49 protein-coding genes and 1 pseudogene are annotated in these 52425 nt (G+C 46.7%); 30 read left to right on the top strand and 20 right to left on the bottom strand.

Annotated elements, in window-relative coordinates:
• Positions 1–178: 178 nt before the first annotated feature.
• Both EOO50_RS12570 and def read right to left on the bottom strand, forming a co-directional pair.
• Positions 179–721 carry a DUF5606 domain-containing protein gene (locus EOO50_RS12570; protein WP_290840619.1) on the bottom strand — a complete coding sequence of 181 codons (543 nt, stop codon included), beginning with the start codon at positions 719–721 and terminating at the stop codon, positions 179–181.
• A 116-nt stretch (positions 722–837) separates the two neighbouring features.
• A complete protein-coding gene (def, locus tag EOO50_RS12565) occupies positions 838–1428 on the bottom strand; it encodes a peptide deformylase (protein ID WP_290840618.1) in 591 nt (196 codons plus the stop codon).
• Between the two features lie 400 nt (positions 1429–1828).
• Between def and EOO50_RS12560 the strand changes: the two genes are divergently transcribed.
• On the top strand, positions 1829–4051 hold the full coding sequence (locus EOO50_RS12560) for an FUSC family membrane protein (RefSeq protein WP_290840617.1): 2223 nt from the start codon (positions 1829–1831) through the stop codon (positions 4049–4051).
• Between the two features lie 28 nt (positions 4052–4079).
• Positions 4080–4454, top strand: coding sequence for a hypothetical protein (locus EOO50_RS12555; protein ID WP_290840616.1), 375 nt, complete (start codon positions 4080–4082; stop codon positions 4452–4454).
• Positions 4455–4459: 5 nt separating this feature from the next.
• Here EOO50_RS12555 and EOO50_RS12550 read toward each other — a convergent pair whose 3' ends face one another.
• From EOO50_RS12550 to EOO50_RS12535, 4 genes are all read right to left on the bottom strand, one after another.
• Complete coding sequence (locus EOO50_RS12550; protein ID WP_290840615.1) at positions 4460–5251, bottom strand: HAD family hydrolase; 792 nt, start codon at positions 5249–5251, stop codon at positions 4460–4462.
• Positions 5252–6754, bottom strand: coding sequence for a malate:quinone oxidoreductase (locus EOO50_RS12545; RefSeq protein WP_290840614.1), 1503 nt, complete (start codon positions 6752–6754; stop codon positions 5252–5254).
• Between the two features lie 96 nt (positions 6755–6850).
• A complete protein-coding gene (gene ruvX / locus EOO50_RS12540; protein WP_290840613.1) occupies positions 6851–7279 on the bottom strand; it encodes a Holliday junction resolvase RuvX in 429 nt (142 codons plus the stop codon).
• A gap of 120 nt (positions 7280–7399) precedes the next feature.
• Positions 7400–8005, bottom strand: a complete 606-nt coding sequence (locus EOO50_RS12535) for an NAD(P)H-dependent oxidoreductase (RefSeq protein ID WP_290840612.1) — start codon at positions 8003–8005, stop codon at positions 7400–7402.
• A 237-nt stretch (positions 8006–8242) separates the two neighbouring features.
• On the opposite strand from EOO50_RS12535, the gene EOO50_RS12530 reads away from it, so the two are divergent.
• The gene (locus EOO50_RS12530; protein WP_290840611.1) at positions 8243–8620 is read left to right on the top strand and encodes a helix-turn-helix domain-containing protein; all 378 of its coding nucleotides are present in this window, start codon (positions 8243–8245) and stop codon (positions 8618–8620) included.
• Here the strand turns inward: EOO50_RS12530 and EOO50_RS12525 are convergent.
• The 4 genes and pseudogenes from EOO50_RS12525 to EOO50_RS12510 all read right to left on the bottom strand — a co-directional run bounded on the left by EOO50_RS12525 (position 8617) and on the right by EOO50_RS12510 (position 12079).
• Positions 8617–9423, bottom strand: coding sequence for a hypothetical protein (locus EOO50_RS12525; RefSeq protein ID WP_290840610.1), 807 nt, complete (start codon positions 9421–9423; stop codon positions 8617–8619). The genes EOO50_RS12530 and EOO50_RS12525 overlap by 4 nt on opposite strands.
• Positions 9420–10490: pseudogene (locus EOO50_RS12520) on the bottom strand (winged helix DNA-binding domain-containing protein). The gene EOO50_RS12525 and the pseudogene EOO50_RS12520 overlap by 4 nt, the downstream one beginning before the upstream one ends.
• Positions 10490–11332, bottom strand: coding sequence for an META domain-containing protein (locus tag EOO50_RS12515; RefSeq protein WP_290840609.1), 843 nt, complete (start codon positions 11330–11332; stop codon positions 10490–10492). The pseudogene EOO50_RS12520 and the gene EOO50_RS12515 overlap by 1 nt, the downstream one beginning before the upstream one ends.
• 3 nt (positions 11333–11335) lie before the next feature.
• Complete coding sequence (locus EOO50_RS12510; RefSeq protein ID WP_290840608.1) at positions 11336–12079, bottom strand: class I SAM-dependent methyltransferase; 744 nt, start codon at positions 12077–12079, stop codon at positions 11336–11338.
• A 140-nt stretch (positions 12080–12219) separates the two neighbouring features.
• Between EOO50_RS12510 and EOO50_RS12505 the strand changes: the two genes are divergently transcribed.
• Positions 12220–12615, top strand: coding sequence for a hypothetical protein (locus EOO50_RS12505; RefSeq protein WP_290840607.1), 396 nt, complete (start codon positions 12220–12222; stop codon positions 12613–12615).
• 418 nt (positions 12616–13033) lie between these two features.
• On the opposite strand, the gene EOO50_RS12500 is transcribed toward EOO50_RS12505, so the two are convergent.
• Positions 13034–13432: a VOC family protein gene (locus EOO50_RS12500; protein ID WP_290840606.1), complete on the bottom strand. Its 399-nt coding sequence runs from the start codon at positions 13430–13432 to the stop codon at positions 13034–13036.
• A gap of 370 nt (positions 13433–13802) precedes the next feature.
• Between EOO50_RS12500 and EOO50_RS12495 the strand changes: the two genes are divergently transcribed.
• The 3 genes from EOO50_RS12495 (at position 13803) to EOO50_RS12485 (ending at position 16101) form a co-directional block, all read left to right on the top strand.
• Positions 13803–14618, top strand: coding sequence for a 2,3,4,5-tetrahydropyridine-2,6-dicarboxylate N-succinyltransferase (locus EOO50_RS12495; RefSeq protein WP_290840605.1), 816 nt, complete (start codon positions 13803–13805; stop codon positions 14616–14618).
• Between the two features lie 149 nt (positions 14619–14767).
• Complete coding sequence (locus tag EOO50_RS12490) at positions 14768–15046, top strand: hypothetical protein (RefSeq protein WP_290840604.1); 279 nt, start codon at positions 14768–14770, stop codon at positions 15044–15046.
• 26 nt (positions 15047–15072) lie between these two features.
• Positions 15073–16101 carry a glycosyltransferase family 9 protein gene (locus tag EOO50_RS12485; protein WP_290840603.1) on the top strand — a complete coding sequence of 343 codons (1029 nt, stop codon included), beginning with the start codon at positions 15073–15075 and terminating at the stop codon, positions 16099–16101.
• A gap of 398 nt (positions 16102–16499) precedes the next feature.
• Here EOO50_RS12485 and EOO50_RS12480 read toward each other — a convergent pair whose 3' ends face one another.
• Complete coding sequence (locus EOO50_RS12480) at positions 16500–17315, bottom strand: glycosyltransferase family 2 protein (RefSeq protein WP_290840602.1); 816 nt, start codon at positions 17313–17315, stop codon at positions 16500–16502.
• A complete protein-coding gene (locus tag EOO50_RS12475) occupies positions 17312–18073 on the bottom strand; it encodes a Kdo domain containing protein (RefSeq protein WP_290840601.1) in 762 nt (253 codons plus the stop codon). The genes EOO50_RS12480 and EOO50_RS12475 overlap by 4 nt, the downstream gene beginning before the upstream one ends.
• A 766-nt stretch (positions 18074–18839) precedes the next feature.
• On the opposite strand from EOO50_RS12475, the gene EOO50_RS12470 reads away from it, so the two are divergent.
• From EOO50_RS12470 to EOO50_RS12425, 10 genes are all read left to right on the top strand, one after another.
• Positions 18840–19757, top strand: coding sequence for a polysaccharide pyruvyl transferase family protein (locus EOO50_RS12470; RefSeq protein WP_290840600.1), 918 nt, complete (start codon positions 18840–18842; stop codon positions 19755–19757).
• A complete protein-coding gene (locus tag EOO50_RS12465) occupies positions 19750–20610 on the top strand; it encodes a glycosyltransferase (protein WP_290840599.1) in 861 nt (286 codons plus the stop codon). The genes EOO50_RS12470 and EOO50_RS12465 overlap by 8 nt, the downstream gene beginning before the upstream one ends.
• Entirely contained in the window at positions 20610–21179 is a 570-nt protein-coding gene (locus tag EOO50_RS12460; RefSeq protein WP_290840598.1) for an L-threonylcarbamoyladenylate synthase, read from the top strand. Before EOO50_RS12465 ends, EOO50_RS12460 begins: the two co-directional genes overlap by 1 nt.
• A gap of 135 nt (positions 21180–21314) precedes the next feature.
• Positions 21315–21686, top strand: a complete 372-nt coding sequence (locus EOO50_RS12455; RefSeq protein WP_290840597.1) for a GxxExxY protein — start codon at positions 21315–21317, stop codon at positions 21684–21686.
• Between the two features lie 158 nt (positions 21687–21844).
• Positions 21845–23269 carry an HD domain-containing protein gene (locus EOO50_RS12450; protein ID WP_290840596.1) on the top strand — a complete coding sequence of 475 codons (1425 nt, stop codon included), beginning with the start codon at positions 21845–21847 and terminating at the stop codon, positions 23267–23269.
• A gap of 1 nt (position 23270) precedes the next feature.
• The gene (locus EOO50_RS12445) at positions 23271–23639 is read left to right on the top strand and encodes a hypothetical protein (protein ID WP_290840595.1); all 369 of its coding nucleotides are present in this window, start codon (positions 23271–23273) and stop codon (positions 23637–23639) included.
• Positions 23636–24016 carry a hypothetical protein gene (locus tag EOO50_RS12440; protein ID WP_290840594.1) on the top strand — a complete coding sequence of 127 codons (381 nt, stop codon included), beginning with the start codon at positions 23636–23638 and terminating at the stop codon, positions 24014–24016. Before EOO50_RS12445 ends, EOO50_RS12440 begins: the two co-directional genes overlap by 4 nt.
• The gene (locus EOO50_RS12435) at positions 24013–25050 is read left to right on the top strand and encodes a COX15/CtaA family protein (protein WP_290840593.1); all 1038 of its coding nucleotides are present in this window, start codon (positions 24013–24015) and stop codon (positions 25048–25050) included. The genes EOO50_RS12440 and EOO50_RS12435 overlap by 4 nt, the downstream gene beginning before the upstream one ends.
• Positions 25051–25244: 194 nt before the next feature.
• A complete protein-coding gene (locus tag EOO50_RS12430; protein WP_290840592.1) occupies positions 25245–25427 on the top strand; it encodes a CsbD family protein in 183 nt (60 codons plus the stop codon).
• A 107-nt stretch (positions 25428–25534) separates the two neighbouring features.
• Complete coding sequence (locus tag EOO50_RS12425) at positions 25535–26212, top strand: DUF2490 domain-containing protein (RefSeq protein WP_290840591.1); 678 nt, start codon at positions 25535–25537, stop codon at positions 26210–26212.
• On the opposite strand, the gene EOO50_RS12420 is transcribed toward EOO50_RS12425, so the two are convergent.
• The 6 genes from EOO50_RS12420 to EOO50_RS12395 all read right to left on the bottom strand — a co-directional run bounded on the left by EOO50_RS12420 (position 26209) and on the right by EOO50_RS12395 (position 32079).
• Positions 26209–26964 (bottom strand): LytTR family DNA-binding domain-containing protein, encoded by a 756-nt coding sequence (locus EOO50_RS12420; RefSeq protein ID WP_290840590.1) that lies wholly within the window; start codon positions 26962–26964, stop codon positions 26209–26211. The two genes, EOO50_RS12425 and EOO50_RS12420, sit on opposite strands and share 4 nt — an antisense overlap.
• 61 nt (positions 26965–27025) lie before the next feature.
• A complete protein-coding gene (locus EOO50_RS12415) occupies positions 27026–27349 on the bottom strand; it encodes a 2TM domain-containing protein (protein ID WP_290840589.1) in 324 nt (107 codons plus the stop codon).
• Between the two features lie 6 nt (positions 27350–27355).
• Positions 27356–27670: a 2TM domain-containing protein gene (locus tag EOO50_RS12410; RefSeq protein ID WP_290840588.1), complete on the bottom strand. Its 315-nt coding sequence runs from the start codon at positions 27668–27670 to the stop codon at positions 27356–27358.
• Positions 27671–27672: 2 nt separating this feature from the next.
• A complete protein-coding gene (locus EOO50_RS12405; RefSeq protein ID WP_290840587.1) occupies positions 27673–29016 on the bottom strand; it encodes a 2TM domain-containing protein in 1344 nt (447 codons plus the stop codon).
• Between the two features lie 27 nt (positions 29017–29043).
• Positions 29044–29670 carry a hypothetical protein gene (locus tag EOO50_RS12400; RefSeq protein ID WP_290840586.1) on the bottom strand — a complete coding sequence of 209 codons (627 nt, stop codon included), beginning with the start codon at positions 29668–29670 and terminating at the stop codon, positions 29044–29046.
• 249 nt (positions 29671–29919) lie between these two features.
• Positions 29920–32079, bottom strand: a complete 2160-nt coding sequence (locus EOO50_RS12395) for a TonB-dependent receptor (RefSeq protein ID WP_290840585.1) — start codon at positions 32077–32079, stop codon at positions 29920–29922.
• A 225-nt stretch (positions 32080–32304) separates the two neighbouring features.
• Here EOO50_RS12395 and EOO50_RS12390 point away from each other — a divergent pair, with 225 nt between their 5' ends.
• From EOO50_RS12390 to EOO50_RS12335, 12 genes are all read left to right on the top strand, one after another.
• Positions 32305–33486 (top strand): hypothetical protein, encoded by a 1182-nt coding sequence (locus EOO50_RS12390; protein ID WP_290840584.1) that lies wholly within the window; start codon positions 32305–32307, stop codon positions 33484–33486.
• Between the two features lie 73 nt (positions 33487–33559).
• Positions 33560–33946, top strand: a complete 387-nt coding sequence (locus EOO50_RS12385; protein WP_290840583.1) for a hypothetical protein — start codon at positions 33560–33562, stop codon at positions 33944–33946.
• Positions 33947–34111: 165 nt separating this feature from the next.
• The gene (locus EOO50_RS12380; protein ID WP_290840582.1) at positions 34112–36001 is read left to right on the top strand and encodes a right-handed parallel beta-helix repeat-containing protein; all 1890 of its coding nucleotides are present in this window, start codon (positions 34112–34114) and stop codon (positions 35999–36001) included.
• A gap of 106 nt (positions 36002–36107) precedes the next feature.
• Complete coding sequence (locus tag EOO50_RS12375; RefSeq protein WP_290840581.1) at positions 36108–36644, top strand: hypothetical protein; 537 nt, start codon at positions 36108–36110, stop codon at positions 36642–36644.
• 138 nt (positions 36645–36782) lie between these two features.
• The gene (locus tag EOO50_RS12370; RefSeq protein WP_290840580.1) at positions 36783–37145 is read left to right on the top strand and encodes a four helix bundle protein; all 363 of its coding nucleotides are present in this window, start codon (positions 36783–36785) and stop codon (positions 37143–37145) included.
• Positions 37146–37187: 42 nt separating this feature from the next.
• Positions 37188–38246, top strand: coding sequence for a nucleoid-associated protein (locus tag EOO50_RS12365; protein ID WP_290840579.1), 1059 nt, complete (start codon positions 37188–37190; stop codon positions 38244–38246).
• Between the two features lie 882 nt (positions 38247–39128).
• Entirely contained in the window at positions 39129–39716 is a 588-nt protein-coding gene (locus EOO50_RS12360) for a hypothetical protein (RefSeq protein WP_290840578.1), read from the top strand.
• Positions 39717–39861: 145 nt separating this feature from the next.
• On the top strand, positions 39862–40773 hold the full coding sequence (locus EOO50_RS12355; protein WP_290840577.1) for an ATP-binding cassette domain-containing protein: 912 nt from the start codon (positions 39862–39864) through the stop codon (positions 40771–40773).
• A complete protein-coding gene (locus EOO50_RS12350) occupies positions 40770–41600 on the top strand; it encodes an ABC transporter permease (RefSeq protein ID WP_290840576.1) in 831 nt (276 codons plus the stop codon). The genes EOO50_RS12355 and EOO50_RS12350 overlap by 4 nt, the downstream gene beginning before the upstream one ends.
• 24 nt (positions 41601–41624) lie before the next feature.
• On the top strand, positions 41625–43883 hold the full coding sequence (locus EOO50_RS12345; protein ID WP_290840575.1) for a choice-of-anchor L domain-containing protein: 2259 nt from the start codon (positions 41625–41627) through the stop codon (positions 43881–43883).
• A gap of 24 nt (positions 43884–43907) precedes the next feature.
• Positions 43908–48380 carry a T9SS type B sorting domain-containing protein gene (locus EOO50_RS12340; protein WP_290840573.1) on the top strand — a complete coding sequence of 1491 codons (4473 nt, stop codon included), beginning with the start codon at positions 43908–43910 and terminating at the stop codon, positions 48378–48380.
• 9 nt (positions 48381–48389) lie between these two features.
• Positions 48390–49403: an alpha/beta hydrolase-fold protein gene (locus tag EOO50_RS12335; RefSeq protein WP_290840571.1), complete on the top strand. Its 1014-nt coding sequence runs from the start codon at positions 48390–48392 to the stop codon at positions 49401–49403.
• A gap of 57 nt (positions 49404–49460) precedes the next feature.
• On the opposite strand, the gene typA is transcribed toward EOO50_RS12335, so the two are convergent.
• Positions 49461–51260 (bottom strand): translational GTPase TypA, encoded by a 1800-nt coding sequence (gene typA, locus EOO50_RS12330; protein WP_290840569.1) that lies wholly within the window; start codon positions 51258–51260, stop codon positions 49461–49463.
• A gap of 183 nt (positions 51261–51443) precedes the next feature.
• Here typA and EOO50_RS12325 point away from each other — a divergent pair, with 183 nt between their 5' ends.
• Positions 51444–52379, top strand: a complete 936-nt coding sequence (locus EOO50_RS12325) for an ATP-binding protein (RefSeq protein WP_290840567.1) — start codon at positions 51444–51446, stop codon at positions 52377–52379.
• The last annotated feature ends 46 nt before the right edge of the window (positions 52380–52425 follow it).

Genomic DNA, 52425 nt, shown 5'->3' with positions numbered 1-52425 from the left:
TCAGGCACTCAGGCACTCAGGCACTCAGGCACTCAGGCACTCAGGCACTCAGGCACTCAGGCACTCAGGCACTCAGGCACTCAGGCACTCAGGCACTCAGGCACTCAGGCACTCTAAAAATAAAAAATCCCGACTGCCAAATAGGAAATCGGGATTGTGAGTTATTAAAAGATGTGAACTATTCGCCCTTCTTTTTCGCTTTTGGCTTGGCCGCAGCTTTTGCTTTTGGTTTTTCGTCTGCAGCTTCCGTTTTTTCTTCGGCTTTCGCTTTTGGCGCTTTCGCGGCTTTCGGCTTATCTTCCGCGGCTTCTGCAACTGCCTCTTCTTTCTTCGGCTCTTCTTTCGAAACCATTCCTTTCGCCTGCAGGATGTTGTACCAGTTCAACACCTTTTTGATGTCTGAAACATATACGCGATCCTGATCGTAATCGGGCACAACCGATGCGAAATACGAAGTCAACGTCGCATTGTCTTCCTTAGCCGACGGAGCTTCACCTTCATTTTCCTTCACCGCGATCGCGCGCATCACTTCAGCAAGCGGTTTCTCGCCGCTGTCAGTATACATAGAGATTTCTGAAAGTAGGCTCACATTGCTGCGAAGCCCGACGGTGATTTTTTTCCCATCAAGCAACGATTCGGCCACAAAGCCAGTGCGTGTTTGCAATTTCAATTCGTAAAGGCCCGGTTTTCCGGAAATCGCTAGGATTTTGTCTATGTTCATTTTAGTCGAATGTTTTTTTAGTCGAAAGTCGAAAGACTATTTTTTATTTTTATTCTTATTTTCTACTGAATTAATTGTCAATTGTCAACTGTCAATTGTCAATTATCAATTGTCAATTACCTACCTTTTTTAGGCGCCGCAAATTTCATCCGATAATCCGGCCGGACTTTTCCTTCCATAATCTTCTGCAATTTGCCTTTCACGAGTTGCTTTTTTAGCGTCGAGATCTTATCGGTGAACAAAATTCCTTCGATGTGATCGTACTCGTGTTGGATCACGCGCGCCACCAATCCGTCAAAGACTTCAGTTTTCGTATTGAAATCCTCGTCCTGGTATTCGATTGTGATCGTCTCATGGCGATATACGTCCTCGCGAACTTCGGGAATACTCAAACAACCCTCGTTGAAACCCCATTCTTCGCCTTCTTCGTTAAGCATTTTGGCGTTGATGAACGTGCGCTTGAAATTCTTGAGCGAGTCCTGTTCCTCTTGCGGCAAATCCTCATCTTCCCCGAAAGGTGTGGTGTCGATCACGAACAATCGGATCGGCAGACCAACCTGAGGCGCGGCCAAACCTACGCCGTACGCGTTGTACATCGTGTCATACATGTCGGCGATCACCTGTTTTAAATCAGGATAAGACGGCGAAATGTCGGCGCCTTTCTTGCGCAACACCGGATCTCCATAACCTACGATTGGTAAAATCATTTTATTGGCGTACCGCGAGTTTTGAGCGGAAACGTTGGCAAAAATACGCAAAATTCATAGATGGCGATTCATTGCGAATAGATTTGGGAAATTTTTAATTAACCCTCTATAAGTAAGGCGCGAAGACCAAAAAGGTTGCGCTTTTTTTACTTTTTTGGGCGTTGCGCCGCATCAAATCCAATATTTGGATAACATCTGGGGCGGCGCCGGGCTATCCGCTATATCTTTTGCCCGCAATGTCTACGGCGAAAGAAAATTCCCGGTCGGCAAAAGGATGCCGCTATTATCCCTAACGCGGATTCGACCTTGATGAAACCTCGTTGCGAGACAAAATCCAAAACTCTTCATAATTGTTAAAATTCCGCTTTCACGAAAAAATCCCAATCGCTACCTTTACGCTATGATCGACAACATCCGGAAATTCACTGACACGACCAACTTCGAAAATGCACTCAAAGTGACGGTCGCTTCAGTGTTTCCCGTGGTAATTTGTTCGCAGCTCGGGCGTTTCGAAACGGGATTCGCGATCGCGCTCGGTGCTTTCCTCACCTATCCCGCCGACATTCCGAGTAATCTTCGGCACAAGATAAACGGTGTTCTCGTCGCGGCGTTGATCGTCGCGGGAAGTACGTTGCTCATCAGCATCCTGCATCCGTATCCATTTATTCTATATCCGATTACGGCGTTCCTCGTGTTTTTCCTGTCGATGATTTCAGTTTACGGACATCGCGCGAACATGGTCTCGTTTTCAGGATTGCTCGCCGTTTCGCTTGCTTTCGGACACATCCATACGGGCTGGGAAATGCTCGCCCAATCGGGTTGGATGTTGCTCGGCGGACTGTTTTATCTCGTAGTTTCCCTGTCGTTCCATTTCGTTCGTCCGCACCGATATACAGAACTGCAGCTCGCAGAATGCATGCGCCTGACCTCGAAATACCTTAAACTACGAGGCGATCTATGGGAAAAGGAAGCCTATCGTTCCAAAATCATCGAAAAGCAGCTGCACCTGCAAGTCGAACTCAACACGGTTCAGGAAAATATTCGCGAAGTCGTGATCCGCACGCGTTTCAGTTCGGGACATTCGAACCAGAACCGACGCATGTTGCTCGTGTTCATCTCGCTCGTCGAAATCATGGAACTCGCGCTTTCGACATCGTTCGACCACAACAAACTCCACGCGAAATTCGAAGGACACGAAAGCGTTTTGAAAACCTACCAGAATCTCGCCTACAATTTGGCGTCGGTGCTCAAGAAAATCACCAAAAGCATTCAGCAGAATAGAAAGTACGAGTCGAAACACAACCTGCTCGACGACCTTTCGAAATTCGAACAGGCGATCCGCGACTACGAAACAAAACTCGGTGTCGAAGCTTCTGAAGGTGTTTTCATGCTCACGACGATGTTGCACTACGCCGAAAAACAGATCGAAAAGATCAAAGTCATCGAACGCGCGTTCTCGGACGGGAAAATCGAAATGAAAATCCTCAAAAGCCGCGACCGCGACCTCGAGAAATTCCTCGCTCCGGCGTATTATCCTTGGAGTACATTACGCGAGAATCTGGGTTTTTCCTCGACGATTTTCAGACATTCGCTACGCATGACCGTGACGTTGCTCATCGGATTTCTGGTCGCTGCGATCTTCAAGCTCGAAAACGTGTATTGGATCCTGCTTACGATCGTCGTGATCATGCGGCCGGGTTACGGATTGACCAAAGAGCGTTCGTTCCAACGGATTTTCGGAACCGTTTTGGGCGGCGTGATCGCGTTCGGGATCTTGTACTTCGTTCAGAATTCGGTCGCGATTTCAGTGTTGGCGATCATCAGCATGCTGCTCGGCTTCACCTTTACGTCGGTCAATTACAAAGTCGGCGTGACGTTCGTGACGATGTATGTCGTTTTTATTTACGGCATGATTTCACCCAACGTGAACCAAGTGATCGAACTGCGCGTGCTCGATACCGTGATCGGAGCGGCTTTGGCGTTCATCGCGAATTATTTTTTGTGGCCATCGTGGGAATTTCTCAACGTGCCGTCTCACTTGAAGAAATCAATCGAAGCGAACCGAAATTACCTCAACGAAATCTCGGCGTTCTACAATAATAAAGGAGAAGTCACGACCTCGTACCGATTGGCGCGCAAAAACGCGTTCATCGAAACCGGGAACCTGATGGCGTCTTTCCAACGCATGTCGCAGGAACCGAAGTCGAAGCAGAAGCAGTTGCCGCAGATTTATAAGCTCGCGGTCTTGAACCACACGTTGTTGTCGGCGTCGGCGTCGCTAGGAACTTACATTCAGTCGCATCGCACGACGAAAGCTTCGAACGCATTCAATATCGTCGTGGAGACCGTCATCAAAAACCTTGAGAGTTCAATAACGTTACTGAACCTGCAGGATATCGGAGATGCCGAAAATTCGGTGAGCAAGGACGAACTCGCATTGCGTTTCACCGAACTCAAGAACATCCGAACGCGCGAATTGCAGGAAGGCCATTTAAGTGAATCCGATGAATTCCGACTCAAAATGGAGGAAGCGCAACTCGTCATCGAGCAACTTGTGAACTTGACGGGATTGTCGGAAAATATCTTGAAGACGACGAAAAAATTGCTGTCGGAAAACGCATGAACCGCTGTAAAATTTCAAGCACAGACGAATGACGCTCAAAGAAAAAATGGCCAAGTCGATGATCGCGATTTTCATTTCGGGAATAGCCGGATTGCTGCTTTACGGGTATTTGATCGAGAAGGACGCCGAGAAGAACGGCATTGTGACCGTCGGAAAATACGTTTCCCATAGTCGGTCGGGCAAACACGAAAGCAATTATTTCGACTATTATATTTCGGGTAAAAAATATCAGGCCGACGGCGGATTGATCACACCCGGATTCGAAAAAAATATCGGGAAATTCTATGAAATCAAGCGATCATCGCGATTCACACACATCGTCAACGCGAATTACGGCAATGAAATCCGTGATCAGGAGGTTATTTTAAGCGCAGGTTTCACAGTTCAGGAAATTGAACGATAGCCACGCTAGGAAACCAAGTGCAACGATTTCAACGTATCGATAACGCCGCTGTTGTTGTTGTCGAGCTTCGTCCGGAATTTCGACACGGCAAGGATTTCAGGGTGCGCGTTCGCCATGGCGTAACTGTTGTTCGCATATTCCATCATCTCGAAATCGTTCATGTAATCGCCGAATACGATGGTTTCGTCGTTTGAGATGCCTAGTTTTTTCTGCATTTCCTTGAGTGCTTTTCCTTTGTTCGCGGTCTTTGGCATCACGTCGAGCCAGATTTCACTCGAAACCGCGACGGTCGCGACGTCCTGAAACGGTTCGTAGGAATTGAAGCTGTATTTCGCGGGATTGTTGAAATCGCAAACCGTAAATTTCAACGTGTCGGGTTCGACTTTAGTTAGATCGTCCACGACTTCGATATGGTGGAAATAATGCCGGGCCTGGTTGAGGAAACGCTCGTCGGTGCTCTCGACATAGGCAGTTTCGACTCCGCACAAGATCAGGAAACAGTCGTTGAGTTCGCGCCCGATTTCGATGAATTTTCGAACGAGACTTTTGTCCAAGGCGTCGATCGAGATGATTTTCGAGTTGTGCACGACGATGGTTCCATTTTCGGCCATAAACAACATCTTGTCTTTCACGGGTTCGAAAATATCGGCCAAGGTTTGGTATTGACGCCCGCTGGCCACGGCAAAGAGAATGTCTTTCTTGTGAAGTTCGTCAATGACTTCGCAGATGTTTTCAGGCAAATTCCTGCCGTCGTCGAGCAACGTGCCGTCCATGTCGGTAACGATGAGTTTCGTCATTTAGTTTTCGAGTTTTAGGCTTTTGGCCGTGTCGCGTCTGATCTGCGCGAGCAATTCAGGATTGTCGTTGAGTTGTTTCCCGTACGACGGAATCATCGCGCGGAACTTGTCTTGCCAGTCCTTCGTGTTCGATTTGTCGAAAAAACAACGGTTAAGCAAGTCGACCATGATCGAAGCCGTAGTCGATGCGCCCGGAGATGCGCCGAGTAAAACGGCAAGCGAACCGTCGGCTTTGGTCACGACCTCGGTTCCGAATTCGAGCACGCCGCGACCTTCCTTGTCTTTTTTGATAACCTGGACGCGCTGTCCCGCGGTTTCCAAAACCCAATCTTCGTTTTTGGCGTCGGGAACGTATTCTCGGAGCGCTTCCATGCGATCATCGGGCGATTGTCGCACCTGATCGATGAGATATTTCGTGAGCGGCAAATTGTGGAAACCTGCCGAAAGCATCGGAATCACGTTGTTGGCTTTGATCGAAAGCGGCAAATCGAGATACGATCCGTTCTTTAGGAATTTGGTCGAGAATCCCGCGTAAGGCCCGAACAACAATTCCTTTTTGCCGTTGATCATGCGAGAATCGATATGTGGAACCGACATTGGCGGCGCTCCGACCGACGCTTTCCCGTAGACTTTCGCGAAGTGTTTTTCGATGACTTCCTCGTTCGTGCAGCGCAACCATTGGCCGCTGACCGGGAATCCGCCGAAACCGTCGCCTTCAGGAATGTGTGCTTTTTCGAGCAACGGCAACGAACCTCCGCCGGCGCCAATGAATACGAATGGCGTTCTCGTCACTGACTTTTCGCCATTGAATCTGTTTCGGACGGTAATTCTCCATTGCCCGTTTTTCTTTTGTTTGAGTCGCCGGACTTCGTGGTTGAAGAAAATCGAAACGCCTTCGAGTTGTTGCAGGTGTTTGAACATGGCGCGTGTGAGTTCGCCGAAATTTACGTCGGTACCGATTTTCATGAAGTTCGCTGCCGTTTGTTCCCAGGCGTCGCGGCCTTCCATGACGAGCGGCATCCATTTTCTCTGGACGTCGTGGTCTTCGCTGTATTCCATTTGGTTGAACAACGGATTCACGTGCAGCGCTTCGTAACGCTTGCGCAGGTATTCGACGTTTTCTGGCCCCCAAACGAAACTGATGTGCGGAATGCTTCTGATGAAATTCTCAGGATTTTCGATCAATCCTTTCTCGATCAAAAAACTCCAGAACTGCCGCGAAACCTCGAAAGATTCGGCGATTTTTATGGCTTTTGAGATATCGATGCTGCCGTCTTTGGTTTCAGGCGTGTAATTGAGTTCGCAAAAGGCGGCGTGTCCGGTTCCGGCGTTGTTCCAGGCATCGGAACTTTCGGCGGCGGCGTGGTCGAGCCTTTCAAAAATCTGTATGCGGATATCGGGTTGTAGTTCCTTGAGCATGATGCCCAGCGTGGCGCTCATGATTCCGGCGCCGATGAGCACGACGTCGGTGCCCGGTTGGATCGTTGTGTTGTCGTTGTGCATGCGAATTATTTATGCCGCACAAAGATACCCTGAAATCGCGGTATTGTCAAGCTATTTAGAACGATTTCACACAATATTTACGATAACGTTTTAGCATCAAATCATCTTTCTCGACAGGAAATCGCGCAGCATGATAGTGGCCGAAATCTCGTCGATCAATCCCTTGTCCTGACGCGCTTTTTTCTTGAGGCCCGAATCGATCATGGTTTGGAATGCGATTTTCGAAGTGAAACGTTCGTCGACGCGGATCACGGGCATTTCTGGGAATTCCGATTTGAATTTGGAAACGAATTTCTCGATGATTTCCGTGCTTTCGGACGGCGTTGCATCCATTTGCTTAGGTTCACCGATGACGACCTTGACGACGTTTTCTTTTGCGAAATAGTCCTTTAGGAACGCAATTGCCGTTTCAGACGCGACCGTCGTCAGGCCCGATGCTATGATCTGCATGTCGTCGGTGATCGCGATTCCCGTGCGCTTTTTGCCGTAATCGATGGCTAGGATTCTTCCCGGAGTGTTGAACATTTTCGTTTCTTTCGTGGATAAAAAAAGCCGAACGGATCGGCTTTCAAATATCGGGATAAATTTTTGTTTTTGTTTAGAGTTTAGGGTTTAGCGTTAGAAATCCCTCGACCCTCATTTGTTTCAGACAAATTCAAATTTCTCAATTTCAGATTTGACTTTCTCGAAAGCGTTTTCTGAAATACCTGGAACTTTGATGCCTTCCATGCGGAAGCTCGTGATGTCGGTCAGGCCCAGAAAACCTAAAATGCTTCTCAGATACGGTTCGGCGAAGTCCATATTTTTCATGGGTTCGACCGAATAGATTCCGGCCGAAGCATAAGCCAAGTACACTTTTTTGTTTTGCAGTAAGCCTATCGGCCCGGTTTCGCCGTAGCTGAACGTCACGCCTGCCCTCGTGATTTGGTCGATCCAGGATTTCAGCGTTCCGGGAATCGTGAAGTTGTAGAATGGGACGGCGATTACGATGGCGTCGGCATTTTTGATTTCAGCAATCGCGGTATCGGAATGGAAAATGTTCGACTCGTAGTGGTCCGGCAGATTGTCAGAAGCATAGAAAGCCTCCAAATGCGCGGCTTCAAGATGCGGCAACGGTGTTTTCGCGAGGTCTTTCACGAGAATGCTCGCGTCGGGATACTTTTGGAGGATTTTGTCATTGATTGCATCTACGACTTTTTTGGAATTGGATGCTTCGCCGTTTATGCTTGACAGGATGTTCAGGATTTTCATAAGGATAAAATTTGTTTTACGATACAAACCTACTTACATTTGCTATCTATTGTATAGTAATATCCTTTTGTATAGTGCTTTCGTTGAGGGAAGCGAGTTACTTATTATGTTGCGGCTTTGTTTAACAATTTTGGGGTGAAATGTGCAATGGGGAAAAATATTTTCGTGGTAAGTTTAACCCTTTAAGAGTTTGAAACTCTTAAAGGGTTGAGACCAAAAAACAACAAAAAATAAAAAATGGCCTTCAAAACCCTCCCAAGCCAAGCGCTTTCACATACGCAATGCAACCAGGCACTACTACATGTTCGCGACGCCCTCGAAGTGCTTAATGGCAAATGGAAATTGCCAATCCTGATCGCGCTCGCGTCGGGACCGAAACGATTCCGGGAAATCTCGAAAGAAGTGCCGAACATCACCGACAAAATGCTTTCAAAAGAACTAAAGGATTTGGAAATCAACCTCCTGATTACGAGAACTGTCCACGACACGTTTCCGCCAACCGTGATCTATGAAAGAACGGAACACAGCAATTCATTGGGCGAAGTTATTTCAGCGTTGCGTGAATGGGGCGTTTTGCATCGGCAGAAAGTATTTGGAATTCCTGAATCGGTCTAACGATCGGGTGTTTCGAAGACAATGTCAACATCCATGACAAAGCTCCCCGTTTCGACGTCATCTGAACTTTGCACGATACTTTGGCTCAAATTTACGCGCCCATCGTAAACCTTTCGCCGGTCGCTTTCAAGCAGCGTCGCTTTCGTGCCGACGACGCGATATATTTTATACTCGACATAATTAACGAGGCGAGCATCCTTTGCGTCCGAGGAATTGATCACGTTGAACGACATGAAATAATTCGGGGCAAATTCAATTATGCCCGAGTTATACAAATTGAGTTTTCTTTTGATCGTCGTTTTGGGCGATTTTACTTTGTTGACTTCAAAAACGTTCACTTTTACCGAATACGCACTTCCTAAAACGATTTGTTTCGCCACCGGAAGTTCCGCAATCGTTTCATCGATCCCTTCCCTGAACTCCTCAAGACCTGATTTTGTAAGCGGCAAACGAAACGAAAGTTCCGAATACATCCCGAATGTATTTTCAAAATCAATTGTCGGACAAAAGAAAAAACGCTGCCTGATGAATTCGGCTAAATTTTCAAGATTTTTAATTTCAAATGATTCGTCGTCGGCAGTATGTGAATCCTGAAATAAGGCAACATTCTCAATTACGCCGCTTTCCGAGAACTTCAACTTGACCATGACCATATCGTGATTCGCCTTGTTGCGCAGCTGTACGAGATTTTCTGAGATGTAATCGAGGATCTTTAATCGATTGGCATTGAGGTTACAATCGGAAATTTGAGCGCTCGAAATCCAAACGAAAAACACCGAAACAAATAGCAAAAAGTATTTCATCCTATCTTAACTTCAGTTTTCAATCCCAAAAAATCCCCGAAACGTTCCGCTTGCTTTTCGACCTCTTTATGTCGGCTTTTCGGAATTTTGATGATCATGTCGACTTCAATAAAAACGGTTTCCTTTTTTACCGACCTTTTCCATATCCCGCAAACCTGACCATCGACGACCAAGATCGGCTTGAAGATCCCGTTCATCGTGAAGGTGTGTTTTTGGTGCAGTGGATCGACCGAGGGCGAACGGTCTTTATACGCGATCAGGAATTCATCGAAAGCTGGAAGCAAATGCAGCGAGTTTTCAGGTTTCGATTTGACTTCTAACGAAAAATAATATGAATTTCCATTGATGTCGATTTGCTGCAACTTCTTCTCATTCGCGGCGATTCCTTTCTTGCAATCGGTCTGGTTCAAGCCGCTCCACCATTGAAAATCCTTGATTGTCGCCGGACCGTGGCTCGTGAAATATATTTTGGCGAGTTCCGACAGTGCTTCTTCCCTATTGAATTTCTTACGGTTTTTGACGCGTTCCTCGAGCAACGCATACGAATGTTCCTTGCCTTTTCGCTTTCCGCTGATGACGAGACCTTCAAGTTCCGCGGCCGCCATGATGTGTCCGCTTCTATATTCTTAGGTATTGATTCCTGAAAATTCGAGGATTTCCATGAGTTCCGGCCGCGTCAAGTGTTCGTCTCGCAACGCTTTCTCTATGAGTTTGAAACTCTTTTTGTAGACGGTTTCGTCGAGCCCGAGTTTCTTGTCGTTCGACGCGAATTGGCGTCGGATATTCTTGGCCGTAAGTTCGAGCATCCAATGGATATCTTCAGCCGCGACGAAATGCCAGGTCGGACGCAACACATGTGTCCGCACGATTTTTCCCGAATCGATCGCGGCGTCCACATCGGCATCCAAAATGCCCGGAATTCGTGCGCCTATCGCACATTTTGCCATCGCATAATCCTGGGATTGGATCGCGCCGAAGTGAGACACGAGTTTCTCAATGTCTTTGAAATCGGGTTCGAAAAGCTGTTGGTTTTGGAGGCGTTGATGCGAGATATCGGTAAAATCCATCACGGTTTCGGTTGGGCGACTGCTTCAAATTTAAGCAAGTTCACACCGCCTTTTCGAAATTGCAGCACTTTTTCATTTGCGACGAAATTGTCAGCCGTTTCCAAGTTTTTCTTTAGATCCTCTTCGGTTTTCATGTCGGCGCAGGCCATCATCGTCGAAATAATATTGAACATTCGCACTTTACTGCCTTTGAATTCATATTTTCCACCCATTCGGTTGCAGCCCGCGAAAGCACCGAAACTTCCGTCTTTATTCAGTTGGATAAAATAGTCGCGATCGCCCGACTGTTTGACGACTTTGCCGTTTATTTCCGATAGTTTCCAATGGATTCCCGTGAGTTTGGGAGGAAGCTTGTCTTGTGGCGACTCGTCGGATTTAACAACCTGTGCGTCCGAAAGTTTTGCCATTTTATATTTTTCAGTCTGCGCCAACGTCAGCGATTTTCCGTCGCGGTCGGTTTTTGGAACCAATGAATTTTCATTGACCGTGAATTCGTTCGGGAAAACGGTTTTGTTCGAAAGCTCGATCGTGTGCCCGTCCGAATCCCATTTGAAGGTTCCCATGGTTTCGGACTTTCGGCCTTTTCCGACCGTATCGATGAATTGCAACGTATAATTGAATTCCTCCGACAATTCGAGCGTAACCTGCGTACCGGGATAACCTTTAAGCGGAAATTTGCCTTTGTACATTCCCAAATAATTGAGCGAATTCTTTGCCGTGTGATTCGTGTCGGCTAGAATCGTATCGGGAATCTCGGTGGGCGCCGGTTCGGGATCTTTCGCTTTCTTGGGCGTGCACGAGGCGAACGCCACAATCACTATCAGCAGGAACAACTTTTTCATAAATCAGAATTTCGTGAATGGGCGGCCTATGCGCAACAACAACGGGAATGTGACCTTCATGTTCGTCGTGGGCCAAACCAACGACAGTTCATGCCTAATCAAATCGACGGGATTGATGCCGGTTTTCTTTTTGTAATGCTGTGTCGCCGACCATGTCTCGAGATAACCCGTCAATTGCTCGAACGTCCAGACGAAACTCTCACTCCAATCCACGGTCTCGATTTCCTTGAACGGGAATGGGATCGTGCGATAACGCGCGTCTATGTGTTTTCGCTCGGCATCCCAATACGGGCCGACGATGTCGTAATAATAATGACGCAGGATTTTATCGGTGCGCTCGTTCGTCGAGAACAGTCCGTAGCCGAGCGCAGCAAACACACCGTCGGGTTTCAATATTCGGTACGCCTCTTTGTAAAACACCGAGAAGTCGAACCAATGCACGGCTTGCGCGACGGTTATCAAGTTAAATGTATTGTCTTCAAAAGACGTATGTTCGGCGGGTTCTTTTTTGTAAACGATGTTGTCGGCCTGGGCGGCGTTCTCGAGTTGTTTCTCGCTGATGTCGGTGGCAAATACCTTTTTGAAATGTGGCGCTAATTTCTTGGCGACCTGTCCGTTTCCTGTCGCGAGGTCAAGCGCGATGTCTTTTTCAGGAACAAATGAAGTGATATAATCGATTAGCGCATCGGGATAACCCGGCCTGAATTGAGCGTAAGATACCGCTTGCGCTGAGAAATTGTCTTTCATAATGGTGAGTGTTCCTTCAAAAATACGAAAAACGAATTCGTATTGATTTCACAATTCGCATGCGGAATTACAACTTTAACAATCGGAAAATAAAATACTTTGAAAAAAAGTTCGTTATTACCAAACCCAAACGAACCTAAATGACCACCAGACATGTATTGACGCTGTTCGCAGTGTTTGCCGCGATTGCAGTTGAGGCGCAATCGAAGGAACTTTCATTTACCGGCTACAAGACAGGAAATTCGAACCTGCAGTGGAACAAACCGCAGCGCGTGAATTTGCGCAAGGCGTATTTCTCTGACGAAAAGATCGAATTCCATATCGACCGCGTCTACAAGCTGTCGGTCGTCAAAAAAACAGATCTGCCCAACAATGGCGTCGTCTACATCTGTAAAGACCAGATGCAGCAAGAGGTTACGGTCACGCTCATCTCGAACCAACGCATGTTTTTGTACTGCGAAGGCAAACGTTTCGAAGTCGATTTCAATTCGCCTTTGATCCCGAAGACGCGTGAAATGTACGCCGATGTCGATTGATCCGAAAATTCCCTAAAACGGATTCGCGAAAGCGCGTGGCTTTTCATCTTACTATTATGAATTCCCCAACAACTTAGCAGTAATTGCGTGCTGGCTGCGGTCCGTTTTTTTATTATCTATTTTTATTTTTATTGTTATTTTTCGTTAGACCGATGTTCGCGTAAAATGTTAGACTCTTAGAAATTCGTTTCTATTGCCGTTGTCCGCCGTTTGCGATGTGAGCTTTGAGACCGGGTAATTTTTTTTTCGGTTAACGTGGGTAATAATTGGAAATTGGGTGGGAACGAAAATAGATGCTTTGGTTAAACAGGACTGAAAATAGATGTAAACCATTAATTTACAAATGGTTAATCGATACCCTGTCAGGGTCTTTTTTATAGGATTTCGAATCACGTCGTAACTTCGAAAAAGCCCCAAATTACATCCCCGGCCAGTACAACACATTAAACTTATGTCCGTCAGGATCGGCGAAACCGAACGTATAGCCTTTTTCAAAAACTTCAGGCTCGGCGTAGATTGTTGCTCCGACTCTTTTCACTTCTTGGTAATATCCATCGACTTCTTCCTTACTGTCGGCCGAAAGACTGAATAAAATCTCATTCTCCTTACTCGCATCAACGGCTTTTATGTGATTGTTGTTTTCGAATTTATCGTTGAGGAAAAAATTGATTACGAAATTGTCTTTGCCGAAATAGAAACTCGTCAATCCGCCCGCCGTTTGCTTGCCTTGGAATTCGAATCCCAAATCGGTGTAGAATTTCGTGGTTCGATCGATGTCTTTGATGGCGAGGTTCGCCCAGATCATTTTTGGTTTCATGATGGTTGATTTAAAACTGAACTTTAAAAATAGCGATTTGTCTGACGGTGATCGTTTTATGACTTTGGGTAAACGTTGTATTTTAAGGAACGCAGATTGGTCGGAAAGGCGCTGATTTTTGCCGATTTCTAAATTCCGATTTGACCGACGAGAAAGATTTTACGTCGAAAAAATTGCTGCTGAACAGAAAATTTTCCGTTTCGTATGAAAAGAAAACGGATGCAGGCATAATTCAAAGCATCAGGATAAATTGACATTCCAAACTAAAATCTTCCGAATCCGCGCCTTTCCGCCCAGTCGGCATTCCTAAAAATTGCCCGCATTTCCTATCTTCCCAAATTGCCACTATATTTGTAAAAAACAAACACGAATGAACCATTTGCGCGAAACCATCGAAAAAGCCTGGGAAGACCGTTCCCTTTTACAACAACCTGAAACCCTTGCCGCGATTAGAAAAGTAGTCGATTTGCTCGACGAAGGAACGTTGCGCGTCGCCGAACCAACACTCGATGGCTGGCAAGTAAACGAATGGGTCAAAAAAGGCGTCGTGTTGTATTTCCCGATCCAAAAAATGGAAACGCTCGAAGCCGGAATCTTCGAATACCATGATAAAATCCCGTTGAAACGCAATTACGCCGAGAAAGGAATCCGTGTCGTTCCGAATGCGGTCGCGCGTCACGGTTGTTATATTTCAAAAGGTGTGATCCTAATGCCGAGCTATGTGAACATCGGCGCCTATGTAGACGAAGGCACGATGGTCGACACCTGGGCAACCGTCGGAAGCTGCGCGCAAATCGGAAAGAATGTCCATTTGAGCGGCGGCGTCGGGATCGGTGGCGTTCTCGAACCATTGCAGGCATCGCCCGTGATCATCGAGGATGGCGCATTTATCGGGTCGCGTTGCATCGTCGTCGAAGGCGTGCGCGTGGAAACCGAAGCTGTTTTGGGTGCAAACGTCTGCCTGACCGCATCGACCAAAATCATCGACGTCACAGGAGATTTCCCTGTCGAGATGAAAGGGATCGTACCGGCTCGTTCGGTCGTGATTCCGGGGAGTTACACGAAAAAATTCGCGGCTGGGGAATTCCAGGTGCCTTGCGCACTTATCATCGGGAAACGCAAACCGTCGACCGATTTGAAGACGAGTTTGAATGAGGCGTTGCGGGAGTATGATGTTGCGGTTTAATTGATAATTATTAATGAATAGTGAATAATGAGTAATGAATAATGAATAATGAATAATGAATAATTACTCTAAAATTTGTTAATCGAATCGTTATCCCCGTTTCAACCCACTTGTGAATTATTCATTATTCATTATTAATTATTAATTAAATGACGTCAACGCTACCCGTAGTAATCGTGATTGCCGCTTTGCTCACGTTGGTTTTCGTCTATCGGAAGTCGATCGCAAAACACCTCGATCGTGAAATCGAGAAAAATCAGGAGTTGAATGAGACCGACGACGAGAAGGAATATCTGCGGCAGTTGTATTCGAGTTTATCATCGGACGAATTGATCGCGATGAAAAACTCAGGACATTTGCCTGAGAAAGAAGTCGCCGCCATCGAGCGCGTGCTGATCGAACGCCAAATGCCGCCGCCTTTACCTTGAAAAAAATTCTTGTCATACAGCAAAAAATGATCGGCGACGTTTTGGCCTCGTCGATCATCTGCAACAATTTGCGCACGATCTATCCCGAGGCGCAGATCGATTACTTGATCTATCCGTTCACGCGGCCGGTCGTCGAAGGCAATCCGAATATCGACAACTTGATCTTGTTTAAAGACGAATTCCGAAAGAGCAAAAAAACGTTCTTGAAGTTTTTGGTTTCGATCCGAAAAACGAAATACGATTTGGTCATCGACGCTTATGGAAAACTCGAAAGCAATCTCGTAGTCGGAGTTTCGGGCGCGAAAACCAAGATCGGATTCCATAAATCGTACACCAGATTCGTGTACGATGAAACGATTCGCGAAAAGTCGAAACCCGATACGAATGCGGGCTTGGCGATCGAAAACCGATTGTTGCTTTTGAAATCCTTGACCGACAAACCGCTCGACAACCGACCAAAAATCTGGCTCACCGACAAAGAAATTATTGACGGAAAGTCGTTGCTCGAAAGCCACAACATAGATTTGTCGAAGAAATTATACATGATCGGCGTGCTCGGAAGCGGAGACAACAAAACGTATCCGTTCGCGTATATGGCGAAACTGCTCGACGAGATCGTGGCGAAGACAAATGCAACTTTGCTATTCAATTACATTCCGATACAGGAAAAACAGGCGCGCGAAATTTTCGATCTGTGCAAACCTGAAACGCAGGAAAATATAAAATTCCATATCGTTCCGGGCAGTATTCGCGAGTTTCTGGCATTGACATATCATTGCGATGCGCTCATCGGGAATGAAGGCGGAGCGGTGAATATGGCGAAAGCTTTGGGTAAACCGACGTTTACGATTTTTTCGACGTGGATTAAAAAGGAAGCCTGGAACGCGTTTGATGATGGCGTTCACAACGTTTCGGTTCATTTGAAGGATTTCAAGCCGGAACTTTACGGGAATAAATCGGCGAAGGAAATGAAGGAAAAGGCGATGGATTTGTATGGGGAATTTGGGCCGGAGTTGGTATTGCCGGAGCTAAAAAATTATCTTGATAATAACTGAAATACTTGCCGCTGATTTTTTTAGCCACAGATTCACAGATTTTTGATGCTTCGCTTCTTTGATTTAGAGGATTTTTTTTACTTTTTTCAAACTACAAACCTGTGAAAGCGCATACGAAATAAGTTTTAGCGGCAAAGTAAGTAAATCTATGAAAATTCTTAAGCGAAGTTAATTTTTAGCGCCGCAGTGAGAAAATCTGTGACCCGAGCGTAGCGATCTGGCGAAGCAATCTGTGGCTTAATAAAAAGGCGCAGCTCTGAGTAATTAAACCTTGCGATTAAAAATCTTGCAAAAGTAGCGTGTCACAAACTTATCCGTGAAAATCCGTGCATCCGTGGCTAAAAAATCAAGTCTAATCTAGGACATAAAAAATCCGCTGCAAAAAAGAGAAATCTCAGTCAGTTATTAGAGTCAATCCCAACCGGCGTTTTAACGACCTTGTTCTTCCTCGTATTCTCCCGAATCCCAAAGTTCTTCTTCCAAGTCGCCTCATTCACATAACCTCTCGCGTGATCCAAGTGAACCACGATTGCCGAATAGCGAATCTGTTTCGCCTTCAAGCCTTTGTTGAATAAGCGTTCCCCGAGTTCACGATCCTGTCCGCCGTACTGCATTTCCTGGTTGAAACCGTTGATTGCGACCAGATCCTCTTTCCAACCTGAAGCGTTGTGTCCGTTCCAGGTCGCTTTCGTCGGCGTTACAAAATTCAGGAACGACGCCCACGCGCCTTTCGCGGTGAGTTTGTTGTTCTTGAACGACTTTGGCAAACCTTCCGATAAAAGCCACTTGATATCGAAGCAATTCTGGAACAAAATATCGTCTTTCGAAATCGCTTTTGAAATATTCATCGGCAACATAAAATAGCCGCCTGAAAGGAAATAACCTTTCTCACGGAACTTCAAATGCGTTTCCACGAAGTCTTTTCTCGGAATGCAATCGCCGTCGGTGAAAATCAAATAATCGGTGCTCGCCGCGACAATCGCCTTGTTCAGTATCTGCGATTTCTGGAAACCGTTGTCTTCCTGCCAAACGTGGATGAGCGGCATCGAGATCTTCGTGCGAAGCAAATCGAGCAATTCCTTGGTTTTGGGTTTCGAACCGTCGTCGGCGATGATGATTTCGAAGTCGAGTTCGCTCTGCACGCTGAATCCCCAAATGACCTTTTCAAGCCATTCCTCAGAATTGTACGTGCTCATGATTACCGATGCCTTCATTTTCTAAGCAATAACATTTTCTTGATGCGGCGTTTGCGCAAGAAGCGGTTGCGGTGCAATTCCGTTTGGCGCAGCATGAGTTTGAGAATTTCGTCGTGCGATTTTCCGTAAAGTTTCGCATATTCGTCGCTCATCACATCAATCATTTCACGTTTCGAGGTGAGTTTCGAAAGGTTGTTGATGCGTTGGTCGAGCGACATGGATTTGTGGAATGTCATTCGGTTCAAATCGACGAGGAAGAACTCGTATCTGCCGTCGTCGATCTTCTTGATGAGCGTGTTTCCTGGTGTGTGATCCAAAAATTCGATGCCGTTCTCGTGCAGGTTATAACTGAACTGTACGAATTGGCGCAAGATGATGTCGTGTTCGGGATAGTCGGGATCGGTGATCAATTCGCGGAACGTCAGATCGCACTGCAGATGTTCACTTATATAGTAACTGTCCGACAACAACAAATTCTCGAAATTCTCGAAATAGCCGACAGGTTGCGGCGTTCCGATGCCTTTTTCAAGCAGTCGGTTCGCGAATTCGTACGAACGTTCGGCCTTTGATCGTCGGAAAAAATTATAGACGATTCGGTTCACCAAATTCGGCACCTGGAACGATTTCACGTTTATCGTGCGTCCGTCGAGGTCGAAAAGCTTGATGGTGTTGCGCTTTCCGTCGCCAAACAACGTCCCGTTTTTCGCAAACCCGCCGATGATTTTCTCGATCGCGGCCGATTTGCTTTGGAATTCGGGGTGAATGACGTGCTTCATTTAAATTGGTGTATTGCCTCACAAAAGTAACCAATTGCATTTTAGGGTTCAAATATTATGGTTTACTTTTGACGAAATTTGAATGGCGAAGAATTTGACGAAAGACGAATGACGAACGATGAAGGACTTGAATCCGTTAAATTTCGCGCTTCGGTCATTAGTTTTAGTGCTCATCAAAAGTTCACCGTTTGTCATTCATCGTTTGTCATTCGTCAAAGATTTGGGCGTTGCGCCGGCGGGAAATCGTAAGTTTAAATGATGAAACGGTTCGCCGTCGCCGGGCTACCGTTCCAAGCTTTTTACCATACCTACAAGGTTTTGAAAACCTTGCAGGACGCTAAAAAGGATTTCCACTTGTATCCCTAACGCGGATTCGACGTTCAACAATCGGTAATTTTGGTTCGTTATACTAGATTGAATGGCAAATTTTGAATCGGAAATTATTATTATGATTTTTGAATGTCGAACAACGAATTTCGAACGACGCAAACGTCCAACGGAAGACACCGATTCAAATAAACACCCGAGGCGCAGCCGAACAGTATGGAGCGCAGCGAAATAAAATAAACAATTAAACGATTAAACAAAAAATGCGCATCAACGAATCGTATTATGGTTTTAATGTCGAATGACGATTAACGAACAACGAATTTCGAACGACGCAAACGTCCAACGGAAGACAACGACTCAAATAAACACCCGAGGCGCAGCCGAACAGTATGGAGCGCAGCGAAATAAAATAAACGCATCAACGCATCAACCAAAAATGGGCATCACGAACTTCCTCCAATCTACCTTCTCCCACTTCAACCGTTCGGCCCGAAAAAAGGAAGTCATCTCGCGCATTTTAAAATCGCCTGTCCAAAACAATATTGACGTCGTGAATCTGCATCGGTACGATCCCACGAACATCGGGGATTATTATTGCGGCGTGCATCATTATTTCGATAATTTGACCGGGAAATATCTCGACATTTTCGATTACAAGCGCGAAGACAAGGAAATTCGCGACATTTGGTTTGAGAAGATCACGCAGAATTCGCTGATTATCGGTGGCGGCGGATTGCTCAATCGCGAAGGTTTCGATCTGCAGATGAAATTGTTTGAAGAACTCGGCGCAAAAGGCAAGAAAACCGTGCTTTGGGGTTTGGGCCACAATGCTAAAAGCCCGTCGACGTTCGGAAAAATAAAAAGTTATAATGTCGACACATCCAAATTCGGACTTGTCGGCGTGCGCGATTACGGCATGAAGGAAGAATGGGTGCCGTGCGCGAGTTGCATGCATCCGATCTTCGATAAAACGTGGGAAGTCGAGAACGAAATCGGCATCATCTTCCACAAGAAAACCTTGACCGACGCCAAAGTCCAGAAGCAGTTTGAAGCCTTTCCGTCTACGGCGAACAACGCGGTTTTCGAGGATGTCGTGCGTTTCATCGGCCAAACCGACACCGTGCTAACCGATTCCTATCACGCGATGTATTGGAGTTTGATGCTTGGCAAAAAAGTGCTCGTAATCCCGAATTCATCCAAATTTTACGATTTTAAATACCAACCCGTGATCTCGAGTTTCGCGAATTGGCAAAACGATATCAAAAAAGTGCAATCGTATTCGGGCGTGCTTGACGATTGCAGGCAAACAAACCTTACCTTTGCCAAAAAAGCATTTGATTATTTGAATGTCTGATCAATTCGACCATTATTTAATTACGCGATTCAACCTTCGCAATCCGGAATGGGCCGTTACCAAAAACAACGAAAGCCTGCTCACGGACGAATGGATGCACGATCGTTTGTGGTTGTTCCGCAACTTTTGCTTTCCATCGGTAGCCGCGCAATCGACCAAAAATTTCAAGTGGCTGCTTTATTTCGACGTCACTACTCCTCAAAATTACAAGACGGAAATCGCCGAGCTCGTAAATGGTCACGACAATATTTTCGTGTTTTATATCGACGGGATGGGCGCTTTCTACCCGGAAATCCAAACGTACATTTCGCAACATTCACAGTCGAAACCGTATTTGATCACGTCGCGCATCGACAATGACGATACGATCCACAAGGATTTTATTTCGGAGATACAAAAGCAGTTCAAACAGCAGGAATATCGCGTGATCGATGTCATAAAAGGCTATTCGCTCCAAGTCAAACCGACTGTCATGCTCGGTAAAAAGGAGCATATTTTCAATCCGTTCATCAGCCTGATCGAGAAGAACGACAACCCGCAGACCATCTGGTCGAACGACCACAACATCTGGAAAAAAGAACGTCGGATCACGCAGGTCACGCACAAACGCCTTTGGATCGCGGTGATCCATGAGAAGAACAAAGTCAATAATTTCAACGGGTACGACAATGTGAAATGGGAGAAATTGAAGTCGGACTTTATCGTTTCCGATGAAATTTCGAAGTTTATTTCCGAAAATCTGCTCCCGCATCGCGAATGGCTCAAACTTTCACTCAAAAATAAATGGATCGTGAAGTACAAAGTGCTTAGCAAAACGATCAAAAAAGCTCTCGGCATCTATAATTTCAAGTAATGGAAGATATCGCAAAAGAAGTCCACAACGCATTTGAAGTGATCCAAAATGGCGGCATTATTTTATATCCGACCGACACGGTTTGGGGAATCGGGTGCGACGCGACGAATGTTGAAGCCGTTTCTAAAATATACAAGCTGAAACAGCGAGAGGAAAGCAAAAGCATGATCGTGTTGATGAACGGCGACCGCATGTTATACAACGTGTTCAAGGAAGTTCCTGAAGTCGCGTTCCAAATCCTCGACCTTTCTGAAAAGCCGACGACGCTGATTTTGGACAACCCGCGAAACGTGGCGAAAAACCTGATCGCCGAAGATAATTCGCTCGGGATGCGCATCGTGACCGAGCCGTTTTGTTTTAAGTTGATGGAACGCATGAAAAAGCCGCTGGTGTCGACTTCGGCGAATATTTCGGGACAGCCGACGCCGATGTCGTTTAAAGAAATCAGTAAGGAAATTGTTGGTAGCGTGGACTATGTCGTAAATTTGAACCGCGAAAAAACGGGCGGCCGTTCGTCGACTATCATTAAGTTGGGGAGTGATTTGCAGGTAAAGATTATAAGGAAATAGTTTTGGCCGCGGATTTGACGCTTCGCTTCTTTTTTTTGGCCACGGATACACGGATTTTCACGGATTGCACGGATTTCGTCCTTCGGACGTTTTCTTAGTTTAATTTTACATATTATACGCCAAATACTTTTTTATATGCCATTAGTTTACGAGGAAGAAACTTACAGGATTCGAGGAATTTTGTTTGAAGTCTATAACAATTTGGGAAGTGGTTTTTCGGAAGTCGTTTACAAAGACGCTATTGAACACGAACTGACTTTACAACAAATTGATTTTGAACGCGAAAGAGAATATGTTGTCGACTATAAAGGTCAGGTTTTAAAACATAAGTTTTATGCGGATTTTGTGTTGTTCGGCAAAATTGTCCTCGAAATTAAATCCTGCGACAAAATCAGTGCTGCCCACAAAGCGCAATGCATAAATTATCTGAAAGTTTCTAAAAACAAGTTAGCCTTGCTCGCAAATTTTAGTAGAGAAAATCTAGAACTCGAAAGAATAATTTATTGATGAAGTCATCTTGAAGATAAAAATATAAATAAAAAAAGCGAAGCTTTAAATCTGCGTCATCCGTGAAAATCCGTGTATCCGTGGCCAAAAAAACGCAAGCGCTAAAAATCTGTGAATCTGTGGCAAAATAAAACACCGCTCCAGCAAAATAAATCTCTGTGGCAAACACCAACTACATCCAAGCCCTGACCCATAAAATCTTCCCGATCGTATCCAAAGCGTCGGCCGAACTCGGCATTGAAAGCTACGTCATCGGCGGTTTCGTCAGGGATTTTCTGCTCAAACGCGATTTCAAAAAAGACATCGACATCGTCGCCATCGGTTCCGGAATCGATTTGGCGTTAAAGGTTTCAGAATTACTTCCCAATAAACCCAAAGTCCAAATCTTCAAAAACTTCGGAACCGCGATGCTTCGTTTCGACGACACCGAAATCGAGTTCGTCGGCGCGCGCAAAGAATCGTACACCGAGGACAGCCGCAAACCGTCGGTCGAAAACGGCACGCTCGAAGACGACCAAAACCGACGCGATTTCACGATAAACGCGCTAGCTTTGTCGCTCAATGAAAAAACCTACGGCGAGTTACTCGATCCGTTCGACGGCCTGCGCGATCTCGAAAATCGCATCATTAAAACGCCTTTGAATCCTGATATCACCTATTCCGACGATCCGCTGCGAATGTTGCGCGGCATCCGTTTCGCGGCCCAACTTGGGTTCGACATCGAAAAGGAATCATTGGATGCGATTTCGAGAAACAAGGAACGCATCAACATCATTTCAGGCGAACGCATCGTCGAGGAATTGAACAAGATTTTGATGACGAAGAGACCATCGGTGGGTTTTTTATTGCTGCACCATACCGGATTGTTGCATATCATTTTGCCCGAATTGACTGCGCTTCAAGGCGTCGACGAATCCGAAGGGCAAACACACAAGGACAATTTTTATCACACGCTCGAAGTCGTCGACAACATTGTCCCGAATACGAGCGACGTTTGGCTGCGTTGGAGCGCGTTGTTGCACGACATCGGGAAAGCGCCCACGAAACGCCACCATAAGAAGAATGGCTGGTCGTTCCACGGACACGAATTCGTAGGTGGAAAAATGGTTAAGAAGCTGTTTGAACGCCTTCACATGCCGCTCAACCACAAGATGAAATTCGTGCAGAAAATGGTTTCGATGAGTTCGCGCCCGATCGTTTTATCGGAAGATATCGTCACCGATTCGGCCGTTCGACGCTTGATTTTCGACGCCGGAGAAGATGTCGAAAACCTCATGACGCTTTGCGAGGCCGACATCACGACCAAAAACCCGAGAAAATTCAAGAAATACCACGACAATTTCACGATCGTCCGACAAAAAATCGTCGAAGTCGAGGAACGCGACCACGTGCGACAGTTCCAACCGCCGATATCGGGAGAGGAAATCATGGAGATCTTCAACATCAAGCCGTCTCGCGAGATCGGGGTTTTGAAGGAAGCCGTGAAAGAGGCGATTCTGGAAGGAGAAATTCCGAACGAATACGATGCCGCCTTGGCGTTCGTGCTTAAAAAAGCGGAAGGTTTGGGACTTAAAAAAGCGTAATATGGGAATCGAATGGATTTTTCTCGGAACGATAGTCGCGGTTTTCGCGTTTTGCATGTTTCGTTGGATTTCATTCGGATTTCGATTCGGCGGTAATAAAATCCTGCCTTTTTTACTCGGATTGTTGCTATTTACCGTTTCATTCTTTTTATTCGGTGGGCTGCATTTTTTGCTGATGGAAACGCCTTTCGTCAGTAGGTTTTATCACGACACGGATTTGCAGTTGGCTAACGTGATTTTCGTTTCGGTCACGATGGGATTTGCGATCATCGCCGTTTCGGAATCAATCCGCAATCGTAAAAAGGCTAAAAATTTGAAAAGCCGACATTTCGAAATCGATCTCATCGGCTCAGAAAACAACGATCAATGACTGACAAGCAGCTCGATATTCTCGCAGTGATCCTGATGATCTTGACACTCGCAGCCTGTGTGTGGCGATGGCATCTCACGTCGAAACGGTATGTCGTAAGCGCTTCGAGATTTCGTTGGTTCGGATTTTTCGCGAGCTTTGGCGGCCTTGTGCTCGCATTTGGGATTTTGGCCGTGCTGTTCGCCGCCCCTTACAACGAATCGATATTTCGGCATATCGCACATAGCCAAATCCTTCTTTCAGCAACGCTGACGATATTTGTCATGTTTTTAATGCTGATTTCATCGGAAATTTGCAGGATAATCGCCATTCGTAAACTATCTAAAATCTCGTCTGACGAAGAAATCAACGACATCGGAAACCCAACATTACCATGAAACACTATTTTCTTCCCATTGCGAAAACAAGTTTAGTTCTCGTTTATCTAGTAATTATTGCGGGCGCGCTCGTTCGCATGACGGGTTCCGGAATGGGCTGTCCCGATTGGCCGAAATGCTTCGGATACTATATTCCCCCGACTGATCAGGAACAATTGACCTGGCGACCCAATAAGTCGTTCGAGGCCGGGCAAGTCATCATAAAGGACGAAGGGCTTTGGGTCGCGAAATCAGACGTCATGACATCTGAAACGTATAATCCCGACAATTTCCGCGCGTACACCAAACACGATTACGCGATTTTTAACCCGACGCACACATGGATCGAATACATCAACCGATTGTGTGGCGCGCTTGCGGGAATCTTCGTGTTTGCGATGGCGGTGTTGTCGTTCGGATATCGAAAAGAAAAACCGTCGGTCGTGTGGCTGTCGTGGCTTACCGTATTCTTGATGGGATTTCAGGCGTGGCTTGGCGCTACCGTCGTGTATTCGGTATTGAACCCGATAAAGATCACGGTTCACATGGTCGTGGCTTTGGTGATCGTGGCGATTATTTTGTTTATCATCCGAAAGGCCAAAACCATGTTCACGTTCCGAAAACACGATTCATATTTTGGAAACCTGTTGGCCTTCGCTCTCGTCCTTACTTTGGTCCAGGTCGTGCTCGGAACTCAGGTCAGGCAATTCGTGGACGAACAGGTAAGATCGGTCGGGCATGAAAATATGGTGGCCGTTCTGGACAATCCGACGATGTCATTTTATTTCCACCGTTCGTTTTCGATCGTCGTTTTATTTGTCAATCTGTTTCTTTACCTGCGAAATAAAAACCGGGTATTGGGATTCGAAAAAATGAAATGGGTGATGGGATTGCTCGTCGTCGAAATTTTGTCGGGTATGGCGATGGCGTATTTCGGATTTCCGTTCGGGTCGCAAACGGTTCACCTGGTGATCGCTTCATTGTTGTTCGGAACGCAATTTTACATGTTGATGGAACATCGGTTTTTGAGGAAAATGACTGAAAAATCAGTATAGTAAATATCTATACCAAATAATTAATACATTGCAATCTAATTATTTGAGCCAATTTATTTAAACAATTTAATTAGATATTATTTCGCAATTCAAATTTTAATCCTGCAATCGAATCGCCAAATCCTGTAACATAAAAACGGTTATGAATTCGCAATTTTACAAGACAAATAATTGTAAAACTTAAATTCTACATCATGCCGAATTCAACTGAAATAAAAGGAAACTGGAACGAGCTAAAAGGTAAGATCAAACAAAAATACGCCGAGCTTACTGACGACGATTTGACCTACGAAGAAGGAAAAGACGATGAAATGTGGGGAAGATTGCAGCAAAAAGTCGGTAAAACGAAGAAGGAAATCATGTCGCTTTTCGAATAGATTTCCGATAATTCAGTCACCAAAAACACCTGTCCCGGATTCCGAGAATAACGCTCGGCTTCGGGACAGTTCTTTTTCAAAAGGTTTGAAATGCTTAATTTTGCGCCATGAAAAAGCATTATCCCATCATTTTCACGTTGCTGTTTTTACCACTACTATCAGTCGGACAAAGCGATAAGACCGGCGCCTGGTATATTTATTTCGGAAACATACAGCCGAAAGATTCGAAGTTTTCGCTTGATATTGAAGGCCAATACCGCAACCACGATCTCGGAGGCGATATGCAACAACTGCTGTTGCGATCGGGTGTGAAATATGCATTTGCCGACAATTTCAACATGACCGCAGGATACGCTTTCGTACAGTCCGAAGCGATCGCCGAACCCGATTCGCCTGTGCGCGAAAACCGCATCTACGAGGAGGCGATCTTATCACAAAATGTTTGGAGATTGTTCTTTCGCCATCGATTTAGGTACGAACAGCGCTTCGTCGAGGGTCGGGATTTCAACACACGCTACCGTTACTGCCTTTTTCTCGACATTCCGATAAATCATACGACCGTAACAAAAAACACGGCTTACATCGCGTTATACAACGAGATTTTCATAAACGGCATGCAGACGAGCGACACGCGAAACGTATTCGATCGCGACCGAATCTACCTTGGCGCGGGATTCCGATTCAGCAAAAGCCTTGCGATCCAAGCGGGCTGGATGAACCAGATGCTTGAGAATTCGAACAAGTCGCAAGTGATGTTGTCGATCCATCACAAACTCGCTTTTTAGGCAAGCCATTGCTTGAAATCATTGACTTTTTCACGACTCACGATCACCTCATCGTCTTTGTACGTCGGCGGAATTATCTTTAGACGCGAATTGCTGTATACGGTGATCTCGCGGCTTGCGTGAAGGGAAACGATGAACTTTCGACTCACACGGAAGAATTGTTTTGGGTCGAGCTCCTGCTCTATAACTTCGAGCGTCGGGTCGATCAGGTAGTCGCGACCATCGGACGTATGAAGATACGTTCCCTTGTTTTCACTGAAGAAACACTCGATCTCGTTCACGGGAATCACTTTTAAATGCTGGCCGATCTTTACCGTGAAACGCTGTTTGTAACTTTTATCGAACGGATTGCCGAGCATTTTCCGGATCTGTTCGAAATCGAATCCCGCAGGCTCCGACTTGGGCAAACGCGCCTTGAATTTGTTCACGGCTGTTTCTAAATCATCTTCATCAATCGGTTTAAGTAAATAATCTATGCTATTTAATTTAAATGCTTTAAGTGCATATTCGTCGTAAGCTGTAGTGAAAATTACCGCACTTTTTATCTCGACGGTTTCGAAGATTTCGAACGACAATCCGTCCGACAACTGGATGTCCAGAAATATCAGATCGGGATGTTCGTTCGATGAAAACCACTCGACGGCATCGGCGACCGAATGCAGCATCACGTCGGTAGGGATGCCGAGTTTTTCAAGTTTGCGCTGCAGCAATCTCGCAGCCGGTTTTTCATCTTCTATGATTATCGTTTTCATATTCAGTATTCTGAAATAAAATAATTTGAGTTACATAACTTAAACCAATAGTACAAATTGATCATTCCCACTTTTTCCCTTTTTCGCGCTCCATGATTTCATTGATTTTGCGTTCTTCCCAATTCTGGCCCATGAATGCGTTCGGCCCGAATGTACTCAACGCGTGAACCAATAGTCCGAAACCCCAAAAGAACGCGACCGAAAAGTTGTCGAACGTCAGGAACGCTTCATTCGGTTTCAAATCGAAATACGTCTCCGACAAGATAAACAGGTTCACGAGAATGTAAGTCGCGAGGTGTTTGTAAAAGCCGCTAACCTGCTTCACGCGTTTTCGGGCGCGTTCGTAACGCATGTGATCCAACGGGTCTTGTAACTGATTTTCCATGATGATTTAGTTTTGATTGTGTTTGTTCTGTTTGGCTTTCTCTTCTTCGATGAATTGCTGGATTTTCCTGTCTTCCCAATTTCGGCCAAGAAACGGCGTGTATTTGTAGACCGTCATGGCATGAAACAATAATCCGGTTCCCCATCCGAACATCGAGAACGGAAACCAATAGAAATCGGGCACAAAAATGAGGTTGATGGCTATCAGTATCGGGATGACGAGGCAATACATCATCACGTGGATGTAAAATCCTTTTATTTCACGCGCTTGTTTACGCGCCTTGCGATACTCGATCGACTTTTCAAATTTAGGCGTTTCCATGACTATTCCCATTTATTGTTTTTCTCTTTGTCCATGATCTCGCGGATCTTTTTCTCTTCCCAATCGTTACCCAAAAACGGCATGTAATTGAATACTTTCATGCCGTGGAAGGCGACGCCCAATCCCCAACCTATCGCAGGCCAAAGGAACCAGAAATACTCGGGCGACGTTATCAGGTTCAGGGCCATCAATCCGCCCATGAAGATGATGTACGACGCGAGGTTACCGTAGAAACCCTTGATTTCCTCGACCCTTTTTTGCGCCTTGTAATACATTGTCTGTTCTTCGTTTACTTGTGTTTCCATAATGGTTATCTGTTTGGTCAGGATCGGAATCTTGACGGTGAATGTTTTTTCGTTTTCTTCGACGAGCACGTGGCGGCGCGTCATGATGGCGTATCGGCTAACGATGTTCTGAAGCCCGACGCCTTTTCGATCCTGCAGCACGTCTTTCTTTTGCAGGTCGTTCTGTATGCATAAATAATCGTCCTCTACATAAATCCTGATGTGCAGCGGCCGCTTCTCGCTCACGACATTGTGTTTCACCGTATTCTCGAGCAGCAGTTGCAACGACAACGGAACGACCTTCAAGTCGCCGTCGGGAAGTGTTGGCGGAAGCTCATAGAACAAGCTGTTTTCGAATCGCATCTTGAGCAAATTCATGTATGTTTTCGCGAACGACAACTCTTCTTCAACGCTTACAAGTTCTTTATCCTTTTGTTCAAGTACATATCGGTACACTTTTGAAAGTGAAGTCGTAAACTTCTGGGCGCTTTCAGGATTTTCTTCGATAAGCGAACTCAGGACGTTTAAGCTGTTGAACAGGAAATGCGGATCGATCTGGTTCTTTAAACTTTCGAATTGGGCCGACGCCGTACCCGCGATTATCTTCTGCTGTTTGACCTGGTTTTCCTTGTACGCCTTGTAAAATCCGACGGCATAACCCACAAGCGTAATAAAGAACGTAATGACGATCGCGAAGATGTAATTTCCCGGTTTTTCATTCGCAATGTAGTTCGCGAACGACTGTCTCTCGATTACGACATCCTCGAAAATTCGGAGAAGGAAAATTACAAGCAACGAAGCCGTGAACGAACCGATGAATCCCAACACGATGCGCTTGGCCGAAAACCTGTTGTCAGCAAACCGCTTGTCGAGATATTTGAAAACCGCCGCATTCGCGAAGTACAGGCATAACGTGTAAAGCAATGTGAAAAGCAAGGCGAACATGGAACTCAGGCCGAAGGTCATCGGCGATCCGAGCGCCCAATTAAGGCAGACGATGATGAAAAAGATTCCCACGCCCAGCGCGATAAGTCTTGGAATGACTGACAAATTTGTTTTCATTTTTACTTGCTTTACGTAACCGCTACTTTATTTTTTTCCGCATTCCAACAAGGCGGCCATTGCCCTGTCCTGTCCCCATTTCGGGTGGAACGCGCTTTCAGGTTTGAAGTCCTCGAACATTTTGATCGAACGTTGAATTTCCTGGCACATCGGAGTCGTGTCGCTTCCGAAATATTTCGCACCTCCGATTTCGAATTCGGCTTTCCCGAACACCGCACGCGGATTCTTCGGATCGAGCTTCTGCGCCTTTTCATACAAATCCATGATCTGGGCCGAATATTTCATCGCGTTCGTCATCGGGTCCGACGCTACGTAAGCCGTGTAGATCATCGCCTGCATGACCGCGATCTCAGAATTGTCGGTCGCCTTGTCGTATTCCTTATCAAGCGCTTTCTGGGCTTTGTCAAGCAAGGCCGCGATCTGGGTCTTGTCCTGCGTTTGAAAAGCCGATACCGTGTTCACCAAAGCGATGTAGTAATTCGGGAGCCATTGGCTTTTCTCGGCGGCTGCGATGCGTTCGAACATTGCCGTTGCCTCGACCGGTTTTCCTTCGCCCCAAAGCTGGAGGCCTTTCTGCATTCCTTCTTCATATTTCGATTGCCCGATCGCAAAGGAGAACATAAAAAGTGCGAGTGTCGTAAGTGTCTTTACCATGATTTCTTGTTTTAACTGGTTGTGTTTAAATGTGATTGATCAACTGTTCGTATTTGATGATCCAAAAGTAGGATGATTGAAACGGTTTGAAAATTTTATGTGGATGAATTGTTGAATTTTGGGGATGGATTGGGTTGTGAGTGCAAGGCGCAAAGTGCAAGGTGCAAAGTTTCGCTTTCATCCCAAATTGATTACTCTTTTCTTTTGCACATATCGCTTTGCACTTTGCGCCGTGCACTTTGCACTCCCCTACAAATTATTCAACTGATTACTCTTCCTATCCTGACTAATCGTCCAAAAGAACCCAACGAAGAAAAAGCGGTCGGCGGTCGGGGTGATTTCGCGTCGTTCGAAAACGCCGTTCGCGTTGGCTGTGTTCGCATATTCGTAGTTGTAGACGTTTTGTGTTCCGAGTACGTTGCTCACTGAAAAGTACAAAATCTTCTGCTGGCTCAGCAAATACGCCCAACTCAAACTCAGGCTGTTGTACCCTTTCGTCTTGCCTTGCAGGAATCCCGGTTGGTTTGGATTCGTGTACGGTCGGCCCGTGGCGAACGAATTCGTCGCGCTGACTTGTGAACGCCAGCTTTCGATCCAGTATTTTCCGACGACCGAAAGGCTGTGGTCGGCGACGAACTGCGGCTGGGCTTTTATCGGATAGTTGCGATAATCGCGCTCGGTGTCGATGTACGAATACGAAACCCAATATTCGAAGTTCCTGAACGAGCGTCCGTCGCGCCAAAAAACGTCGAGACCTTGCGCATAACCGGATCCGTTGTTGCTATAGTTTGAATTGAACATGGCCGTTTCAGTATCGTATTTCACCAAATCGCGATAATCTTTGTAATAGGCTTCGATGCGCAACGTCTGGCGTTCACGGTTCCATTGGTAGTTCAGGATGTAGTGCGTGGCTTTCTCGTTGTCGAATTTATGGAATTCCGAAAACTTCACGTAGCCTTGGCCCGGAGCTTGTTGGAAATCACCGTAGGCTAATGAAAACTGTCCTCGTTTGCTGACTTTGTATGCGGCCGAAATGCGAGGCGAAACCGCCGATTCCTCAAGCAGGTCGTTGTAAGCGGCGCGCATCCCGAGTTTCACGGCGAATTTCTTCGAGAAGAAAACGTCGGCTTCGGCATACGTCGCGCCGATTCCCGAATTGTAGTCGACGCCCAACGTCTGGTTCTCGAAAACATCGTACGATTCATCGAAATCCGTGAGAAAATAATCGGCGCCGACCGACAATTTCACGCGGTCGGAAAAACGCTTGCTCAACTTGAGTTTCAAATGCATGGCGTTCTCGGTATTTTCGACATTGTCCTGATTCAATCCGATGTCGTTCTTGCCCAAACCGTAACCCAAACCGGCCGTGATCTGCCACGTCCTGCCCAAATCGCCTTTGTACGAAGCGTTCACATACAAGTTGTTGTTTTGCACGGCGACGCGCGTCGGAACCTCGGTATTGATGCTTTCCTGGTTGATGTCGAAGCGAGACGAATCGAAAGCCGCGTAAATCTTGAGCAGGCCGTTCTCGAAGTGTTTCCGATAGACCGCTTCGCCCGCAAAAGTCTGGTACGCGCGGTTCCAGCTCACGTTTTGCGGAATCGCCCATTGGTAAGGCGCGAGGTCGATGTAGCTCGCGTTCAGGCTCAACGACGACTTTTCCCATTTTTTGGTATGCCCGAGTCCAAGCCCGACGGTCATTAGCGAAATATCGGTCTTGTTCTGGTCAGGATCGTCCTGCGTATTGAGTAACAGCACACTCGACAACGCTTCCCCGTATTCGGCCGAATAACCGCCCGTCGAAAAACTGATGCCGCTGAACAGAAAAGGTGAAAAACGGCCGCGCGTCGGCAAATTGTTCGTCGTCGATCCGTACGGTTGTGCGACCCGGATGCCGTCGACGAAGGTCTGGGTTTCATCGGCCTCGCCACCTCGTACGAAGAGACGTCCGTCCTCGCCTACCGTATTCGTTCCGGGCAACGTCTGCAATGCGGCTACGATATCGCCCGACGAACCCGCCGTAGTCACGATATCAAGCGGTTTCAATACCGAAACGCGTGCCTTGTCTCCGGCCTCAAAAGTTCCTGCAGTAACGACGACCGCGTCCAACGTCGTGACGCTTTCGCGCAGTTTGAAGGTTTGCGGTTGATAGGTCGCGATGTCGATCGTCGTATTCGTGGTTTCGAACGAAAGGAACGAGATCACGAGTTGCCGGGTTCCGGTTTCGGTTGTCGTGAAAACGAAAGTGCCGTCTTCGATGGTCGTGCCTCCGTCGTATGAACCTTCGATGAATACGTTCGCTCCCGGAATCGGCTCGCCTTTCGGATCGGTGACTTTCCCTTTGATTTCGGTTTGGGCAAACGCGGCGATCGGGAAAAGTAAAATTGCAAGTGCGAAGATTGTTTTCATTGTGGCTGTTTTGATTACGAGGCAAAGTTGAGCAAGCTTAGTCGGATGTGAAAACAAAACCTACCGAGTTGTCGATTTTGGAGGATGAATCGCAAATGTTCTCTTTCCATAAAAACCGAATGTAAAAATGTGGAAAAAATCAATGGGATAAAAATCGCATGTTGCAATGTTCGATTAAATTCATAGATTGCTTATTATTTCCTTCTAAAAAAAACCAAAACACCGATGAAAAACTTTTTTGTGTGTGTCGCGATTCTCGTCGCGTCAATTTCTTTTGCCCAAATCCGATTCGAACCCGGTTATTACCTCAACGCGCAAAATGCGAAAGTTGAAGGTCTGATCCGTAATGTCGACTGGCAACAAAACCCGAAATCAATCGAATTCAGGGCGAATGAGCAAGCCGACATCGAGAAGATTTCAGAGAATGACCTACAAGGATTCTCGGTCGGAGAAACAATCTATACAAAATTTACGGTCGATGTGGATCAGTCATCGCGTGACAACGATCGGCTCAGCGTTAATAAAAATCCGGAATGGAAATCAGAAACGATCCTGCTAAAGGTATTGGTAACGGGAGATCTGGCGTTGTATTCGTACGTCGTTGGCAACGAGTACCGTTTTTTCATGAGTGTCGCGCCTCACGTCAAACCCGAACAGCTTGTTTATAAACAATACTTGAGCGACAATAATACTATCGCGAAGAATACGTTTTTCCGACCGCAGCTATTTACTGCGATGCGTGCCAAAAATTATCCGAGCTCCACGTTTGAAAAACTGGACTATTCCCAACAAGACCTCTTGCCGCTATTTCAAAAATACAATGGCGTGGAAATCGCCTCGGAAAAACAGAAAAAAGCAAAAGGCAGCCTTAACCTAAAAGTTGTCGCGGGCGCTTACCTGTCGAAATTGAGCGCACGGTATAAATTTTTTACCGTGGAAGACATGGATTTCGGTAATAAGACGGTTCCCGTATTCGGCATCGAAGGCGAGTATGTGCTGCCGTTCAACAAAAACAAGTGGTCGTTTTTCGCAGCACCGACTTTTCAATCGTACAAAGGCGAGACAACAGTTGGCGACGATAAAGCCACGGCAGAATATAGATTCATTGAGATTCCAATCGGAGTCCGACATTACTTTTATCTGACCGACAATTCCCGATTGTTCCTAAACGTCGGTTTTTCGTTTTCGACGCAGTTAAGCGGTTCTGAAATTGTTTACCCGCAGCAATTCAGCGACCAAAGCGTTCCGCTCACACGTGCATCGAGCGTGCTTGCAGGGATTGGATTCAGCGCCAAACGATTGAGCGTCGAATTCCGTTTGAATACGAAGCGCGATCTGGTAAATTTTTTAAATTGGTCCGGCGATTACACGTCGTACGGCGTGCTGTTGAGTTATAAAATATTGTAAACTTATGCGTTAGGCTCGCCATTGCACGAATCGAATTAATTGTTATATTTGAAAATAAAAACTCAACTAAACCATGAAACACATCAAAACTTTAGCTGTAATCGCATTCTTTTTCGTCGTGAATATGACGTTCGCGCAATCATCGGCGAAAAATTGGCCAAAACTCAAGGACGTTAAGGAAGTTACCGCTCGTATCAACATGAACATCGAGAACAACAATCAGAACGCCTTCGCATTCGCCGAAACGCTCAAAGGACAGACACAACAACTCGCCACAAGCGAAATTCCTGCCGAATTCAACAACAAGAAGACTCAGGAAAACGTAAAACTCATCGCTGCCAAAGCCGAGGAATTGAATAAGAAAGCCCTTGCAAAAGCACCATTCGCTGAACTTAAGGCGCAATTCAACGAGATACAGACGCTGATCAATTCGCTAACTGAAGTGAAAAGCACAAAATAATTAAAAGCCCGTTTGTCGGGCTTTTTTTTCGCATATAAGTCACTCTTTTTCATTATCTTGTAACCACTTTTCCAAAAAGCAATCCAATCGTTGGGCTCATAATGCATAACGGTTATTGGTAAACCCATTCTCGCGATTTACGAATAACCATTAAATATCGCTATTATGAAAAAAGCAATGATTACCATGGCGCTTTTGGCGCTTTTTTCTTGTTCCGACGAGGATTTTTTAAAAGACACCGAACCGTCAAAAAAAGAATCCCCGACTGCAAGGGAACTCCGGCTTCTCGAGTTTGATTCGAAATGCATCACGTTGTCCACTTTTGGCAACGATCCGTCGGGAAGCAATCGTGAGTGCCTCCAAAATCAAATCAATTTAGCGAAAGCAAATGGATACGACGGTTTACACATCGGTGCAATCGACTTTTATGTGAATGTGACTTTTGCGACGGACAAGAGCCTGAAAATCCCTTCAGATTTTGCGCTGATAATGGAACCGGCCACGACTTTACGCGTCACGCCAAACAGCGCCGCAGGATATGCACTAATGGATATCGGTGGACTATATGAAAATGGCGCCGACATTCACGACGTCGAAGTTTCGGGCGGACAACTGATCGGCGATCGCATATTGCATAACAACCCTGTAATCAACGGCCATCTGGTCAGGATCAGAAGCGCTCACTTCGTAAAAATGGAGGGCGTGACAATGCGGGAGGCCAACTGCGACGGGCTTTACGTAACTGGTAATGTCATTTCAAACCAACCTAATTATACCCAGCCGTCAAATATCGCGATTCACAACTGCACATTCGACAGCAACAGGCGTTCGAACATTTCCATCACCGACGGTTATGCCATCGAAATCACAAGTTCCACCTTCAAGAACGCCGGCGTGAACATGGGGACTTCGGCGGGCGCTTCGCCAAAAATGCAGGTAAATATCGAAGGCGACCGTTATTGGGCCGATCCCGAGCATACGCAGTTGGTCTGGCTAAAACATCCGCACGATATAAAAATCTCTAATAACGTCGCTTCCGGCGGCGCGGGAGCTTCTTTTTACGCCTCGCTTACCGATCATGTGCTGATCCAGAATAATTCGGCCGACACGCCTATCGGCTACACGTATGGAGACAACATTTCCATCCTCGGAAATACAGTGGTCAACCCTGGCGGAACGGGTATCGCCGCCGGGTTCAATTCAGCGACGAGCACTGTAAATCATGATAACCTTATCGATGGAAACTCGATTATTGATTGCAACATCGGCCTGGTGCTGAACAACCAAAAAACGATCGTGTCCAACAACAAATTCAAGGATTGTGCGAGCTATGCAATTAGCTTCGGACACTCGAAGGACAACCAGATCATCGGAAATAACATATCCAGCACGGTGCCGAACAGTTCGGGCATTAAAGTTACCAATCCGACGATGGCAGACAATCTTGAAATCCGGAAAAACACGATTTTCATCGACGGCGGAACCACCTCGTCTGGTATTTCACTAAAGAACCTCAACACGGCGGCAGGACAGGAAAATTTCAAGCTATACATCATGAGTAATACCGTCAGCACGACCGGATTGTGCCTATTAACGTCGGTGACGGGAGCCGAGGTCATCGACAACCAATTTATTACCATGAATGCTTTTACCATATCATCGGCGAGAAACCTAATAATGAAAAGCAATTCACTGCTCAACAATGCCCCGACGGCAAACGTCAATACTTTGTTACTTAAAGACAACGTCGAGACCAATACAATCGCGTTGAACAATATTGAGAACATCTCGACGAACGCCAACGCCCATGCGACACAGATCATGGATTGTGCAAATCTCAATTTCTCTGGCAACACGTTGAAGCACAACATGACGCGAACGTTGCACATGACAAACCTTACCGATTGCACAATTGCCGAAAACAATGGTGACATCGACACCGTTTCATTATTCTTATTCGGCACCAACATGACCAACTGCCTCATACTAAACAACAAGGCGGTGCTCACTCCCCACACGCGGGAATCGATAAACGGCGTCGTCATAATACAATAAGATTTACAGAAAAGCCGCGAAATGAGATCGCGGCTTTTTTTGTTGATTACTTTTTCACCAAACACTCTTTTTGTGTTTTATCTTTGCGTTCTCTAATTTTTGAATCATGGTTTACAAATTCAGGGCGATCCTTGATGCCGAAGAAGATATTTTCAGGGACATCGCCATACAGAGCGACGATACGCTCGAAGACCTGCACAACGCATTGGTGAACGCATTTGGTTTTGACGGGTCTGAAATGGCTTCGTTTTATACGTGCGACGACAAGTGGAACCAGGAAGAGGAAATTCCTTTGTTCGATACGGGCGACGTCGCGGGGGAGCAAATGGTCATGGCCGATTATCAACTGTCGGGCATACTTGACGAAGACAATACGAAAATCATTTACGTATACGATTTTCTCAACATGTGGACGTTCCTGATCGAACTCGCCGCAATCGAGGAAGCACAAGCCGGCGAAACCTATCCTGCCATGCTTTTCGCCCACGGCATCATGCCAGCCGAAGCCGGCGAAAAGGAATTCGAATCAGAAAACGCCATGGATTTCGAGGAAGAAGACGGTTATGATGACGATGACCTTGACGAGTTCGGCGATCATGATTCGAGTTTTGAGGATTATGGGTTTGAGGAGAATTGGAATTAGGCGCGAAGCGCTGTACAGAGTGCAAAGTGCAGAGTACAAAGTGCAGAGCGCAAAGTACAAAGCGCAGAGTACGAAGACTTAATTGAATGTTCTGAATAAACTATAGATATATGCCTTTATTAAAAAATACACGCCAAAATGACAACTTACAGAGATTTAAAAATATGGCAAAAAGCCATTGAACTTGTTACGGATATTTACGACATCACAAAATCGTTTCCCAAAGATGAAGTCTTCGGATTGACCTCTCAGCTTAGAAGAAGTGCTATCAGCGTTCCTTCGAATATTTCGGAGGGATACGGCCGATTCAGCAACAACGAGTTTAGAAGATTTTTGCTGATTTCAAGAGGTTCGTTATTCGAATGCCAAACCCAGATCGAAATTGCACGTCGATTAACCTACCTGTCAGAGGAAAAATTCAAATTTATATACAATAATAGCCAAGAACTTGATGCCATGTTAACTGCTTTTACAAAGAAACTTCAGAAGAACATTTCTTAAGCAAAACTTTGCGCCTTGCACTTTGCGCCTTGCACTCAAAAAATGATAAACCTATTCAATACCCAAATCGACACCCTTTCCCTACATCGCGTCGGGAACAAAAGCCGTAACGAAGGCGCGTTCATGTCAGAACAGCCGTTCCACCCGAACGATGAGCTTACGATTCTGCTCAAGGAATTTTTCTTCAAGCCGTTCCGCGACAAGGAGGAAAATTATTATCAGTTTGCGCACGAGGTCGATTTGGAATACAACGATTTGTACAAGTTGGCGAATGAGATATTCGACAATCCACAGAACGCCCACGAGATTTCGAAGAAAATCACGCAGCATCTGTACGACCAATCGGGGCATCCGCACATCAAGAACGGGGAAGTTTACGTGACATACCTGACAAACATTTCCATCGACAACAACAAGGTCGACGCCATCGGAATCTTCAAAAGTGAGATCCAGGCCGACTATCTGCAGTTCGACGAGAAAGGCCAGAACCTTGAAATGCGTCTCGAGCACGGCATCAGTTTGAACAAGCTCGACAAAGGCTGCTTGATCTTCAACTACAAAAAAGAAGAAGGTTTCAAAATCTTATCGATCGACGCCAACCGATATGACGCGCGTTATTGGCTTGAGCATTTCCTCAACGTCGACGCGTTCGAAGATGAAAACTTCATGACCAAAAAATACCTTAAGTTCTGCCAAAGCTTCGCGAAAGACGTCGTGCTTCCAGCCGAGGACAAGAAAGAAGAAGTCATGTTCATGAACCGATCGGTGAATTATTTCGCCAAGAACGACCAGTTCGAAGAAACCAATTTCCTGAACGAAGTCCTTGACAATCCCGACTTGATTCCCGAATTCAAGAACTACAAAGTCGACAAGGGCGAAAAATTCAGCATCGAGGATGTTTCGACATTCCCGATTTCGAACTCGGCCGTGTCGGACGCGAGAAAATCAATCAAGAACGTGATCCATCTCGACACGAACATCCAGATCAAGCTGGACTTCGTGAACCCGGAAAGCGCCGAGAAATTCGTGGAAAAAGGCTGGGATGAGGAAAAGCAGATGTATTATTATTTGGTGTATTTCAATAAGGAGCAGAAGTCGTAGTTGCTGTCGGCAATAGGCTTTTGTGAGTAATATAAGGCGGCTTTCGGTTTAACTGGAAGCTGTTTTTTTTTGGCTGTAGGCTTTAAGCTTTAGGCAGTATGCTTTCGTATCGTCGGAGATAACGACTTTGCTTCAATTGAAAATGAATCGTCCGTTCTACCGCGAGCGAAACCTAAAGCGTTTTATTGCCTTAAGCTGTAAGCTATAGGCCGTATGCTTTTGTATTGTCGGAGATAACGATTTTGCTTCAATTGAAAATGAATCGTCCGTTCTACCGCGAGCGAAGCCTAAAGCGATTTTATTGCTGAAAGCTGTAAGCTGTAGGCTATAGGCAGTATGCTTTCGTATCGTCGGAGATGACGACTCTGTTTTAATTGAAAACAAATCGTCCGTTCTACCGCGAAGGAAGCCTAAAGCATACAGCTTAAAGCCTAAAGCGTTTTATTGCTGTAAGCTGTAAGCTATAGGCAGTATGCTTTTGTATCGTCGGAGATGACGATTTTGTCTCAATTGAAAACAAATCGTCCGTTCTACCGCGAGCGAAGCCTAAAGCGTTTTTATTGCTGTAAGCTGTAGGCAGTATGCTTTCATATGGTCGGAGATGACGACTCTGCTTCAATTGAAAACAAATCGTCTGTTCTACCGCGAAGGAAGCCTAAAGCATACAGCTTAAAGCCTAAAGCGTTTTATTGCCATAAGCTGTAAACTATAGGCAGTATGCTTTCGTATCGTCGGAAATGACGATTTTGTCTCAATTGAAAATGAATCGTCCGTCCTATCGCGAGCAAAGCCTAAAGCTTACAGCTTACAGCCTAAAGCCTAAAAGCCCAGACGCAACCTTTTCACAACCAGCGCATCTCTCTCCTATCAATCAAAGCAATTATGAAATCAAAAATTACCTTACTTCTATTTACCGTTTTCGCTTTTGCAGCCTGCACGAGTGACAACAATGTGACCGAACCCGTTGACAACGATCCGATCACGGGAAACAAAATGCTCATGCTGAAAGTCGATTACCTGACCAACGCGTTCGAAGGCGGGACCGAACTTAGCTTCGAAGAAACCGACGCGACCACGTTCACGATCGAAACCGAATACCAAACGCCCGGCGATTTCGGTTGGGTAAAGATGTATTACGCCGAAGTCGACACCAAATTCTTCGACGGTGAAATCCACTGGATGGGTTTGGGAACGCTGCATTGTCCCGAGAATTTCGACCCGGCAAGTTCGTTTGACCATGTACTTACTGAAGATTTCGTCACGCCTCAAGGTGGATTCGACAATATTTTCAATCCATCGGAACAGGAATACGATTACCAGATTCCCTGGTCGCACGTGCAAGGACTTGTCAAAGTGCGTCAATATCTGGCGAGCAATCCAACGGCAAGCGCGAAAATTTTCCTGTACACGCCGAGTGTCGGCGTAGGAAATCCATCGGATTGGGATTGGATCGTGATTTTGAAGAATTAGGATTTTATATTTTACGATAAGGGTTAGTTTAGTTTTACGGCGTCTTACGGTTGTAAGGCGCTTTTTTGTTGCCGAAATTTTTATCTTTAAAACCGGTAACAAACTTGCCGCTGTTTCGTTTACAACCAAAACCAACACAAAACTATTGGAAACAATCCTCTCCATCAGCAACCTCAACAAGCGATTCGGCCGCGTCCATGCGGTAAACAACCTGTCGCTCGAGATACAAAAAGGCAATGTCTACGGGATTTTAGGACCGAACGGTTCCGGAAAATCGACAACCCTTGGCATCGTGCTCAACGTCGTAAACAAAACATCGGGCGAATATGCCTGGTTCGACGGCAAACTCCAGACACATGAAGCCTTGAAGAAAGTGGGCGCCATCATCGAGCGTCCGAACTTCTATCCGTACATGACGGCGGCCGAAAACTTGCAGCTCGTGTGCAAAATCAAAAGCATCCCATACGAAAAAGTCACCGAAAAACTCGAACTCGTCGGGCTTTTGGATAGGAAAGACAGTAAGTTCCGAACGTTTTCCCTCGGGATGAAACAACGTTTGGCGATCGCGTCGGCGTTGCTCAACGATCCTGAAATCCTGATCCTTGACGAACCGACGAACGGTTTGGATCCGCAGGGAATCCACCAAATCCGCGATATCATCAAGAAAATCGCTTCTCAGGGAACGACTATTTTGCTGGCTTCGCATTTGTTGGACGAGGTCGAAAAAGTATGTTCGCATGTGATGGTCTTGCGAAAAGGACAGGTTTTGTATTCGGGTCGCGTCGATGGCATGTCGTCCAAGGAAGGTTTCTTCGAATTACAGGGCGACGACGCGTCGGCATTGAAAAATGCGCTTTCGTCCTATGACGCGGTCGAAAAAGTCGTCGAGGACGCCGACGGAAAATTCACCGTTTACACCAAACAACCCATTTCAGCGTCAGATCTGAACCGCTATCTGTTCTCAAAAAACGTGAGCCTGAGCCATCTCGTGAAACGCAAGAACACGCTCGAAGAACAATTCCTTGAACTCACCAACAAACAATCAAACACGAAATGAAACGTCTTTTATCAATAGAACTGCAAAAAATCTGGAAGAACAGGGCGAGCCGCGTGCTCACGATCAGTTATTTCATATTGTTGTCGTTTATCGCACTTATCGCTTCCATCAAATTCGAGATCGGAAATTTCAATCTGCACCTGGCCGACATGGGAATCTTCAATTTCCCTTACATCTGGCATTTCAATACTTACATCGCCGACTTCCTGAATTTCTTCCTCGCCATCGTGATCGTTTCGATGGTCGCGAACGAATATTCGTACGGAACGCTCAAGCAGAATCTCATCGACGGCATGAGCAAACAGGAATTGATTACTTCAAAATTCCTGACTGTCACGATGTTCGCCGCGATGACAACGGTTTATATTTTCGTGATGAGCCTGATCTTGGGTTACAGCTTCTCATCATACACGGAGCTTGACATCGTATTTTCGGAACTCGAATACCTTGCGGCGTTTTTCGTGAAGCTCGTCGGCTTTTTCTCGATGTGTCTTTTCCTTGGCATATTGGTGAAACGCTCGGCATTCGCGATCGGATTCTTGTTGTTGCTCTATATTTTTGAAGGAATTTTGTACGGACTTTTACGCTTCAACATCAACGCAAAAGTCGCCGATACCGTCATGGGATTCTTTCCCGTCACGGCCATGTCGAACCTTATCGTGGAACCTTTCAGCCGATTGGCCGTCGTGAAATCGATCGGGGCGCAAATCGGCGTGAAGGATATCAAGGATTATGATGTGCATTTCACCAACGTGCTTATCGTAATTGTTTGGATCGGATTGTTCATGTTTATGTCGTATAAACTTCTCAAAAAACGCGATTTGTAGTATCTTTGCCGGGCTAAGATTGCCATGAAGAAGATACTTGCCCTTTGCCTTTTTGCCGTGTTTGCGTCAGCGAATGCACAATATATTACCGTCGACGAAAATTTCACATCAGACCAACTCGTCAATGACGTACTGATCAACAATCCGTGCGCCACAGCCCAAAACATCGCGATTACGAGCTGGAATTTCGGAAGCGGAAACTCGTTCGGATATTTCGAATCGAACGGAAGCGGATTTCCATTCAACAACGGCATCGTGCTCACGACGGGACGCGCGGCTTCGGCCATCGGACCGAACACATCCATACTAAGCGAAGGCCCGACGGGTTGGTCAGGCGACGCCGATCTCGCAGCGGCTTTGGGCGTTTCGAATACGATAAACGCGACGGTTTTGGAATTCGACTTTATTCCGCTGAGCAATCGTTTCAGTTTCGACTACATTTTCTCGTCGGAACAATACTTGTCGAACCCGTCGCAAAACCAATGCGGTTACACCGACGGCTTCGCGTTTCTCATAAAAAAAGTCGGGTCCGGATTGCCGTATGAGAATCTGGCCGTGCTTCCGGGATCGGGAACGCCCGTTTCAGTGAATACGGTTCGCGGACCGGGAACGATCTGTCCGGTTGCGAACCCCGCGTATTTCGATGCGTTCAACGGCTCGCAACATCCCACGAACTACAATGGGCAGACGAAGGTCATGACGGCTTACGGAAACGTCGATCCGAACCAATTGTACCACATCAAGCTCGTGATCGCCGATCAGGGAAACAACTTGTACGATTCGGCGATTTTCCTAGGTGGCGGGAGTTTCAACCTCAACAAGGATTTCGGCCCCGATTTGCTCGTATCGAACGGATTGGCGCTCTGCGACGGTTCGACCCAACTTCTCGATGCGACCGAGGCCGGCGCTTCAAACTACCAATGGTTCGAAAACAATTCGCCGATTCCCGGGGAGACGAATCCGACGTATTTGGTTGACCACGCTGGCGATTACCGCGTCGAATTCCAGCTTTCGCCGAGCTGCATCGCATTCGGGGAAATCAAGATCGAATACATCACGCCGCCCGCAATCAATAACAATGTCACGCTCGTGCAATGCGATCCTGAGAATAACGGTTCGACTGTGTTCAATTTGTTGCACGCGCTCCCATTGATCGCGAATGGAAATCCTGATTTGACATCGGCTACATTCTTCACGAGTCTGGCGCCGGGCTCCGCTCCTATCAACGACCCTATAAATTATCAATCGGGTGGTTCGGCCCAGATCTATGCAGTGCTTACGGGAACTTCGTGTCCGTTGAGCGCGGTCGTGAATTTGGTGATCAGCAACACCTCGGCCAGCGACAGGACGATTACGCTGTGCGCGCCGGCATCGGGTTCGACGACAATCGATTTGTCGACACAAGTCACGCCAGTCGTCACGCAGGGATTGCCTTCAGGACTTGTCGTGAATTATTACACGACGGTGAACAATGCGCTTGCAGAAAACGGCCAGTTTCCGAATCTTTACGACGTTTCGGGTCCAAGCCAGACGTTTTATGCGCGGATCGTAAACGGACCCGATTGTTACGCGATCATTAAAGTCACGATTACTTTGGAAGTTTTCGATCCGGGTTTTGAGGACGAAACGCTGTTCATCTGCGACGGCGCGTCGGCGACACTGTCGGTTCCAGGTGGATTTTCATCGTATTCGTGGTCAAACGGAGATGTTGATAATGAAACGGTCGTAACTGCTGCGGGAACCTATTCGGTCACAGTCACGAACGCCAACGGTTGTGAAGCGATCAAGCAATTCGACGTCCAGAACACGACGCCTCCGGGATTCCTGGATGCGCAGGTGAACGAATTCGACGGAAACGGTAATTCGATCACTATCGTTTACAGCGGAACCGGCGACTATGAATTTTCGATCGACGGGCAATTTTTCCAGTCAAGCCCCGTTTTCAACAACGTCGCAGCCGGAGATTACACGATTTTCATCCGAGACACGTCGGGTTGTTATGTTGACGGACCACATTTGGTTTCGGTTTCGGACTTCCCGAGGTTTTTCACACCGAACGGCGACGGCATCCACGATGTCTGGCTCCCGAAGTTATCGGCGTCACAGATCGGCTCTCGCGTCTTGATTTTCGACCGATACGGAAAACTGCTCAAAACGGTTGACGCGGCCACAGGTTGGGATGGTATGCTGAATTCGGCCCAACTCCCGTCATCCGACTACTGGTTTGTGCTTGAATTGCAGGACGGCCGGCGTATAAAAGGCCACTTTTCGTTGAAAAGATAATCGCAAATTCGCTACATTTAGCACATGAAAAAGATTTTACTGTATCTATTAACGGCGTTCTCGCTGAACTGTGTCGCGCAGTTTAGTAAAACACACTATATTCCGCCGCTGGCAGCTTCAAGCATCGTCGCCGCAGAGGAGCAATATTTATACATTTCGACGCCCAACCTCGCCCCTGTCAATTTCAAGATAATCAACATCGGTGGCGCAACCATAAATGCGACCGTCTCGCGCGATGCACCTTATGTCTACAGCATCGGCATCGGAAATACCACGCGGTTGATGGTCAATTCCAACGCGGTGCACGACGTCTACAACAACAAAGGCTACATCATCGAAGCTGACGATCTGGTTTATGTCACGGTTCGGTTAATTGCAGGAAATGGCAACCAGGCAGGAGAAATCGTATCCAAAGGTCTGGCGGCATTGGGAACCCAGTTTCGTATCGGCGCCTTGCAGAACGGATTGGTTTCCGAATACAACGGCAATCACCTGACGTTCGTCTCGGTCCTGGCTACTGAAAACAATACCACGGTAAATTTCAGCGACATGACGCCCGGTGTCACACTTATTAACGACGAGCTTAACGAAGGTGCGCCGTTCAGCGTGACACTCAACAACGGTCAAAGTTTCGTGATGGCCGTTCAGGGTCCGAGCGTGCTGAATCGCGACGGTTTGATTGGAATGCTCGTCGCTTCAGACAAACCCATTGCGGTCAATTGCGGCTCTTTTGCGGGAACGAATGGAGAAATGGCAAACATCGACCTTGGTTTTGATCAAATCGTTTCGGCAGAAAGGACAGGAACCGATTATATCTTCATAAAAAGTACAGGTCTTTCCAATGTTGAAACAGTACAAATCATAGCACATGAGGACGACACCGATGTCTTCGTGAACGGAAACGCAACGCCGATCGCCAATTTGGATGCCGGCGAGTACATATCAATGAATGGGACTTCATTCGGGGCGAACGGGAATATGTCGGTACACACGTCGAAAAATGTATTCGCCTACCAAAGCATTGGTGACAACGGCCGATCGGACCAAGCTAACCAAGAGCTGTTTTTCGTACCGCCTTTGAGTTGCGAAACACCTAAAATCATTGACAATATCCCGTTTATCGACGAGATCGGAGTAAGGGTTTTTAGCGGTCGGATCACGTTGGTGACTGAAACGGGATCCACAGTCAACTTCGTAATCAATGCCATTCCGCGCACACTCGCCGAATTAGCTTTGGTCGGGGCGAATGTCGTCGGGCCGTTAACCGTTCCCGGAAATCCCGGTTTTGAAACATACACGATCACAGGACTGAGTGGGAACGTGTCGGTATATTCGACGACCCAACTCTATCTGGCCTCGTACGGATCCAGCGATGCCGCGACTTTTGGCGGATATTACTCAGGATTCACGTTCAAGCCCGAGATCACTTTCGAGCAAATCGATCTCACGCTCGAAGATTGTCTTCCCAATATCCAGCTCGCGGTAAACGCAATTTTGGGCTTCGATGAATTCCAATGGTTTTATAATGACGCTCCGATCCCAGGCGCAAACCAGGCCAGTTATACGCCTACGCAGCCCGGTTATTACCATGTGAAAGCCGGTATTTCGGCTTGCGACACCGAACTTGAGTCCGACCACATTCCCGTAAGTATCTGCGCACCTGACTCCGACGGCGATCACGTGAACGACAACGTGGATATCGACCTCGACAACGATGGCATCGTCAACTGTACCGAATCGTATGGCGATGTACCCGTGAATCTTACGAATCCTTTGGCGGGTAGCGTATCAGCAGGAAACGGCGCTTATACGAATTCATTTACAGGCGCTTTTCCACCGGCTTCGGGATTGCCTGCTTCGGCGCCTTTCACCGGAAATGCCGACGGTACGTTCACATCGGTAGTGACCGAAGGTAAAGGGAATTCCATGATCTACACGATTGATTTTACGCAACCGCTCAGTTTCTTATTGCAGTACACACAAAATACGGGTAATCTGGACCTGCTGAATGCGTACGGGCAATTTGTCGTCAGCGTGCCTTATAACCGCACCATAACCGTATTGAACCCAAATAATCAGTTGCTTATCGATACGAATTTCGACGGGATTTATGAAAGTGGCATCACCGAGTTTTCATCGTTCGAGATCCGATTCATGAGAAACGGAGGACCGCTTTTACCGGGTACGGGAGCATTCAGCTTCAGATGCCATCTGGCCGACAGCGTGACGTTCACGCACATAAATCTTTTGGATACGTCGTCGAACAGGGTTTCGTTCCGAATCATGGCGAGTTGTGTCCCCAAAGATTCCGATAACGACGGCACTCCCGATTCTCAGGATCTTGACAGCGACAATGACGCCGTACCCGATGTATACGAATCGCAAGGGTTGAACTACGTCCCGCTTTCGAATCTTGACTTCAACCAAGATGGGCTCGACAATATCTTTCCCGCAAATCTGGTTCTCGCCGATACCGACAACGATTCGATTCCTGATTATCTCGATCTCGACAGCGACAACAACGGCATCTACGATTTGGTCGAATCCGGAAGCGGCGCGGCCGATGCGAACAACAACGGCATCATCGATGGAAACCCTGCAAGTTTTGGCAGCAACGGGCTTTCGAACAGCATTGAGACTTCAGCGAACAGCGGCCTGCTTAACTTTACTCTGACCGATTCTGATGCCGACGGTGTCTACGATTTTGCCGAAAGCGACAACGACAACGACGGTTGTAGCGATGTACGCGAAGCCGGATTTGCCGACGCCAACAATGACGGTTATCTCGGTAACGCCTCGCCTGTGGTCGTAAACCCGAACGGCCTGGTAACGGGCGCTCCGAACGGTTACACGACACCGAACGCGAACTACGTCACCGCCGCACCGATTACGATCAATGCGCAACCCGCCGTTAATCCGACGGTCTTGTGCGAACAAAAAGACGCCGTAATTTTCATCGACACCAACCCCGAAGTGACGTTCCAATGGCAGGTTTCTACTGATGGTACCAATTTCACGAATATTGGCGAAACCGTCCAATATGAAGGTACGACCACGAACACGCTCACGATCCACAACGTCACGTTTGCGATGGACGGGTATTTTTACCGCGCGTTGTTGAACCGAACCGGAAATATCTGCGGCGCGATTTCGGCGTCGGCACAATTAGACATCAATCCTATTCCTGCGGTCGTCGCCCGAACGTTGGTGCAATGCGATACGGGAACGGCTCCTGACGGGATCACTATTTTCAATTTGTCGGAAGCCAACCAAAGTTTTACGAATGGCGACAGCAACTTATCGATCGCCTATTATTTGAATGCATCCGATGCCGACAACAACGTGGGCGCACTCGGCAACGACTACACGAATACCGTTAATTCTCAAGTTCTTACCGTAAAAGTCAGCAATAATACGACGGGTTGCTACAGTTTGAGTACGCTTACCCTATCGGTCAATCTGTTGCCGAACGTGACGATCGATCTTCCCGGTATTTGCGATGAATTGGCGTCAGAAGATGGTTTTACGGAATTCGATCTTACCACGGCAAACATTCCGACTGCGGGCAACCAATCGGTTCGCTATTACGAAAACATAAACGACGCGTTGCTCGAACAGAACGAATTGGCCGATCCTGAAAATTACACCAATCTGCAATCATATACGCCCCAGATCTTGTACGCGCGACTGGAATCAGACAATACGAACAGTTGTTCGCGCCTGTATCTTATAAATATCGAAGTGTACCGACTGCCCGACATCGACATCAATGACGATCTGACGCCTCACGTAGTCTGCGTGAACCAGCCAAATTTCACGACGGTCATCGACGCTTCGATCGAGGACGGCTCGCCAACGACCGACTATACGTATCAATGGTACGTGAACGGAGCGCCGCTCGGAGGTGAAACCAGTTACACGCTAACGGTGGCCGCCGAAGGTTTGTACAGCGTCGTCGTCAAGAATGCGAATGGCTGTACCAAGACGCGGCAGATTCCGGTCATCCATTCAAGCCAGGCGATCATCTCGAACGTCGAAACGGTCGATTTCGTAGAACTCAACACGATTACGGTGACGCTTGATGCGAACAGTTACGGCGATTACGTTTACGCGCTCGACGAACAATACGCGTGGCAACCGTCTAACGTATTCACCGATGTTTTGCCCGGCGTCCACATCATTTATGTAAAGGATAAAAACGGTTGCGACTTGGCTTCGTGGGAAGTTTCGGTCATGGGAGTTCCGAAATATTTCACGCCGAACGGAGACGGCTATCACGAAACCTGGAATTTGAAAGGAGCGACCGCCACGCGCAATTCGAAATCGGTCATCAGGATTTTTGATCGCTATGGAAAAATAATCAAACAGATTTCACCTTTGGGCGAAGGTTGGGACGGAACTTACAACGGACGCGCGATGCCATCGGACGATTACTGGTACAGTATCGAACTCGAGGACGGACGTTCGGCCAAAGGACATTTTACTTTAAAACGATAATTCAACACTATGCATTCTAGGATTTCAATCGCTTTTTTATGCCTTTTCAGTGCGCTTTCGTTTGCGCAGCCAAAAGTTGCCTCGGGCAGCCTAAAACATTTTGAGAATTTCGAATCGAAGTTCGTGACACCACGCACGGTCGACATCTGGACGCCCGACGGTTACAACGACAAAGAAAAATATTCGGTCATTTACATGCACGACGGCCAAATGCTGTTCGACGGCGACCAGACCTGGAACAAGCAAGCCTGGGAAGCCGACGATACGGCCGCGAAGTTGATCGCCGCGCGCGAAACCAAAAAGTTCATCATCGTCGCGATCTATAACATCGGAGAATACCGCATGAGCGATTATTTCCCGCAAAAACCGTTCGAGGCGTTGACGCAGAAATCCCGCGATTCCATTTACGATTTGTATATGGGCGAAAAACCGATGTGGTCGGCGAAAGTAAGTTCGGACAACTACTTGAAATTCATCGTGACGGAACTGAAACCATTCATTGACAAAACGTATTCGGTCAACACCGACGCGGCCAACACGTTCATCGCAGGTTCGAGCATGGGCGGCTTGATTTCGTTGTACGCCATTTGCGAATATCCGCAGGTTTTTGGCGGCGCGGCTTGTCTGTCGACACATTGGACAGGCGTTTTCGGGACCGCACAGAATCCGGTTCCGGCGCAATTCATAAGCTATCTCAAGAAAAAATTGCCGGCTCCCGCGACGCATAAAATCTACTTCGACCTGGGCAGCGAAGGTATCGACGCGAACTACGGCACGACCCAAAAGAAAGTCGATGCGATCATGACGCAAAAGGGCTACACGACCAAAAACTGGATGACCAAGGAATTTCCCGGAGACGACCATTCCGAGAAATCGTGGGCCGCGCGATTGGCTCAACCGCTAATCTTTTTGATGGGCGATCCAAGCAAGCCGCAAACACCGACGCTCGTCAAAGCCGCCGACGACAAGCCGAAGGACATGTCGAAACAACGACCGGTAAAGAAAGAGGAACCGAAGAAATAAACATAAAAAAACCATCAGTTAAAGCTGATGGTTTTTTATTTGTGTATGCTTGAAAACTTATGCGATCTTAAAACGCTTTCTGTCGGTTTCGCTCAAGTAGATCTTGCGCAGACGCAATGATTTTGGCGTTACTTCGACGTACTCGTCTTTTTGGATGTATTCCAACGCTTCTTCCAAAGAGAATTTGATCGCCGGGATGATGCGCGCTTTGTCGTCGGCACCCGATGAACGAACGTTTGAAAGTTTCTTGGTCTTGGTAACGTTCACGGTCATATCATCTGAACGTGTGTTTTCACCGATGACCTGGCCTTCGTAGATTTCCTCGTTCGGATCGACGAAGAATTTACCGCGATCCTGCAATTTGTCGATCGAATAAGGAATCGCCTTTCCATTTTCCATAGAGATCAACGATCCGTTGTTACGTTCCGGAATTCCGCCTTTGAATGGTTCATATCCGATAAAACGGTGCGACATGATCGCCTCACCCGCCGTAGCGGTAAGCAATTGGTTACGCAATCCGATGATTCCGCGTGACGGGATGTTGAATTTCACGATCATACGGTCGCCTTTTCCTTCCATCGAAAGCATTTCGCCTTTACGGATGGTTACGAATTCCACGGCACGACCTGAAAGGTGTTCCGGTAAATCGATCGTCAATTCTTCGATCGGTTCGCATTTCTCGCCGTCGATTTCCTTGATGATTACTTGTGGTTGACCAATCTGGAGTTCGTATCCTTCGCGACGCATCGTCTCGATAAGTACCGACAAGTGAAGTACACCGCGTCCGAACACCATGAATTTATCGGCTGAATCCGTCTCCCCGACTTTCATCGCAAGGTTTTTCTCAAGCTCTTTTGTCAAACGGTCACGGATGTGGCGAGACGTTACGAACTTTCCTTCTTTCCCGAAGAAAGGTGAATCGTTGATCGTAAACAACATGCTCATCGTCGGCTCGTCGATCGCGATGGTCTGCAATGCTTCAGGATTTTCGAAGTCGGCAACCGTGTCCCCGATTTCGAATCCTTCGATTCCTACGATCGCACAAATGTCTCCGGCGATAACCTCGGTAACTTTTTTACGACCAAGACCTTCAAAAGTATGAAGTTCCTTGATACGTGTCTTTATGACTTTCCCGTCGCGCTTCACAAGCGAGATCGGCATGTTTTCTTTCAATACACCACGCTCCAGACGTCCGATGGCGATACGGCCCGTGAACGATGAGAAGTCAAGTGATGTGATCAACATTTGCGGCGTTCCTTCAGAAACTTTTGGAGCCGGAACGTTTTTGATGACCATGTCGAGAAGCGGTTCGATGTTGTCCGTTTGGTTGCGGAAATCGTCGCTCATCCAGTTGTTTTTCGCCGATCCGTAAACCGTCGGGAAATCCAATTGTTCTTCAGTCGCTCCCAATTCGAACATAAGGTCGAATACTTTTTCGTGAACTTCCTCAGGCGTACAGTTTTCCTTGTCGACTTTGTTGATGACCACGCATGGTTTCAATCCAAGGTCAAGCGCTTTTTGAAGTACGAAACGCGTTTGCGGCATCGGGCCTTCAAAAGCATCCACGAGCAGACAAACACCGTCGGCCATGTTCAATACACGTTCTACTTCCCCACCGAAATCGGCGTGACCCGGTGTATCGATGATGTTGATTTTTGTTCCTTTATATGTAACCGAAACGTTCTTCGACGTGATCGTGATCCCGCGCTCACGCTCGAGGTCATTGTTGTCGAGAATAAGGTCGCCTGTGTTTTCGTTTTCACGGAAAAGCTGGCAGTGGTACATGATTTTGTCCACCAAGGTTGTTTTTCCGTGGTCGACGTGGGCGATAATCGCGATATTCCTAATAGATTCCATATCCTTTTTTTGAAGCGGCAAAGGTACATTTTATTTCTGGATAAAAAACCTTTTTTGAAATCGGCTTAACGTATTCATAATAAGTGGCTAAACGCGAATCGACTTTGAATGGAACGCAACATTTTAACATCGGGTATTGAAGCGGGAAACTTAAATTGCTTTTATATTTACGCAAACAATCGCATGAAGCGCACTTCTACCCAGATCATACTTATTTATCTTTTCGTCGGAATCCTGTGGATTTTGGTGAGCGATTGGATTTTTACGATTGTCGGATATCCTGAAAACCCTGTTTACCAGACGATTAAAGGATGCGGATTCATCGTCATTTCAGGCATCGGATTCCTGCACATGTTGCGCAAGTACGAAGATCGAAACCGGCGTTACCTCAAGAAACTCAAAGCCCTGAACCGACGTCTCGAGGAACACGCGGCCGAACTTACGGCTTCAAATTCGGAACTCGAGCAATTTGCTTACATCGCATCCCACGATTTACAGGAACCGTTGCGCATGGTCACGGGATTCCTGGGGCAGATCGAAAAGAAATACGCTCAAAATTTAGATGACAAGGGAAAAGAGTACATTCATTTCGCGGTCGATGGTGCGGCTCGGATGCGCCACATGATCATGGACCTGCTGCAGTATTCGCGACTGGGAAAACGCGATTTCAGTCATGAGAGTTTTGACGTGTCGGAATTGGTGCACGAGATCATCACGCTAAACAAACCCTTGATCGACGAGACGAAAGCCGTGATCGAATTCGCAGATTTACCCACGATCTCGGCCGGCCGAACGCTGATCGCGCAGGTGTTCCAAAACCTCATTTTGAATGCCGTAAAATATCGAAAACCCGATGTAACGCCTCGCATTGCAATCGGTTATAGAGAGTCGGGGGAATTTTGGGAATTTTGGGTTTCCGACAACGGAATCGGAATCAAGGAAGATCAAATCGACCACATTTTCACGCTATTCCGAAGGCTGCATTCGCGAGATGAATATTCGGGCAGCGGCATAGGATTGGCGATTTGTAAAAAGATTGTCGAGAACCATTCGGGCCGAATTTGGGCGCTGTCAAAAGAAGGTGAAGGAAGCACGTTTTATTTTTCGATTAAAAAATAGTTTTCGCTATATTTGCTTTGTTCCGGACCTTTAAAAATCCCTATAT

It is taken from the genome of Flavobacterium sp. (assembly GCF_004211145.1).
GTDB lineage: Bacteria > Bacteroidota > Bacteroidia > Flavobacteriales > Flavobacteriaceae > Flavobacterium.
This window is presented reverse-complemented; position numbering and strand designations above follow the sequence as displayed.

Excerpts from the sequence above, each read along its gene's own strand:
- EOO50_RS12570 (WP_290840619.1), bottom strand. The coding sequence starts at position 721 with ATGAACATAGACAAAATCCTAGCGATTTCCGGAAAACCGGGCCTTTAC.
- def (WP_290840618.1), bottom strand. The coding sequence starts at position 1,428 with ATGATTTTACCAATCGTAGGTTATGGAGATCCGGTGTTGCGCAAGAAA.
- EOO50_RS12560 (WP_290840617.1), top strand. The coding sequence starts at position 1,829 with ATGATCGACAACATCCGGAAATTCACTGACACGACCAACTTCGAAAAT.
- EOO50_RS12555 (WP_290840616.1), top strand. The coding sequence starts at position 4,080 with ATGACGCTCAAAGAAAAAATGGCCAAGTCGATGATCGCGATTTTCATT.
- EOO50_RS12550 (WP_290840615.1), bottom strand. The coding sequence starts at position 5,251 with ATGACGAAACTCATCGTTACCGACATGGACGGCACGTTGCTCGACGAC.
- EOO50_RS12545 (WP_290840614.1), bottom strand. The coding sequence starts at position 6,754 with ATGCACAACGACAACACAACGATCCAACCGGGCACCGACGTCGTGCTC.
- ruvX (WP_290840613.1), bottom strand. The coding sequence starts at position 7,279 with ATGTTCAACACTCCGGGAAGAATCCTAGCCATCGATTACGGCAAAAAG.
- EOO50_RS12535 (WP_290840612.1), bottom strand. The coding sequence starts at position 8,005 with ATGAAAATCCTGAACATCCTGTCAAGCATAAACGGCGAAGCATCCAAT.
- EOO50_RS12530 (WP_290840611.1), top strand. The coding sequence starts at position 8,243 with ATGGCCTTCAAAACCCTCCCAAGCCAAGCGCTTTCACATACGCAATGC.
- EOO50_RS12525 (WP_290840610.1), bottom strand. The coding sequence starts at position 9,423 with ATGAAATACTTTTTGCTATTTGTTTCGGTGTTTTTCGTTTGGATTTCG.
- EOO50_RS12515 (WP_290840609.1), bottom strand. The coding sequence starts at position 11,332 with ATGAAAAAGTTGTTCCTGCTGATAGTGATTGTGGCGTTCGCCTCGTGC.
- EOO50_RS12510 (WP_290840608.1), bottom strand. The coding sequence starts at position 12,079 with ATGAAAGACAATTTCTCAGCGCAAGCGGTATCTTACGCTCAATTCAGG.
- EOO50_RS12505 (WP_290840607.1), top strand. The coding sequence starts at position 12,220 with ATGACCACCAGACATGTATTGACGCTGTTCGCAGTGTTTGCCGCGATT.
- EOO50_RS12500 (WP_290840606.1), bottom strand. The coding sequence starts at position 13,432 with ATGAAACCAAAAATGATCTGGGCGAACCTCGCCATCAAAGACATCGAT.
- EOO50_RS12495 (WP_290840605.1), top strand. The coding sequence starts at position 13,803 with ATGAACCATTTGCGCGAAACCATCGAAAAAGCCTGGGAAGACCGTTCC.
- EOO50_RS12490 (WP_290840604.1), top strand. The coding sequence starts at position 14,768 with ATGACGTCAACGCTACCCGTAGTAATCGTGATTGCCGCTTTGCTCACG.
- EOO50_RS12485 (WP_290840603.1), top strand. The coding sequence starts at position 15,073 with ATGATCGGCGACGTTTTGGCCTCGTCGATCATCTGCAACAATTTGCGC.
- EOO50_RS12480 (WP_290840602.1), bottom strand. The coding sequence starts at position 17,315 with ATGAAGGCATCGGTAATCATGAGCACGTACAATTCTGAGGAATGGCTT.
- EOO50_RS12475 (WP_290840601.1), bottom strand. The coding sequence starts at position 18,073 with ATGAAGCACGTCATTCACCCCGAATTCCAAAGCAAATCGGCCGCGATC.
- EOO50_RS12470 (WP_290840600.1), top strand. The coding sequence starts at position 18,840 with ATGGGCATCACGAACTTCCTCCAATCTACCTTCTCCCACTTCAACCGT.
- EOO50_RS12465 (WP_290840599.1), top strand. The coding sequence starts at position 19,750 with ATGTCTGATCAATTCGACCATTATTTAATTACGCGATTCAACCTTCGC.
- EOO50_RS12460 (WP_290840598.1), top strand. The coding sequence starts at position 20,610 with ATGGAAGATATCGCAAAAGAAGTCCACAACGCATTTGAAGTGATCCAA.
- EOO50_RS12455 (WP_290840597.1), top strand. The coding sequence starts at position 21,315 with ATGCCATTAGTTTACGAGGAAGAAACTTACAGGATTCGAGGAATTTTG.
- EOO50_RS12445 (WP_290840595.1), top strand. The coding sequence starts at position 23,271 with ATGGGAATCGAATGGATTTTTCTCGGAACGATAGTCGCGGTTTTCGCG.
- EOO50_RS12440 (WP_290840594.1), top strand. The coding sequence starts at position 23,636 with ATGACTGACAAGCAGCTCGATATTCTCGCAGTGATCCTGATGATCTTG.
- EOO50_RS12435 (WP_290840593.1), top strand. The coding sequence starts at position 24,013 with ATGAAACACTATTTTCTTCCCATTGCGAAAACAAGTTTAGTTCTCGTT.
- EOO50_RS12430 (WP_290840592.1), top strand. The coding sequence starts at position 25,245 with ATGCCGAATTCAACTGAAATAAAAGGAAACTGGAACGAGCTAAAAGGT.
- EOO50_RS12425 (WP_290840591.1), top strand. The coding sequence starts at position 25,535 with ATGAAAAAGCATTATCCCATCATTTTCACGTTGCTGTTTTTACCACTA.
- EOO50_RS12420 (WP_290840590.1), bottom strand. The coding sequence starts at position 26,964 with ATGAAAACGATAATCATAGAAGATGAAAAACCGGCTGCGAGATTGCTG.
- EOO50_RS12415 (WP_290840589.1), bottom strand. The coding sequence starts at position 27,349 with ATGGAAAATCAGTTACAAGACCCGTTGGATCACATGCGTTACGAACGC.
- EOO50_RS12410 (WP_290840588.1), bottom strand. The coding sequence starts at position 27,670 with ATGGAAACGCCTAAATTTGAAAAGTCGATCGAGTATCGCAAGGCGCGT.
- EOO50_RS12405 (WP_290840587.1), bottom strand. The coding sequence starts at position 29,016 with ATGAAAACAAATTTGTCAGTCATTCCAAGACTTATCGCGCTGGGCGTG.
- EOO50_RS12400 (WP_290840586.1), bottom strand. The coding sequence starts at position 29,670 with ATGGTAAAGACACTTACGACACTCGCACTTTTTATGTTCTCCTTTGCG.
- EOO50_RS12395 (WP_290840585.1), bottom strand. The coding sequence starts at position 32,079 with ATGAAAACAATCTTCGCACTTGCAATTTTACTTTTCCCGATCGCCGCG.
- EOO50_RS12390 (WP_290840584.1), top strand. The coding sequence starts at position 32,305 with ATGAAAAACTTTTTTGTGTGTGTCGCGATTCTCGTCGCGTCAATTTCT.
- EOO50_RS12385 (WP_290840583.1), top strand. The coding sequence starts at position 33,560 with ATGAAACACATCAAAACTTTAGCTGTAATCGCATTCTTTTTCGTCGTG.
- EOO50_RS12380 (WP_290840582.1), top strand. The coding sequence starts at position 34,112 with ATGAAAAAAGCAATGATTACCATGGCGCTTTTGGCGCTTTTTTCTTGT.
- EOO50_RS12375 (WP_290840581.1), top strand. The coding sequence starts at position 36,108 with ATGGTTTACAAATTCAGGGCGATCCTTGATGCCGAAGAAGATATTTTC.
- EOO50_RS12370 (WP_290840580.1), top strand. The coding sequence starts at position 36,783 with ATGACAACTTACAGAGATTTAAAAATATGGCAAAAAGCCATTGAACTT.
- EOO50_RS12365 (WP_290840579.1), top strand. The coding sequence starts at position 37,188 with ATGATAAACCTATTCAATACCCAAATCGACACCCTTTCCCTACATCGC.
- EOO50_RS12360 (WP_290840578.1), top strand. The coding sequence starts at position 39,129 with ATGAAATCAAAAATTACCTTACTTCTATTTACCGTTTTCGCTTTTGCA.
- EOO50_RS12350 (WP_290840576.1), top strand. The coding sequence starts at position 40,770 with ATGAAACGTCTTTTATCAATAGAACTGCAAAAAATCTGGAAGAACAGG.
- EOO50_RS12345 (WP_290840575.1), top strand. The coding sequence starts at position 41,625 with ATGAAGAAGATACTTGCCCTTTGCCTTTTTGCCGTGTTTGCGTCAGCG.
- EOO50_RS12340 (WP_290840573.1), top strand. The coding sequence starts at position 43,908 with ATGAAAAAGATTTTACTGTATCTATTAACGGCGTTCTCGCTGAACTGT.
- EOO50_RS12335 (WP_290840571.1), top strand. The coding sequence starts at position 48,390 with ATGCATTCTAGGATTTCAATCGCTTTTTTATGCCTTTTCAGTGCGCTT.
- typA (WP_290840569.1), bottom strand. The coding sequence starts at position 51,260 with ATGGAATCTATTAGGAATATCGCGATTATCGCCCACGTCGACCACGGA.
- EOO50_RS12325 (WP_290840567.1), top strand. The coding sequence starts at position 51,444 with ATGAAGCGCACTTCTACCCAGATCATACTTATTTATCTTTTCGTCGGA.